This is a genomic window from Nocardia coubleae NBRC 108252 (genome assembly GCF_001612805.1).
Lineage (GTDB): Bacteria > Actinomycetota > Actinomycetes > Mycobacteriales > Mycobacteriaceae > Nocardia > Nocardia coubleae.
Genome location: NZ_BDBD01000013.1, coordinates 1 through 57,671, shown reverse-complemented (window position 1 = coordinate 57,671; position 57,671 = coordinate 1). Strand labels below are relative to the sequence as shown.

At 67.3% G+C, this 57,671-nt stretch carries 47 protein-coding genes (1 of these 47 running past the window's edge); 17 read left to right on the top strand and 30 right to left on the bottom strand.

The features are described from left to right. A protein-coding gene (locus NCO8_RS15230; protein ID WP_067640281.1) for a DUF2142 domain-containing protein crosses the window boundary here: on the top strand, window positions 1–1,056 show its 3' portion. It extends 462 nt beyond the left edge of the window; 1,056 of the gene's 1,518 nt are visible here — the last part of the coding sequence; its start codon lies beyond the left edge, outside the window; it ends in the stop codon at window positions 1,054–1,056. Between the two features lie 25 nt (window positions 1,057–1,081). Here NCO8_RS15230 and rfbB read toward each other — a convergent pair whose 3' ends face one another. Then, window positions 1,082–2,083, bottom strand: coding sequence for a dTDP-glucose 4,6-dehydratase (gene rfbB / locus NCO8_RS15225; protein ID WP_067640279.1), 1,002 nt, complete (start codon window positions 2,081–2,083; stop codon window positions 1,082–1,084). 306 nt (window positions 2,084–2,389) lie between these two features. Here rfbB and NCO8_RS15220 point away from each other — a divergent pair, with 306 nt between their 5' ends. Next, complete coding sequence (locus tag NCO8_RS15220; protein WP_067640277.1) at window positions 2,390–3,091, top strand: DUF8020 domain-containing protein; 702 nt, start codon at window positions 2,390–2,392, stop codon at window positions 3,089–3,091. Between the two features lie 114 nt (window positions 3,092–3,205). Here the strand turns inward: NCO8_RS15220 and NCO8_RS15215 are convergent, their stop codons facing one another. Next, on the bottom strand, window positions 3,206–4,255 hold the full coding sequence (locus tag NCO8_RS15215; protein ID WP_084457196.1) for an alpha/beta hydrolase: 1,050 nt from the start codon (window positions 4,253–4,255) through the stop codon (window positions 3,206–3,208). Window positions 4,256–4,497: 242 nt separating this feature from the next. Between NCO8_RS15215 and rfbA the strand changes: the two genes are divergently transcribed. Both rfbA and NCO8_RS15205 read left to right on the top strand, forming a co-directional pair. Further along, window positions 4,498–5,370: a glucose-1-phosphate thymidylyltransferase RfbA gene (gene rfbA, locus NCO8_RS15210; RefSeq protein WP_067494815.1), complete on the top strand. Its 873-nt coding sequence runs from the start codon at window positions 4,498–4,500 to the stop codon at window positions 5,368–5,370. Window positions 5,371–5,373: 3 nt separating this feature from the next. Beyond that, complete coding sequence (locus NCO8_RS15205) at window positions 5,374–5,922, top strand: dTDP-4-dehydrorhamnose 3,5-epimerase family protein (RefSeq protein ID WP_067640275.1); 549 nt, start codon at window positions 5,374–5,376, stop codon at window positions 5,920–5,922. A gap of 49 nt (window positions 5,923–5,971) precedes the next feature. Here NCO8_RS15205 and NCO8_RS15200 read toward each other — a convergent pair whose 3' ends face one another. Continuing rightward, a complete protein-coding gene (locus NCO8_RS15200) occupies window positions 5,972–7,438 on the bottom strand; it encodes an MFS transporter (protein WP_067640273.1) in 1,467 nt (488 codons plus the stop codon). Window positions 7,439–7,523: 85 nt separating this feature from the next. Between NCO8_RS15200 and NCO8_RS15195 the strand changes: the two genes are divergently transcribed. Next, window positions 7,524–7,922 carry a MarR family winged helix-turn-helix transcriptional regulator gene (locus NCO8_RS15195; protein ID WP_067494823.1) on the top strand — a complete coding sequence of 133 codons (399 nt, stop codon included), beginning with the start codon at window positions 7,524–7,526 and terminating at the stop codon, window positions 7,920–7,922. 3 nt (window positions 7,923–7,925) lie between these two features. Here NCO8_RS15195 and NCO8_RS15190 read toward each other — a convergent pair whose 3' ends face one another. Both NCO8_RS15190 and NCO8_RS15185 read right to left on the bottom strand, forming a co-directional pair. Further along, entirely contained in the window at window positions 7,926–8,771 is an 846-nt protein-coding gene (locus tag NCO8_RS15190; RefSeq protein WP_067640271.1) for a helix-turn-helix domain-containing protein, read from the bottom strand. A 121-nt stretch (window positions 8,772–8,892) separates the two neighbouring features. Then, a complete protein-coding gene (locus tag NCO8_RS15185) occupies window positions 8,893–9,498 on the bottom strand; it encodes a DUF4282 domain-containing protein (protein ID WP_067494828.1) in 606 nt (201 codons plus the stop codon). A gap of 180 nt (window positions 9,499–9,678) precedes the next feature. Here NCO8_RS15185 and NCO8_RS15180 point away from each other — a divergent pair, with 180 nt between their 5' ends. The 3 genes from NCO8_RS15180 to NCO8_RS15170 all read left to right on the top strand — a co-directional run bounded on the left by NCO8_RS15180 (window position 9,679) and on the right by NCO8_RS15170 (window position 13,202). Further along, a complete protein-coding gene (locus tag NCO8_RS15180) occupies window positions 9,679–10,170 on the top strand; it encodes a hypothetical protein (RefSeq protein ID WP_174550332.1) in 492 nt (163 codons plus the stop codon). A gap of 107 nt (window positions 10,171–10,277) precedes the next feature. Further along, window positions 10,278–12,440: a molybdopterin-dependent oxidoreductase gene (locus tag NCO8_RS15175; protein ID WP_067640269.1), complete on the top strand. Its 2,163-nt coding sequence runs from the start codon at window positions 10,278–10,280 to the stop codon at window positions 12,438–12,440. A 138-nt stretch (window positions 12,441–12,578) separates the two neighbouring features. Further along, window positions 12,579–13,202: a pyridoxamine 5'-phosphate oxidase family protein gene (locus NCO8_RS15170; RefSeq protein WP_067640267.1), complete on the top strand. Its 624-nt coding sequence runs from the start codon at window positions 12,579–12,581 to the stop codon at window positions 13,200–13,202. Here the strand turns inward: NCO8_RS15170 and NCO8_RS15165 are convergent, their stop codons facing one another. Continuing rightward, on the bottom strand, window positions 13,203–13,658 hold the full coding sequence (locus NCO8_RS15165) for a GtrA family protein (protein WP_084457194.1): 456 nt from the start codon (window positions 13,656–13,658) through the stop codon (window positions 13,203–13,205). It abuts the gene before it with no gap. A gap of 57 nt (window positions 13,659–13,715) precedes the next feature. Here NCO8_RS15165 and dprE1 point away from each other — a divergent pair, with 57 nt between their 5' ends. The 3 genes from dprE1 (at window position 13,716) to NCO8_RS15150 (ending at window position 18,039) form a co-directional block, all read left to right on the top strand. Beyond that, a complete protein-coding gene (gene dprE1, locus NCO8_RS15160) occupies window positions 13,716–15,143 on the top strand; it encodes a decaprenylphosphoryl-beta-D-ribose oxidase (RefSeq protein ID WP_067640265.1) in 1,428 nt (475 codons plus the stop codon). After that, the gene (dprE2, locus tag NCO8_RS15155; RefSeq protein ID WP_067640264.1) at window positions 15,140–15,919 is read left to right on the top strand and encodes a decaprenylphospho-beta-D-erythro-pentofuranosid-2-ulose 2-reductase; all 780 of its coding nucleotides are present in this window, start codon (window positions 15,140–15,142) and stop codon (window positions 15,917–15,919) included. Before dprE1 ends, dprE2 begins: the two co-directional genes overlap by 4 nt. Before the next feature lie 149 nt (window positions 15,920–16,068). Further along, window positions 16,069–18,039, top strand: a complete 1,971-nt coding sequence (locus NCO8_RS15150) for an arabinofuranosyltransferase (protein ID WP_067640262.1) — start codon at window positions 16,069–16,071, stop codon at window positions 18,037–18,039. A gap of 1 nt (window position 18,040) precedes the next feature. Here the strand turns inward: NCO8_RS15150 and NCO8_RS15145 are convergent, their stop codons facing one another. Both NCO8_RS15145 and NCO8_RS15140 read right to left on the bottom strand, forming a co-directional pair. Further along, on the bottom strand, window positions 18,041–18,433 hold the full coding sequence (locus NCO8_RS15145) for a type II toxin-antitoxin system VapC family toxin (protein ID WP_067640260.1): 393 nt from the start codon (window positions 18,431–18,433) through the stop codon (window positions 18,041–18,043). Beyond that, window positions 18,430–18,684 carry an AbrB/MazE/SpoVT family DNA-binding domain-containing protein gene (locus NCO8_RS15140; RefSeq protein ID WP_067640258.1) on the bottom strand — a complete coding sequence of 85 codons (255 nt, stop codon included), beginning with the start codon at window positions 18,682–18,684 and terminating at the stop codon, window positions 18,430–18,432. The genes NCO8_RS15145 and NCO8_RS15140 overlap by 4 nt, the downstream gene beginning before the upstream one ends. Window positions 18,685–18,874: 190 nt before the next feature. Here NCO8_RS15140 and NCO8_RS15135 point away from each other — a divergent pair, with 190 nt between their 5' ends. The 4 genes from NCO8_RS15135 (at window position 18,875) to NCO8_RS31355 (ending at window position 23,909) form a co-directional block, all read left to right on the top strand. After that, window positions 18,875–19,411: a hypothetical protein gene (locus tag NCO8_RS15135; RefSeq protein ID WP_067640407.1), complete on the top strand. Its 537-nt coding sequence runs from the start codon at window positions 18,875–18,877 to the stop codon at window positions 19,409–19,411. Window positions 19,412–19,602: 191 nt separating this feature from the next. Then, window positions 19,603–20,112 carry a hypothetical protein gene (locus tag NCO8_RS15130; RefSeq protein ID WP_067640256.1) on the top strand — a complete coding sequence of 170 codons (510 nt, stop codon included), beginning with the start codon at window positions 19,603–19,605 and terminating at the stop codon, window positions 20,110–20,112. A 48-nt stretch (window positions 20,113–20,160) separates the two neighbouring features. After that, complete coding sequence (locus tag NCO8_RS15125) at window positions 20,161–23,595, top strand: arabinosyltransferase domain-containing protein (protein WP_067640254.1); 3,435 nt, start codon at window positions 20,161–20,163, stop codon at window positions 23,593–23,595. A 152-nt stretch (window positions 23,596–23,747) separates the two neighbouring features. Continuing rightward, a complete protein-coding gene (locus tag NCO8_RS31355; protein WP_157101793.1) occupies window positions 23,748–23,909 on the top strand; it encodes a hypothetical protein in 162 nt (53 codons plus the stop codon). 71 nt (window positions 23,910–23,980) lie between these two features. Here NCO8_RS31355 and NCO8_RS15120 read toward each other — a convergent pair whose 3' ends face one another. Both NCO8_RS15120 and NCO8_RS32490 read right to left on the bottom strand, forming a co-directional pair. After that, complete coding sequence (locus NCO8_RS15120) at window positions 23,981–27,313, bottom strand: arabinosyltransferase domain-containing protein (RefSeq protein ID WP_067640252.1); 3,333 nt, start codon at window positions 27,311–27,313, stop codon at window positions 23,981–23,983. Window positions 27,314–27,784: 471 nt separating this feature from the next. Continuing rightward, window positions 27,785–28,087, bottom strand: a complete 303-nt coding sequence (locus NCO8_RS32490) for a hypothetical protein (RefSeq protein ID WP_245655374.1) — start codon at window positions 28,085–28,087, stop codon at window positions 27,785–27,787. Between NCO8_RS32490 and NCO8_RS32485 the strand changes: the two genes are divergently transcribed. Continuing rightward, window positions 28,077–28,415, top strand: a complete 339-nt coding sequence (locus tag NCO8_RS32485; RefSeq protein WP_245655373.1) for a hypothetical protein — start codon at window positions 28,077–28,079, stop codon at window positions 28,413–28,415. The genes NCO8_RS32490 and NCO8_RS32485 overlap by 11 nt on opposite strands. Window positions 28,416–29,053: 638 nt before the next feature. Here NCO8_RS32485 and NCO8_RS31350 read toward each other — a convergent pair. Continuing rightward, window positions 29,054–29,704, bottom strand: coding sequence for a hypothetical protein (locus tag NCO8_RS31350; protein ID WP_157104932.1), 651 nt, complete (start codon window positions 29,702–29,704; stop codon window positions 29,054–29,056). 246 nt (window positions 29,705–29,950) lie between these two features. Between NCO8_RS31350 and NCO8_RS15105 the strand changes: the two genes are divergently transcribed. Beyond that, window positions 29,951–30,448: a peptidylprolyl isomerase gene (locus NCO8_RS15105; RefSeq protein WP_067494863.1), complete on the top strand. Its 498-nt coding sequence runs from the start codon at window positions 29,951–29,953 to the stop codon at window positions 30,446–30,448. Window positions 30,449–30,625: 177 nt separating this feature from the next. Here the strand turns inward: NCO8_RS15105 and NCO8_RS15100 are convergent, their stop codons facing one another. The 19 genes from NCO8_RS15100 to NCO8_RS15010 form a co-directional block, all read right to left on the bottom strand. After that, complete coding sequence (locus NCO8_RS15100; protein ID WP_067640246.1) at window positions 30,626–31,207, bottom strand: Uma2 family endonuclease; 582 nt, start codon at window positions 31,205–31,207, stop codon at window positions 30,626–30,628. A 208-nt stretch (window positions 31,208–31,415) separates the two neighbouring features. Continuing rightward, complete coding sequence (locus tag NCO8_RS15095) at window positions 31,416–32,960, bottom strand: acyl-CoA carboxylase subunit beta (RefSeq protein WP_067494870.1); 1,545 nt, start codon at window positions 32,958–32,960, stop codon at window positions 31,416–31,418. 5 nt (window positions 32,961–32,965) lie between these two features. Further along, window positions 32,966–38,176, bottom strand: coding sequence for a polyketide synthase Pks13 (gene pks13 / locus NCO8_RS15090; protein WP_067640244.1), 5,211 nt, complete (start codon window positions 38,174–38,176; stop codon window positions 32,966–32,968). A gap of 94 nt (window positions 38,177–38,270) precedes the next feature. Then, window positions 38,271–40,184, bottom strand: coding sequence for a long-chain-fatty-acid--AMP ligase FadD32 (gene fadD32 / locus NCO8_RS15085; RefSeq protein ID WP_067494876.1), 1,914 nt, complete (start codon window positions 40,182–40,184; stop codon window positions 38,271–38,273). A 213-nt stretch (window positions 40,185–40,397) separates the two neighbouring features. Continuing rightward, window positions 40,398–41,417: an LLM class F420-dependent oxidoreductase gene (locus tag NCO8_RS15080; protein WP_067494879.1), complete on the bottom strand. Its 1,020-nt coding sequence runs from the start codon at window positions 41,415–41,417 to the stop codon at window positions 40,398–40,400. Between the two features lie 153 nt (window positions 41,418–41,570). After that, window positions 41,571–42,560 (bottom strand): cutinase family protein, encoded by a 990-nt coding sequence (locus tag NCO8_RS15075; protein WP_067640242.1) that lies wholly within the window; start codon window positions 42,558–42,560, stop codon window positions 41,571–41,573. Continuing rightward, the gene (locus tag NCO8_RS15070) at window positions 42,560–43,063 is read right to left on the bottom strand and encodes a DUF732 domain-containing protein (protein WP_067494883.1); all 504 of its coding nucleotides are present in this window, start codon (window positions 43,061–43,063) and stop codon (window positions 42,560–42,562) included. Before NCO8_RS15070 ends, NCO8_RS15075 begins: the two co-directional genes overlap by 1 nt. Before the next feature lie 113 nt (window positions 43,064–43,176). Continuing rightward, on the bottom strand, window positions 43,177–44,943 hold the full coding sequence (locus tag NCO8_RS15065; RefSeq protein ID WP_067640240.1) for an alpha/beta hydrolase-fold protein: 1,767 nt from the start codon (window positions 44,941–44,943) through the stop codon (window positions 43,177–43,179). Window positions 44,944–45,159: 216 nt separating this feature from the next. After that, a complete protein-coding gene (locus NCO8_RS15060; RefSeq protein WP_243750028.1) occupies window positions 45,160–46,197 on the bottom strand; it encodes an alpha/beta hydrolase in 1,038 nt (345 codons plus the stop codon). 331 nt (window positions 46,198–46,528) lie between these two features. Then, complete coding sequence (locus NCO8_RS15055) at window positions 46,529–47,587, bottom strand: alpha/beta hydrolase (protein WP_067640238.1); 1,059 nt, start codon at window positions 47,585–47,587, stop codon at window positions 46,529–46,531. Between the two features lie 301 nt (window positions 47,588–47,888). Beyond that, entirely contained in the window at window positions 47,889–48,959 is a 1,071-nt protein-coding gene (locus NCO8_RS15050; RefSeq protein ID WP_067640236.1) for an alpha/beta hydrolase, read from the bottom strand. Window positions 48,960–49,116: 157 nt separating this feature from the next. Next, window positions 49,117–51,018 carry an arabinofuranosyltransferase AftB family protein gene (locus NCO8_RS15045; protein ID WP_067640405.1) on the bottom strand — a complete coding sequence of 634 codons (1,902 nt, stop codon included), beginning with the start codon at window positions 51,016–51,018 and terminating at the stop codon, window positions 49,117–49,119. Between the two features lie 4 nt (window positions 51,019–51,022). Then, the gene (locus NCO8_RS15040) at window positions 51,023–51,955 is read right to left on the bottom strand and encodes a decaprenyl-phosphate phosphoribosyltransferase (protein ID WP_067494894.1); all 933 of its coding nucleotides are present in this window, start codon (window positions 51,953–51,955) and stop codon (window positions 51,023–51,025) included. A gap of 26 nt (window positions 51,956–51,981) precedes the next feature. Beyond that, window positions 51,982–52,494: a phosphatase PAP2 family protein gene (locus NCO8_RS15035; protein WP_067494988.1), complete on the bottom strand. Its 513-nt coding sequence runs from the start codon at window positions 52,492–52,494 to the stop codon at window positions 51,982–51,984. A gap of 71 nt (window positions 52,495–52,565) precedes the next feature. Continuing rightward, window positions 52,566–54,491, bottom strand: a complete 1,926-nt coding sequence (locus NCO8_RS15030; protein ID WP_067640234.1) for a glycosyltransferase — start codon at window positions 54,489–54,491, stop codon at window positions 52,566–52,568. Beyond that, window positions 54,488–55,726, bottom strand: coding sequence for a UDP-galactopyranose mutase (gene glf / locus NCO8_RS15025; RefSeq protein WP_067640231.1), 1,239 nt, complete (start codon window positions 55,724–55,726; stop codon window positions 54,488–54,490). The genes NCO8_RS15030 and glf overlap by 4 nt, the downstream gene beginning before the upstream one ends. A 161-nt stretch (window positions 55,727–55,887) precedes the next feature. Then, window positions 55,888–56,508 carry a hypothetical protein gene (locus NCO8_RS15020; RefSeq protein WP_067640229.1) on the bottom strand — a complete coding sequence of 207 codons (621 nt, stop codon included), beginning with the start codon at window positions 56,506–56,508 and terminating at the stop codon, window positions 55,888–55,890. Between the two features lie 49 nt (window positions 56,509–56,557). After that, window positions 56,558–57,103 (bottom strand): hypothetical protein, encoded by a 546-nt coding sequence (locus NCO8_RS15015; RefSeq protein ID WP_067640227.1) that lies wholly within the window; start codon window positions 57,101–57,103, stop codon window positions 56,558–56,560. Window positions 57,104–57,127: 24 nt separating this feature from the next. Further along, the gene (locus tag NCO8_RS15010; RefSeq protein ID WP_067640226.1) at window positions 57,128–57,538 is read right to left on the bottom strand and encodes a hypothetical protein; all 411 of its coding nucleotides are present in this window, start codon (window positions 57,536–57,538) and stop codon (window positions 57,128–57,130) included. Window positions 57,539–57,671 lie beyond the last annotated feature (133 nt).

Here is a 57,671-nt window from a genome sequence, read left to right as displayed (position 1 = left end):
GTGCCGTATGTGCCTGCCGCCGTCGGCATCCGGGCAGGCGAGGCGCTCGGCCTGAACATCGGCGGGATGTACCTGCTCACCCGCCTGGCCGGGTTGGCGGCCTACCTCGCGGTGGTCGGGTTCGGGCTCTACGCCCTGCGGCAGCGGCGCAGCCAGTGGCTGGTGTTCACCGTGGCCGTGCTGCCGATCGCGCTGTTCCAGGCGGGCACCGTCACCGCCGACACGCTCACCAACGCGCTGGCCATTCTGGTGTCGGCGCTGCTGGTGAAGGCGCTGTTCATCGGTGACCGGCTGAGCAAGCCCGAGACCGCCGCCCTGCTGGCCGCCACGATCGCGCTGCCGCTGAGCAAACCCGCCTACGTGCTGCTGGCCATGCTGATCGTGGTCGTGCCCGCCGAACGCCTCGGTTTCACCGGCAAGCTGAAGGTGCTGCCGTGGGTATTCGCGATCACCGGTGGCACGCTGTTCCTGGTCTGGACCAAGATCGCCGCACCGACCGGCGACGGCATGAGCCTGATGCGCCCGCCGCACCAGTGGGGTCAGGTGCGTCCCGGTGATCAGCTGCGCGGGATCCTCGGCGACCCGCTGCAGTTCGTACACACCTTCGGCGAGAGCATCGCCCTGCGCGATCACCGCTGGTTCAACCAGTTCTTCGGTGAACTGGGCTTCGCCTACGTCGACGCGCCCGCGCTGACGATGCTGGCCTGCCTGATCGCGTTCGCGGTGAGCTTCGGCATCGCCGACATGCTGACCAGCACGCTGCGCCGCACCCTGATCGTCGCGGCGACGGTGCTCGCCAGCGTGGCGATGGTCTACGTGACGCTGTACATGTCGTTCACACCGGTGGACTACTACATCATCGACGGCGTACAGGGCAGGTACTTCGTGCCGCTGGCCATCCTCGGTATCGCGGTGGTGATCCGCTCGGTCCCGCTGCGGCTGCGCGATGCCGACGGTGTCGTCCCGACCCGCGGGCCGGGACTCACCGTGGCCTGCGCGTCGCTGATCGCGCTGATCGCCGCTGCCGCAACGTATTACACCGTCGTCTGGGGCTGACCCCCGCGGACGACGGTGTAGTCCGTCAGAGTTTCTGCTCGCCCGCGGCGGCGTAGGCGCGTTCGGTGTCGGCCTTCTTCGGCCGCCACCAGTCCTCGTTCTCGCGGTACCAGGTGATGGTGTCGGCCAGTCCGGCCCGGAAGTCGCTGTAGCGCGGTGACCAGCCGAGTTCCGTGCGCAGCAGGCTCGCATCGATGGCGTAGCGCTGATCGTGGCCGGGCCGGTCGGTGACGTGGTCGAAATCGGCGGGATCGCGATCGAACGCTTCCAGAATCAACTGCACAACGGTGAGATTGTCGAGTTCACCATCGGCACCGATGAGATAGGTCTGCCCGATTCGGCCGCGCTCGAGAATGTCCCACACCGCGCGATTGTGATCGTCGACGTGAATCCAGTCGCGCACCTGATGACCGGCACCGTACAAACGCGGGCGCACGCCGTCGATCAAATTGGTGATCTGGCGTGGGATGAATTTCTCCACGTGCTGATACGGGCCGTAATTGTTGGAACAGTTCGACAGCGTGGCGCGCACACCGAAGGAACGGGTCCAAGCGCGCACGAGCAGATCGCTGCCCGCTTTCGTCGCCGAATACGGGCTCGACGGGTTGTAGGCCGTTGTTTCGGTGAAGGCGGGGTCGTCGGGGGTGAGGTCGCCGTAGACCTCGTCGGTGGAAACGTGGTGGTAGCGCACGTCGTGGCGGCGCACGGCCTGAAGCAGGGAGTAGGTGCCGACGATATTGGTCTGCACGAACGGCCACGGCTCGGCGAGCGAGTTGTCGTTGTGGGATTCGGCGGCGAAATGCACAACCGCGTCGACACCGCTGACAAGATTGTCGACGAGGTCGAGATCGGCGATGTCGCCGTGGACGAATTCGATGCGGTCGGCCACCGGATCGAGCGACGCCCGGTTTCCGGCGTAGGTGAGCGCGTCGAGGACGGTCACCGCTACGTCGGGGCGCGTGGCCACCGTCTGCTGGACGAAATTCGCACCGATGAATCCGGCCCCGCCGGTAACGAGCACTCGCACGGCGACAACGATACGTGCTCGCGATCGGGGACAGAAAGCGAACCGGCACTCGCCCAGGTAGAAACAGTCACGGTATTTACACCGTGATGTCCGTCACACCGGGCGCGTTCAGGTTACGACCCGGGGTCTGCTTTCCTGAGAAAAACCCTAGTCGGCACTCAGGTTTCTAGGTGCGCACCGGCCCTGGGGTATCAACGGTGAACAGAATTTGAATAGAAGTACACAGGTGGTTCACCGCTCGTTAGCTGCGGGGGCTTTTGATCATCGGGTCCCCTCCGAACGCTCCAACATCGAGGTTCAACAAAAATGCTGATGAGGAAATTCGCCGCCACTTCGGCGCTGCTGATCGCTGCCATGGGCGTCGCCGCCGGCACCGCGCACGCCGAAGAGGCCCCGGCCGCCGCTGCCCCGATCAACTACACCGCCGAAATCGTCGAGGACTCGAAGGCCGTCGTCACCACCGATGCCGGCTCGATGGTCGTCGAGGACAATGTCCTGAAGATCAAGGCGGCCGACGGCACCGTCGTCGCGGGCACCCCGCTGGCGTTCCGCATCGAAGAGCACGAGCTCCCGATCGTGGCCGAGATCTCCGGCAACACCGCCACCCTGACCCCGGTGATGGACCCGGCCAAGGCCGTCTACAAGCCGGTCGCCCTGCCTTACGAGGCGCAGGCGCCCTGGAAGACCGAGTACGACCGTGAGGTCGCGGCGTTCAACCGTCTGAAGGACACCATCTCCGTCGGCGCCACCATGGGTGCCCTCGTCGGTGGCCTCGGTGGCGCGGCTGTCGGCTGCATCGCCGGTGCCGGTGCCGGCCTGGTCCTGACCGGCGCCCTCCTTGCCCTGTTCGGCGCGGGCCCGCTGGCCGGCTGCATCGCCGGTGCCGCCGCTGTCGGCTTCCTCGGTGTGCTGGCCGGTCAGCTGTTCATCACCGCTCCGGTCGCCATCGGTGCGGCGATCCAGTACTTCGCCACCGTCACCTCGCCGTTCACCCCGCCGGCCAAGTAATTCCGGTTCGGAACGTGCGATAACCGCACTCGCGTAAGCGCATTCGCGAGCAGGTACGCCAGGTGCCCCGCTGCGACTCGAAAGAGTTGCGGCGGGGCACCTGTCGTTTCGAGGTCAGGCGGTGCGGGCACGTTCGGCGGGCGCCACCGCTTCCCGCACGAACTTGGCGACCCGTCCGAGCGCCGAACGACTCTCCGGCATGTCCGGCAGGATGCTCATGAAGGCGTGCACCTGGCCCCGCCACAGCTCGAGTGTGTGCGGCACACCCGCCGCACCGAGCCGATGGGCCATGAGTTCGCAGTCGTAGCGCAGCAATTCGTCTTCGGCCGCGATCAGCAGTACCGGGGGCAACCCGGCCAGATCGGCGTTGACCGGCGAGAGCTTCGCGTCGAGCGGACCCTCGTGCTCGGCGCCGAGGCGGACCACGGCCTCCAGCCCGGCCAGCGGAATGTAGGCGTCGCGGCGCACATTCACGTAGTCCTTCTTCGCCCGGTAGTCCAGATCGAGCAGCGGACTCAGGCCGACCAGACCGGCGGGCAACGGCAATCCGATGTCGCGGGCGCGCAGCGCGGTGGCGAAGGTGAGGAACCCACCCGCCGAGTCACCGGCGAAGACGATGCGGCCCGGGTCGGCGCCGTGGCGCAGCAGCCAGCGGTAGGCCAGGACGCAGTCGTCGATGGCGGCGTCGATCGAACCGGGCAGCTGACGGTATTCCACATTGACCACCGGCAGCCCGGTCCGCCTGGCCAGCCCGGCGGCGACGGCCCGATGGGTCGACAATCCGCAGACGGCGAAGCCGCCACCGTGCAGATACAGCAGCGCGCCGTGACGCAGCGCCCGCGAGGCGCCCGCGGGACGGATCATCTCCATCTTGAATCCGTCGAGCTGGATCTGTTCGCGCTCGATGCCCGTCGGTTCGGGACGCAGGCGCGCGAGCAGGTCGACGGCGATTCCGCCGATGGGGATGGTTGTCCGGTTGATGGGGACGGTGCGCAGCAGCGGTCCGACGACGCCGACGCAGGCACCCATCAGCACGCGCGACGCGGTGCTCGTCCGCCCGGAGTTGACGACGATTCCCGCCGCCTTCGGACTGGTGGTGACCCTGGGGGCAGCGGGGACGATCCCGCCCAACACACCGGGCCTGCCGATCTTCGAGGCTTCCATCGCGCACCTACCTCACACTGGCGCGTCGACTCGATGGCCCGGGTGCGAGCCCCGGATCGGATGTCGACGCTGACATCTAACACAGTGATGTTTCACACATCGACGCTCACATAATCAGATGAACGCCGCCGTGTCCCAGTTATCGACCGACACACCCGGTCGCGAAACGTTCGTGATCAATTCGTCCACGTGTCGGAACCTCCCCGACTCCTGCGACGCCGGAACTGGCAGACTTGCCACCTATGCGCGGAATCATCTTGGCGGGCGGCACCGGATCGCGGCTGCACCCGATCACGCGCGGGGTGAGCAAGCAGCTCGTCCCGGTCTACGACAAACCGATGGTCTACTACCCCTTGTCCACCCTCATGTTGGCAGGGATCGACGACATTCTCGTCATCACCACGCCGGAGGATGCCGAGGCGTTCACCCGGTTGCTCGGTGACGGCAGCCAGTTCGGGGTGTCGATCAGCTATGTGGTCCAGCCCGAACCCGACGGCCTGGCCAGGGCTTTCGTGCTCGGCGCCGACCACATCGGCACCGAACCCGCCGCGCTCGTGCTCGGCGACAACATCTTCCACGGCCCCGGCCTCGGCGCCAGCCTGCACCGGTTCCACGACATCGACGGCGGCGCGGTGTTCGCCTACTGGGTGAGCGACCCCACCGCCTACGGCGTGGTGGAGTTCGTGGACGGTCGCGCGGTCTCCATCGAGGAGAAGCCGAAGGTGCCGCGCTCCAACTACGCCATCCCCGGTCTGTACTTCTACGACAACGACGTGGTCGAGATCGCGCGCGAGCTGCGTCCGTCGGCGCGCGGGGAGTACGAGATCACCGACATCAACCGCGCCTATCTCGAGCAGGGCAGGCTCAGCGTCGACGTGCTCGCGCGCGGCACCGCCTGGCTCGACACCGGCACCTTCGACTCGCTGCTCGACGCCGCCAACTACGTGCGGACCATCGAGGAACGCCAGGGCCTCAAGATCGGGGTGCCCGAGGAGGTGGCGTGGCGGCGCGGCCTGATCTCCGACGACCAGCTGTGCGAACTGGCCGAACCGATGGTTCGCTCCGGCTACGGCCGCTACCTGCTCGACTTGATCGACCGCGGAAAAGACTGGTAGCGCATGGAGATCCGTGAACTGGCCATCCCCGGCGCGTGGGTGGTCACCCCCCGCCTGCTCGGCGACGACCGCGGCATGTTCTGCGAGTCGTTCAAGGCCTCGGAGTTCGAGAAGGCCACCGGGCGGCCCTTCGACCTGCACCAGGTGAACACCTCGGTGTCGGCCGCGGGAGTGTTGCGCGGCATCCACTACACCGAGGACCCGCCGGGCCAGGCCAAGTATGTGACGTGTGTGCGCGGCGCCTTTCTCGACGTGGTCGTCGACCTGCGACCGGGTTCGCCCACCTACGGCCGCTGGGACAGCGTGCTGCTCGACGACGTGGACCGCCGCTCGGTGTTCCTGTCCGAGGGTCTCGGCCACGCCATCCTCTCGCTGGAGAACTACTCGACGGTGACCTACCTGTGCTCGCTCGAGTACACCCCCGAATTCGACCGTGACCTGGACGCTTTCGACCCCCGGCTGGCCATCGACTGGCCGACCGAGGGCCGCGACGGCCGCCCGCTCACCTTCATCCGCTCCGCCAAAGACGAGGCAGCGCCGCGGTTCGCCTGATACGCCGAAAGGCACCACCGTGCATGGTGGTGCCGTTCAGCGCTTCAGATCAGACCGTCTGGAGCACCTTCTCCTCCTCGACCACCGGCGCGTCGGTGACCCGCTTGCGCGGCCAGAAGACGGTGAGCGCGACCAGTGCGCCGAGCACCGTGACACCGGCGGCGAACTCGAGGCCGGGGCGGTAGGTGTCGAGCATCTGCTGCGGCGAGGTGCCGTGCGCGGCGCCGGAGGTGACGATGGCGGTGGTCACCGCGAGCACCACGGCCGCGCCGACCTGCATAGAGGTCTGCAGCACGCCGGCCGCCAGGCCCTGCTCCTCGTCGTCGATACCGCTGGTGGCCTGCACATTGATGGCGGGGAAGCCGACCCAGCCGATACCGATCAGCAGGACCGCGGGCAGCAGCACGGTCAGGTAGTCGGGCGCGGTGTCGATCCGCAGGAACAGCAGGTAGCCGACGGCCATCACCGACATGGTCACGGCGATCACCGGTCCGGTGCCGAAGCGGTCGATCAGCTTGTCGGAGAAGAACGCCGAGGCGACGACAAGGATGCCGACCGGCAGCAGCGCCATGGCGAGCTTCAGCGGCGACCAGCCGAGGGTGTCCTGCAGGTACAGCGTGACGATGAACTGCCAGCTGAAGTACGAGCCGGCGACCGCGATGATGGCCAGGCTGGCCCGCACCAGCGACACCTTGCGCAGGATCCCGAGCCGGACCAGCGGGTGGGCGACGCGCTGTTCGGTGACGACGAACGCGGCGAACAGGGCGACCACGGCGATGAACGAGACGACGGTCCGGGCCGAGGCCCAGCCGACCTCGGGCGCGGTGACCACGGTGTAGACCAGCAGCAGCATGCCCGAGGTGGACAGCAGCGCGCCGAGCAGATCGTGGCCGCCTTCCTCGGCCTTGCCGTCCCTGGGGATCAGCACGAACGCCGAGATCAGCGCGGCGACGGCGATCGGGACGGGCAGCAGGAAGGTCCAGCGCCAGCCGACGCCGGTCATCAGGCCACCGAAGAGCAGGCCCATGGAGTAACCGCCCGCGCCGAACACGGTGTAGATGGACAGCGCCTTGTTGCGCGCCTTTCCTTCGGCGAAGGTGGTGGCGATGATCGACAGGCCGGTCGGCGCGGTGAACGCGGCGGCCAGACCCTTGATGAAGCGGGTGACGATCAGCAGCGTCGGATCGCTGACCAGGCCACCGATCAGGGACGCGACCGCGAAGACGGCCAGGGCGATGAGGAACACCTTGCGGCGCCCGAGCAGGTCGGCCGTGCGACCACCGAGCAGCAGCAGACCGCCGTAGCCGAGGACGTAACCGCCCACGAGCCACTGCAGGGTGGAGGTCGACATATCGAGTTCGGCGCCGATGGACGGCAGGGCGACGCCGATCATCGAAACATCGAGACCGTCGAGGAACAGAACAATGCACAGGGTGATCAGCAGGCCCCAGAGGCGAGCGGACCACCGGGTCGGGTCGGTCGCCTCGGTGGCCGAGAGCGTTGCTGGCGAAGTCATGCGGAGGACATTACATGCATGCGCATTTAATGCCAACACATTTAATGCAGTTGCATGGATCGGTCGGGCGCACTAAGATGGCCGCATGTCGAACCCGGCCAACACAGCTCGGCGCAACGAAGCGCCCACCGAGCTGGTCGGCCAGTGGCGCGCATTGCTCGACCGGCACGCCGCCGTGAGCTGCGCACTGGAGAAGGCGCTTCAGAACGAACACCGGATCGGACTCAGCGAGTTCGAGATCCTCGACCGTCTCGTCGACGCGGCCTGCGAGAAGTACCGCATGACCGACCTGTCCGGCGACATCTACCTGAGTCAGAGCGCGCTCTCGCGCGCCGTGGCCCGGCTCGAACGCGACGACCTGGTCGAACGCATCACCTGCGACGGCGACCGGCGGGCGTGTTTCGTCAAGCTCACGGAAAAGGGCAGGGCGGTCTACGACCAGGCCCTGCCCACGCACCGTTCGGTACTCACCGACTCCTGGTAGGAGCTACACCGTCGCGCTCGCCGCGGCGGTGATGTCGGCGAAAGCGGCTCGGTAGCGGTCGAATTCGGCCGGCTTGTCGAGATAGACCGAACCGGCGAAGGTCTCCACGTAGACCACCGGCGGTTCCTGCTTGTCGACCGCGTTGTCACCGTCGAAATCGAGCACGGTGAACCGGCCCGACTCGAGCCCGGCGTGGTAGCCGCAGTCGTCCGGGATCACCCGGATGTCGACGGTGTCGCGTTCGGCCAGCTCACGCAGCCGCGCACGCTGACCGGCGAGCACCCGATCGTCACCGATCCGGCGCGACAGCACCGACGCGGCGAGCACCACCCGCAGCCGCAACGGTGAGCCCGCCCTGGTGAGCAACGCCTGCCTGGCCGCGCTCACCCGCAGCCGACGTTCCAGGTCGGCGTCGGTGAGTTCGGGAACCGTGCGTTCGAGCAGCGCCCTGGTGTAGTCCTCGGTCTGCAACAGCGCCGGGACCAGGCCGTCCTCGTAGATCGACAGCTCGGCCGCCGCCTCTTCGAGCCCGATGTAGACCTCGAAACCCTCCGGAATCACATCGCCGTAACTCGTCCACCATCCCCTTGCCTTGGTTTCGCGAGCCAGCGCCGCCAACGGTTCCACCTGGTCGGCGGGCGCGCCGTACACCTTGCACATGGCCTCGACATCGAGGCTGCGCAGCGATGTCTGCCCCGTTTCGATCCGCCAGATCTTCGCTTCCGACCACTCGAGTTGCGCCGCCGCGGTTCTGGTGGTCATCCGCGCACGATTGCGCAGGTCACGTAAGTGCCTGCCCAGCTGCCTGCGCGGCATGGTCGAACCGGTGACGCCCTGCGGTGAAGCCATACTTCCCCCCTGTATCCAAATCCGGCCTCCCCCTTGTCCTCTGGAGGCCGCCGTTCGCAGCTGACGCATCATCAGATCTGCGGACGGATTGTTTCACAATGAATCGGACACCGCGCAAGACCTACTTCTTCTTCCGGAACCGCCAGAACTGAACGGCGCGAACATCTTCGGACAACTGATTCACCGGTTCGGCGACATCGGACAGTGCTTGGAACAGTCCGTCGGCGAGTTCGCTGATGTGCTCGACCCGGCCCGCGAGCCGGGCGGCGTTGTCGGCGAATTCGAGCATCAACCGCACCGAGGCGGCGATGGTGAGCCCGAGCGGAACGGCCACGAGGGCGGCGAGCACACCGAGCACCGCCGAGGCCTTCCACATCAGCACCGTCAGCGCGATCGGCAGGCCGATGGCGAAGGAGATCACGCACAGGATGTAGGCCAGCGGCAGCAGCGTGCGGGTCGCGGGCCTGCGGAATTGCACGTCGAGCAGGGAGCGAAGCGCCTCGGCGCCCCACTGGGTGGCCGAGCGGGTGCTGCGGAACGGATCGTCGAAGCCCGCGTCGCGCGCGAGCCTCATCGCCTCGGTCTCTTCGGAGTCCTCGGCCTGCTCTCGCGAACGCGACGCCGTACGCTTCACGTCGGCCTCTTTCCAAGAGAGCCAGCGGGATTCGGCCTCGAACTCCTCGGCCTCCGGCTCACCGGCCGGGGTGGTGTTCGGCACGTCGGTCATGGTCCGAATCCTGCCCGCTTTCCGACGACACGCCAACACCACGGGGACCGAACCTGCGATAGCGAAGGTTCGTCGAATGAGACGAAGCAGACACTCTCGATTATTTTTCGGAATCCGCGTAACAACTCGGCCACCTTGGGCCGATACGCCCATGAACGCAGGAACAGAGCTCTTCGGGGAATGGAGAACACAGTGCGCACGACGTTTCCGACCAACACTATGGCCGCCGACAAGGGTGCCGCCGCGCTGGACTACGCCGCGCGGGGTTGGAACGTCGCCGAAACCACCAACGGCCTGTGCCTGGTGACCGACGAGAACGTTTCGGCCATCGAGATCACCGGCGAGATGGCAGGCGAGGTCCGCCGCTTCCTGCGCGCCAACAACCTGTCCGGCCCCGTGATCGAGATCCCGGGCGCCGAGCGTCGCGAGATCCACCTGGTGACCGGCGTCGCCAAGGCCACCATGGCCATCGCAGCGATGCGCGAGGCCGGTGCGCTGGTGCACACCGACGGTGCGAGCATCCCGCTGCCGCCCACCCAGCTGGCCGCCGGTTCGGCGTCGTGGGGCGTCGCCCCGTCCGAGGCCCGCTGGATCCCGCCGGTCGTCGCGCTCGGTGCCGCCGTGCGCGCCGCCGCCACCCGCAAGCGCGCCACCCTGACCGTGGCCTGCTGAGGCAGCTTTTCCACAGACGACCCGCGACCGCGACGGATCCCCACGTCGCCTCGCGGGTTTTCTGCGTTTCCCGGTGCCGAGCGGCCAGGGTGGAGTAGGCATGAACCATGGCTCCGCGTTCGTTGCTTCGCACCTGTCCGCTCTGTGAGGCCGTCTGCGGCCTGAGCATCACCCTCGACGACAACGACCGGGTGCTCTCGGTGCGCGGCGACCGCGACGATCCGTTCAGCAAGGGCTTCATCTGCCCGAAGGGCGCCGGTTTCGGCAAGCTCGACGACGACCCCGACCTGGTCACCACTCCGCTCATCCGCGACGGCGCCGACTTCCGCCCGGCGAGCTGGGACGAGGCGTTCGACCTGATCGCGCAGCGTTTCGCCGCCGTCCACGCGGCACACGGCACCGGCGCCACCGCCGTCTACCTCGGCAATCCCACCGCCCACACGATCGCGGGCGCCCTCTACGCACCCGCGCTGGTCCGCGCGCTGAGCACCCGGCACGTGTACTCCGCCAGCACCGCCGATCAGATGCCCAAGCAGGTGGCCGCCGGGCTGATGTTCGGCGACCCGATGGTCGTGCCCGTTCCCGACCTCGACCGCACCGACTACCTGCTGATGCTCGGCGCCAACCCGCTGGAATCGAACGGTTCGCTGTGCACGGCGCCCAACTTCCCCGGCCGGTTGAAGGCATTGCGGGCGCGCGGCGGCAGGCTCGTCGTGGTGGATCCCCGGGCGACGCGCACGGCGGAGCTGGCCGACGAACACCTCTTCATCCGGCCCGGCACCGACGCGTATCTGCTGTTCGCGGTGGTGCACACGTTGTTCGCCGAGAACCTGGTCGACGTGCGCGTGGAGGTCGACGGCCTCGACGAACTGCGCGTGGCCGCAGCGGATTTCACCCCCGAGATCGCGACGGAACGCACCGGCATTCCGGCCGGGACCATCCGCCGCATCGCGCGCGAACTCGCCGCCGCCCCGACGGCCGCCGTCTATGCCCGAATCGGCACGTGCACCACCGAATTCGGCACGCTGACCCAATGGCTCGTCGATGCGATCAATGTCCTCACCGGCAATCTCGACTCCCCCGGCGGCGCCATGTTCGCCACCCCCGCGGCGCTCGGCATCACGCGGACCAAGCCGTTCCGGCCGGGCCGGTGGACCAGCCGGGTACGCGAATTGCCCGAAACCATGGGCGAACTCCCTGTCGCCACCCTCGCCGACGAACTCGAAACCCCTGGTGAAGGTCAGATCCGCGCGCTGGTGACGGTGGCGGGCAACCCGGTGCTCTCCGCACCGAGCGGCGCGCGGCTCGACGCGGGACTGGCCGGGCTCGACTTCATGGTGAGCGTCGACCGGTACGTCAACGAGACGACCCGGCACGCGAATGTGATTCTGCCGCCGCCTCGTTCGATCCAGTCACCGCACTACGACTTCGCGCTGCTGCACTTCGCGGTGCGCAACTACGCGCGCTACTCCCGCCCGCTGGTGCCGCTCGACGGCAGGCCGTCGGAATCGGCGGTGCTCGCCCGGCTCGCCGCGGCCGTGAGCGGGCAGCCGCATCACAGCGACGAGGCCGTCGCGATGATCGACGAGCTGGTCATCGCAGGCATGCTGCACAAGGCGGGCATGAGTGACCGGCGCGACGAGCTCGAGGGCGCCGACACCACCGAACAGCGCGTCGACCTGATGCTCAAACTCGGCCCCTACGGCGCGTGGAACGGCGGCAGCCTCGGCCTGCGCACCCTCCTCGACAACCCGCACGGCATCGACCTCGGCCCGCTGGAACCGCGGCTGCCGGGGGTGCTGCGGACCGCATCGGGACGCGTCGACCTGGCACCGCAGCCCTTGCTCGCCGATGTGTCGCGCCTACGGGAAGGCCTCGCGGCGGGTGCGCCGCCCATGGTGCTGATCGGGCGCAGGCAGCTGCGTTCCAACAACAGCTGGATGCACAACATCGAGGCACTCGTCGGCGGATCCAACCACTGCACCCTGCACATCCACCCCGACGACGCCGACCGCCTCGGCATCGGCGAGGCGGCCGAGATCACCTCGGCCGCCGGCTCACTGACCGTGCAAGTGGAGCTGACAGCGGCGATCATGCCCGGAGTGGTGAGCCTGCCGCACGGGTGGGGACACGCCGCGAGCACCACCCAGTCGGTGGCCCGCGCACACGCAGGCGTGAATGCCAATGCGCTGACCGACAATTCGATCGTCGACGCGATCACCGGAACCGCCGTCTTCAACGGTGTGCCGGTGACGGTCGGTCCGGCCTGATCGGTCGTCGTCCAGGAAACCCGAAGCAAACCGCCCGTTACGGTCCTTCGCAATACTGGACTCGCCACGCCGCGCGCCGAACTCCCCTAGACTCCAATGAGATTGTGGTCACAGCACTTCGGCAGCAGAGGGGCCCCGATGCCTGGAACACAGGTCGGCAGCGACGGAGAGCACGAGCTTCAGGAAACGTTGGGCACCACCGAACGCGCCGAACGGTTCTACGACGACCAGGTCATCGACTATCTGAACCCGATGATGATGGAATTCGTCACCCGGATGGACATGGCGTTCATCTCCACCGCCGACGCGCACGGCGAATGCGACGCCAGCTTCCGCGCAGGCACCCCCGGTTTCCTGCACGTGATCGACGATCGCACGATTGCGTACCCCGAATACCGTGGTAACGGGGTGATGGCCAGCCTCGGCAATATCCTCGAGAACCCGCACGTCGGGATCCTGATGATCGACTTCGTCCGCGACCTCATCGGCCTGCACGTGAACGGGAAGGCCCGCATGGTCGCCGACAGCGAGCTACGCGAGGCCGTCACCGATCTGCCACCCGCGGAACGGGGCAAAGCCGCGCAGGTGTGGGTGGTCGTCGACGTGGAAGAGGCATACATCCACTGCCGCAAGCACATTCCGCAGATGATCCCCGTCTCCCGCGACCGCCGCGAATGGGGCACCGACAACGTCCGCGCCAAGGGCGGCGACTACTTCGGTGTGAAGGCGGGCCGCCAGCACGCCGAAGTCAAAGCCGGCTGACTACTTGATCTTGAAGATCACCACACGCTGCACGACGAAGTTGATCACCGTCGCCGTGCCCTGCGCCACGACGAACGCCACCGCCTGACGCCACCACTGGTCGGGCAGCGCGAACGCGAACGCGGCATACATCCCGAGCTGCACGGCGAACGTCACCGCGTACAGCGCGACGACCGCCACGAACCGCTTGCGGCTCGGCTCGGCCTGGAACGTCCAGCGACGATTGATCAGGTAGGCCGTCGTCGTACCGGCGATGAAGCTGATCGCCTTGGCGAGCACCTCCGGCACCCCGAGCACATTCGACAGCAGCAGCAGCAAGCCGAAGTCGACGATCGCCGAGAAACCGCCCGTGAGGGTGAACCGGACAATCTGAGTCTTCAGATCGACATCGGTACCCCCCGGCTCGTCGACCAGGGGAATTTCGGGGGGCAGGGGCAGATGCGGCTGTGCTTGCACGTGAGGAAGGGTACGAGACCGGTCACAGGTTGTGCCATGCCTGTAGCCTCTAAGCCGATGTCTGAGAACATTTCGACCACCAACGACGGGCCGTTTACGCTTCCTACGCGTACGCGCAAGCTCACCGGTTGGGGTCGCACCGCACCCACCTCCGCCGAAGTGCTCTCGACCGGCGATCCCGAGCTGATCGCCCAGGCCGTGCGCATGGTCGCCGAGGACAACGACAGCAAGCCGGCGCATCTGCGACGCGGCGTGATCGCCCGTGGCCTCGGCCGCTCCTACGGCGACCACGCCCAGAACGCGGGCGGCCTCGTCATCGACATGCCCGCGCTCAACCGCATCCACCGCATCGACCGCGACACCCGCCTGGTCGACGTGGACGGCGGCGTGAGCCTGGACCAGCTGATGAAGGCCGCGCTCCCGTTCGGGCTATGGGTTCCCGTGCTACCCGGCACCCGCCAGGTGACCATCGGTGGCGCCATCGCCTCCGATATCCACGGCAAGAACCACCACAGCGAGGGCAGCTTCGGCAACCACGTCCGCTCGATCGACCTGCTCGTCGCGGACGGTTCGGTGCGCACGGTGTCACCCGACAACGACGCCGAGCTGTTCTGGGCGACGGTCGGCGGCAACGGGCTCACCGGCATCATCCTGCGCGCGACCATCGAGATGGCGCCGACGGAGACCGCCTACTTCCTCAACGACGGTGTGAAGACCGCGACCCTCGACGAGACGGTCGCCGCGCACAGCGACGGCAGCGAGGCGAACTACACCTACTCGAGCGCCTGGTTCGACGTGATCAGCCCGCTGCCCAAGCTGGGCCGCGCCACCATCACCCGTGGTCGTCTCGCCAAACTCGACGAGCTGCCCGAGCGGCTGCAGAAGAAGCCACTGAAGTTCGACGCGCCGCACCTGATGACCGTGCCGGACATCTTCCCGAACTTCACCATGAACAAGCTGACGCTGTCGGCCATCGGTGAGGCGTACTACGCGATGGGCGGGAACTACACCGGCAAGGTGCAGAACCTGACGCAGTTCTACCACCCGCTCGACATGATCTCGGAGTGGAACCGTGGCTACGGTTCCAACGGTTTCCTGCAGTACCAGTTCGTGGTGCCGACCGAGGCGGTCGAGGAGTTCAAGCGGATCATCATCGACATCCAGGCCTCGGGCCACTACTCGGCGCTGAATGTTTTCAAGCTGTTCGGTCCCGGTAACGACGCGCCGTTGAGCTTCCCGATGCCGGGCTGGAACATCTGCGTGGACTTCCCGATCAAGCCGGGCCTCAACGAGCTGGTCACCGAGCTGGACCGCCGCGTGATGGAATTCGGCGGCCGTCTCTACACCGCGAAGGACTCGCGCACCAGCGCCGAGACCTTCCACAAGATGTACCCCCGGATCGACGAGTGGATCAAGGTCCGCCGCAGCGTCGACCCGAACGGCGTGTTCATGTCCGATATGGCCAGGAGGCTGGAGCTCCAGTGATCAACGCAGTTGGCAACCCGCAGACCATCCTGCTGTTCGGCGGCACCTCCGAGATCGGTCTCGCGATCTGCGCGGAGTACCTGCGCAAGAGCCCCGCGCGGATCATCCTGGCGAACCTGCCCGGCGACCCGCTGCTCGACGACGCCGTCGCCAAGCTGAAGGGGGCCGGTGCCACGGCGGTCGAGGTCATCGACTTCGACGCGCTCGACACCGACTCGCACCCGAAGGTGGTCGACGCCGCGTTCGCCGGTGGTGACGTGGACGTCGCGATCGTGGCGTTCGGTGTGCTCGGCGACGCCGAACAGCTGTGGCAGGACCAGCGCAAGGCGGTCATGACCGTCGGCATCAACTACACCGCCGGTGTGTCGGTGGGTGTGCTGGTCGGCGACAAGTTCAAGGCGCAGGGTCACGGCCGGTTCATCGTGATGTCGTCGGTGGCGGGCGAGCGGGTTCGTCGCTCGAACTTCGTGTACGGCTCGACCAAGGCCGGCCTCGACGGCTTCTACCTGGGTCTCGGCGAAGCGCTTCGCCCCTACGGCCCGCGCGTCACCGTCGTCCGGCCGATGCAGGTGCGTACCTCCGCGACCAAGGCCCACTGGGAAGCGACCGGTTCCAAGGAAGCGCCCCTCACGGTCGACCCGGAAGACGTCGCCCGCCAGGCCGTCGCCGCCTCGGAGAAGGGCACCGAGATCGTGTGGACCCCCAGCGAGGCCCGCTTCGTGATGTCGGCCCTGCGCCACGTGCCGCGCCCGATCTTCCGCAAGCTCCCCATCTGATCGAGAGCCATCGCGACTGCCGCAACGCCACTCCGGCGGTGCGGCAGTTTCTTTGTGCCGGGGCCTCGGCGCGAGCCCGACGGACTCGGCACGCTCCACTAGGCTGACCCGGACCGTCGAGCAGAGTGGACCCGGAGGAATGCGCGCCGATGACTACCGATGACAACGTGCGGGCGGGGCGCGCGACAGCGACCGGTCTCGCCGAAGGTGCCGCGGCGGCGCTCGTCGCGCTGGTCGTGGCGGTGGTCGGGCTGTTCGCGCTCTCGGCGGTGCAGTGGCCTGCGTTCAACTCCTCCAACGTCACTCGGGCGCTGACCACCGTCGGTCAGGTCGTCTCGGTGGGGCTGCTGGTGGTCTCGGTGTTGCTGATCCGGCTACGAAAGTGGCCCGTGATCGCGAAACTTGCTTCCTGGGTGGGCATTTCGGCATTCGTCACGGTGACGCTCGGGATGCCGTTGGCGGCGACGAAGCTGTACCTGTTCGGTGTTTCGGTCGACCAGGAATTCCGCACCGAGTATCTGACGCGGCTCACCGACAGTGCGGCACTGCGGGACATGACCTATGTGGATCTGCCGCCGTTCTATCCGGCCGGGTGGTTCTGGATCGGTGGGCGGGTCGGGAACCTGCTCGGCATGGACGGCTGGGAGGTGTTCAAGCCGTACTCGATCGGCATGCTCGCCGTGGCTGCCACGGTGGCGCTCGTGCTGTGGGCGCAGCTGGTGCGCGCCGACATGGCCGTGGGCGCCGCGGCCGCTGTTACCGCGATGACCTTGGCCTATGCCTCGCCCGAGGCGTACGGGGCGGTGCTCGTCGTGTTCATTCCGCCGGTGCTCGTGCTGGCGTGGGGTGCGCTGCACCGCCGCTCGGGCGGGTGGGGCGCGGTGCTCGGGACCGGGTTGTTCCTCGGGGTCGCGGCATGCTTCTACACGCTGTACCTGGCGATCGCGGCGTTCACCGTTGTGCTGATGGCGGTGACCGCCGCCGCGTGCGCGCTGTACGCGCGGCGGGCGAGCGGACGGGCGATCGGCAAGCGCGATGCGGCCGTCACCACCGAGCCCGCGTGGCGGGTGGTTGTCGTGCCGTTCACGCGCCTGGCGGCGATCGGCGTGCTCGCGATCGCGGTGGCGCTGGTGGTGTGGACGCCGTATCTGCTGAAGATGCTGTCGGGTGCGAAGTTGCCCTCCGGCAACGCTTTCCACTACCTGCCCGAGTCGGGTGCGCAGCTGGCGTTCCCGATGCTCGAGTTCTCCCTGCGTGGGGCACTGTGCCTGCTCGGGTTGCTGTGGCTGGTCGTGCGGGCGGGATCCTCGCGGCGGGCGCAGGCGCTCGGCATCGGCGTGGTGTCGATCTACCTGTGGACATTGCTGTCGATGGCCGCGACGGCGGCTGGCACCACTCTGCTGTCGTTCCGGCTGGAACCGGTGCTGCTCGCTTTGCTCGCCGCCGCAGGCGTTTTCGGCTTCGTCGAGGGCGGCCGCGCGGTGTATCAGGCGCTGAACGAACCCGCGCCGGTTCGTACCGCGGCCGCCGCGCTCGCGGTGCTCGGTGCGATGGCCTTCGCCCAGACGATCCCCACCGTTCTGGTCCACGAGATCGACACCGCCTACACCGACACGGTGCCCACCGAAACACCCGACCCCTACGGCACTTTCGGTGAACGCGGCGACAAGCGCCGCCCCTCCGCCGTGGCCTACTACCACGCCGTCGACGAGGCTCTACTGGCCCAAACCGGCCGTCCCCGTGACGAATCCGTCGTCCTCACGGCCGACACCAGCTTCCTGTCCTTCTACCCCTACTTCGGTTTCCAGGCCCTCACCTCGCACTACGCGAACCCCCTCGCCGACTTCAAGGCCCGCGCCGACACCATCGCCGCCTGGAGCAGACTCGACTCCTCCCAGGCCCTCCTCGACGCCATGTCGGCCGCCCCCTGGCGCGCCCCCGACGCCTTCCTCTTCCGCCGCGACGGCGACAACTACACCCTCCGCCTCGCCGAAGACGTCTACCCCAACGACCCCAACGTCAAGCGCTACACCGTCACCTTCCCCCGCCCCCTCTTCACCTCCCCGGCCTTCACCACCACCGACATAGGCCCCTTCACCCTCATCACCGTCAACCGCTGAATCAGGGCTCGATACGGCGCACGGTGCCGACCTTGCCGATCCCTTTGTCGAACGACGCGATCACCGAATCGGAGTCGGCTTCGGCGAGCGCGACGAGGTAGGCATCGGCGAATGAAAGCCGGTGGTGCTCATACACATCGACGGTCCGGATGAGGACGGCCGGATCGTCGGTCTGGATATTTCGGGAGCCGATCACGGCACGGGCCAGTGCCGCGACCTCGGGCCTGGGCACCCGGTACACGCTCTGCAGGACGTACACGGTTTCCGCGAGGATGAGGTCCGGAAGGTAGAACTCGTCGGTCCCCGCGAGTAGGGCTGTGGCTCGCCGGCCCATCTCGGGAGGGTCCTGCGTGAAGTGCCTGACGAGGATGTTCGTGTCGAGGAAGATCGTCACTCCGGATTGGCCTCCCGCCACTGTTGCGCCCAGGCCTCGTCGCGGATCTCTTCCCACGAACGGCCGCGCACCTGTGGCGGGACCTGCACACTGCCCGCGAGATCCAGCAGGTCAGGTGTCTTCGCGAGCACCACGACATCGCCCTCCACCCGGAAGTGCACGTTGTCGCCGGTGTGTAATTCCAGCGCGTCACGGACCGCTTTGGGCACCGTGATCTGCCCCTTCGACGTCAACCTCGCCAGCGCGTCCACAACAACTCCTTACTTCCCCACTGAGGTAAGGATACCGCAATCGAGTTTCACCAACCCTGCCTTCCGGGCGGGGAGGCGCACTACACTTGGCGGTGCGGAACGGTCGTCGTCGGTGGGGGTCGGCGGATGGCGAAGGTTATCGATCCTGCACGTTGTGGGTCCGGGTGGCCCGTTACCGGAGGAGGACTTCATGTCCGATCCGTTGCACACCAGGGTGTGCCTCACCGGAATGAACTGCGTCTGTCCGAGTATCAGTGTGTTCGTGGTGCCCGAGCCGCTGGTTCGGGGTGGGCAGATGCTGCATCTGCTGGAACAGGCACCGGTGGCCGAACGGGGGCCCGAACCCGATCCCGAACTCATCGATCTGATCGAGGCGGTGCGCACGCCGTTGAATCTGCCTGGGCTGGCCCGGGTACAGCGGGTGGCGTTCACCGGCCCACGGCACGATCCCACCGCGGCGCGCACGGTGCTGCACGACCATCTGATCGAGGAACCGGCGCCGATCGGGCTCGATGTGGACGATCCGGCGGAGCTCACCCGGCTCTCGATGCTGCCCGAACACCGGATCGGCCCCCGGCGCATCGACGACTTCCAGGCGCACTCGGTGCGTCAGGCGATGGCGGCGGTGTACCAGTTTTTCGGCGTGGACCAGCGGGTACCCCTCGTCTACCACGGTTTCGCCGACCCCGGCGACGGCTGGTTCGCCCTGCGCGCATCGGCAGCCTGACCGGACATGTGTCCATAGACACCCGGTAGCTACTGGTGTGCGGAGCACCGATAGACAACAATATGTGCGGTTGCAGCGAACAAACCGCACAGTCCGTCGGACGGGGCGAGTACGCTGCGAAATGTTGACAAGTTCGGCCGACCGAAATCAGTTTTGGTAGCGCTGATCGGTACGGATGCAGAGGTATAGCTATGACGCTCAGCAGACCGGAGCGAATCGATTTCCTGATGCGGGAACACCGCCAGGACGCCGAACCTGCGCCACGGGAACAACTGCACTCACTCGGCGATATCGAGAAGTTCGTGGTCGATGCCGCGATCGCCATGCTCTCCCCCGGTCAGAAGTTCGCCTTGCTGTGGTCGCTGCAGGTCGGCGGGCATCTGGTGGCGGGCGTTCAGGTCAAGGAGCGCGACGGGTCGGTCACCAATATGGTGCCGCCGACCGAGGTCGTCGAATACCTGGCCGACCACAAGCGCATGTCCTACGACCCGGCGGTCGGCGCCTGGCTGAGTGCGGAGATCTTCATCGCCGGACCCACCCGTTTCAAGGCCACCTACTCGCCGGGCACCGTCGCCGACTGGATGCCCGAGGTGTCGGTCGACGATCTGCGCGCCGAGTTCGTGGCCTACCCGCGGCCGGCCGCGGAGATTCCCGATTGGGCCCGCTCGCAGCTCGATTGGTCGAACAGGATGACCGGATAGGACGCGGCGCCCCCGCACGATCGGGTCGGGTGGCTAGCATCAACCCCCGTGCGACCGGACCGATCTGAACGAGCGTTCACCCGATACCGCCTGATCGCCCTCGTCTGTGGGCTGCTCGGGTTCGTGCTTGCCCTGCTCACACCGCTGTTGCCGGTGCGCCAGGACCGCGCAAGCCTCGACTGGCCGCAGGCGGGCGCGACGAGTGTGCAAGCACCACTGGTGTCGTATGTGCCCCAACAGGTGAACGCGCAATTGCCGTGTCCGGTGCTGCGCGGGCTGCCCGGCGGTGATGTGCGCGGACCGGGGGGTGAGAACCCCACACCGCAGCCGACGACCTTGCTCACCACGATCCCGGCCGAATCCGGGCAGATCACCAAGGGTCTGAGTGTCGTCGCGCGCGAGGGCGTGCTCACGGTGCAGGCCCGCGATGTGCCGATGCTGTCGGCGCCGATCGAGGAGATCGCGAACTGCGACCACATCGCGATCGAGTCGACCATCGGCGCGACGACTGTCGAGTTCGTCGGGGTGACGCGGGCCGACGGTAGCCCGTTCCGCAACACCGTCACCGTGGACAAGCGGCCGCAGATCGTCGGGGTGTACACCGATCTCGACGAAACCCAGCTCACCGGCGCCCGGTTCCACGCCGATATCGACTCCCGCTTCACCTCCACCCCGACGCCGCTGAAACTGGCCGTGATGATCGTGGCCGCGCTCGCCACCCTCGCCGCGCTGGTCGCCCTGCACCTGCTCGACCGCACCGACGGCCGCCGCGCCCGCCACTTCCTGCCCCGGCACTGGTGGCGCATCACGCCGACCGACGTGGTCGTGGTGGCGACGCTGCTCGGCTGGCATGTGATCGGCGCGAACACCTCCGACGACGGCTACATCCTGAACATGGCGCGCGCCTCCGGCCCGTCGGGCTACATGGCGAACTACTACCGCTGGTTCGGGGTGCCCGAGGCGCCGTTCGGATGGTCCTACGAGCTGCTGGCCTGGATGACGAAGATCTCCGACGCCAGCCCGTGGATGCGGCTGCCCGCACTCGCCGCGGGCCTGCTGTGCTGGGCGGTGATCAGCCGGGAGGTGCTGCCCCGCCTCGGTGCCCGGGTGCGGCGCGACAAGGTGGCGCTGTGGACGGCGGGCCTGGTGTTCCTCGCCTTCTGGCTCCCCTACGACAACGGTCTTCGCCCCGAACCGCTCATCGCGGCCGGTGCCCTGCTCACCTGGTGCGCCATCGAACGCGCGATCGCCACCGCCCGCCTGCTCCCCGCCGCCCTCGCGATCCTCATCGCCGCGTTCTCCCTGGCAGCGGGTCCGACCGGACTCATCTGCATCGCGGCTTTGATCGCAGGCACGCGCCCGGTCATGCAGATCATCATCAAGCGCGCCCAAGGTCTGCGTCCGCGCGAAATCGCCGCTGACAGAGACGGACTCGACGCTGCCGAAGAGGCGAGAAGGTCGCGTACCGACCAAGCCACGGCAGAGGCAACGACCACCGAGGGCAAGCACGAGGCTCGCAACACAGCCGACGGTGCTCACGCATCCGACCGACTTTCTCTGGCCACCAAGATCTTCCGCTACGCCGCCCTCCTGGCCCCCGGCATAGCCGCAGGCACCCTCGTGCTGATCGTCGTCTTCGCCGATCAGACCCTGGCGACCGTCATGGAAGCCACCCGCGTGCGCACCCTGGTCGGCCCCAACGCGGCGTGGTTCGATGAACGCACCCGCTGGGATTCGCTGTTCATGCTCTCCCCCGACGGGTCGCTGGCCAGGCGTTTCGGCGTCCTGGTGATGCTGCTGTGCCTGCTGGTGTGCATCCTGCAGGTGTTGCGCAAGGGCCGCATCCCCGGTACCTCGCGGGGCCCGTCGGTGCGCATTCTCGGCATCGTCTTCGGTGCACTGCTGCTGATGATGTGGACGCCGACCAAGTGGACTCACCACTTCGGTGTGTACGCGGGCCTGGCGGGCTCGCTGGCCGCACTTGCCGCGGTCGCGGTGGGCGCCAATGGCATTCGTGCACCACGCAATCGCGCCTTGTTCACCGCGGCGGTCCTGTTTCTGCTCGCACTCACCTTCACCGGCTCCAACGGTTGGTGGTATGTGTCCAGCTTCGGTGTGCCGTTCTGGGACAAGGCGCCGATGGTCGCGGGCAAGGGTGTGTCGACGTTACTGCTCGGGCTCAGCGTGCTCGCCCTGCTCGTCGCCCTCTACTTCCACCTGCGCGACCCGTACCGCAAGCCTTCGCGCCCAGCCCGTTTCGACCGTTTCGCCACCATGCCGTTGACGATCGCGGCCGCGCTGCTCGTGGCGTTCGAGGTGGCGTCGATGCTGAAGGGCGCGGTCACGCAGTACCCGGCCTATTCGATCGCCAAGTCGAATATCGAGTCGCTGCAGGGCAATACGTGCGCCCTGGCCAACGACGTACTGGTGGAGACGAATACGGCCGATTCCCTGCTCACCCCGATCACCGGCGCCCCCGCCGATGGGCTGAGCACCGAATCGGTGGCCTTCACCCCGAACGGGGTGGCCGCCGACCTCACCGCCGACGCCGACGAGACCGTGGTCGGCGGGGCCAACTCCGTCGACAAGGACTCGGCCAACAAGACGACCAACACCACCGGCGCCGGTACCGGCGGCGGCACGAGCACCGAGGCGGGCATCAACGGCAGCACCGTCGCCCTGCCGTTCGGCCTCGACCCGGCCCGCACGCCGGTGCTCGGCTCCTACCAGGACGGTGTGCAGCAGCAGGCGAAGCTGACCTCGCAGTGGTACGGCGCCGATGTCGACGCCGTGCGCGACGATCCCGCCTACCAGGCGCTGGTCGTCACAGCGGCCGGCCGCATCCGCTACGTCGACAACGACGGCGTCGTGCACTACGGCCAGGACCTGATCGTCGAGTACGGCACCCGCGCCGACGACGGATCGGTGCAGGTCACCGGCTCGATCCAGCCGCTCGACATCGGCCCGTCGCCATCGTGGCGCAACCTGCGCGTGCCGCTGGACCGCCTGCCCGCGGGCGTGAACGCGGTGCGCCTGGTCGCCACCGACAACGACATCACCCAGAAGCAGTGGCTCGCGGTGACCCCGCCGCGCCTGCCGAAACTGGCCTCCCTCGACTCGGTGGTCGGGCACACCGACCCGGTGCTGCTGGACTGGCACGTCGGCCTGGCGTTCCCGTGTCAGCGCCCGTTCGAGCACCACGACGGTGTCGCCGAGGCGCCGAAGTGGCGGATCCTGCCCGACCGGGTGGGTTCGGACGCGGCCAACGCCTGGCAGGACGACATCGGCGGTGGCCCGCTCGGGTGGACAGGTCTGCTGATGAAGGCCGAGACTGTGCCCACCTATCTGGATCGTGATCTCGGTCGCGACTGGGGCTCGCTGGAGCGGTTCACCCCGTACGAACCGGCACCGCCCGCCGACATCACGGTGCGGGTGGTAGACCAGTCAGGACGGGCGAAGGAGCCGGACATCCGGGCGCGGTAGAGACTGGGGCAGCGCATGGGCAGTGATCGGGCAGTTGCGCTGCTGTTTCACGAAAACCCTAGTGTCACTGCACATTTCGGTTCGGTGAAAGACCCGTTAAGGAGCCGCTCAACTTGGCCCGTTCTCAGGTTTGGGCACGTACCCTGGTGGGTATGACAGGAGCCTTCGATGACATGGACCTGCGGGATCTCGTCGACCTGCTCAGCGACGACGAGAAGAAGGAACTACGACCTGCCGTGATGCGGGTGCTGGAAAGACTGCCCTCCCAGGAGGTATTACGCCGCGACCTCAACCGTCGCTTGCTCAACGTCTGACCTTCCACACACGGCATACAAACCGAAGGCGGGGACCACGATGGTGGTCCCCGCCTTCACGCTTTCCCGCCTCAGAACACCCGGAGCGGTCCCGGGCTCCAGAACCCGTCGCGACCGGTCGTCGCGGTCTCCAGCTGGGCCGGTTCGGCCTGGATGTGCTGGTCGTAGCGTTCCAGCGAACCCCAGTCGCGGGCCCAGTCGTCCTTCAGATACGTGGGGATCGTCACCCGGGCGGCGAGCATCTGCGCGAAGCCGAGCGGGCCACCGAACTCCTGGGCCTGCCAGGTGTCGGTCGAGGAGATGGCCAGCGGGCGGTCGGGCAGGATGCGGTAGTTGGGCACCTCGGCCACGCCGTTCTCGTGCGAGAACGGACGCTGGCACGGGAACTGCAGGCCGACGGCCCAGTCGAGCAGCACCGGCTGGGTGCGGCCGATGAAGCTGTCGAGGCTCTGCAGCTTGGGCACACGCGGCGGGGTGAACGCCAGCCACTGGTCACCGATCAGGATCGGGTCGTTGGCCAGGATGCGCACGGCGTTCGCCTCGGGAGCCAGCTCGGCCAGCGGCACCCGCAGGTTGCGCCACGACGGCGCCGGACCGATATCGCGCGGCTGGTAGGTGCCGAGCGGGGTGACGCTGCCGTCGGGGTTGCGCGTGCCGTACTCCACGAGCAGCGACTGGCCGTACTTGTCGGCGCCGGTGTCGTCCTTGGAGGCGATGCGACCGGCCGCGCTGATGACGATCAGCGGTGACTCCTCGGTGCGCGCGGGCAGCCCGTACCAGGACGACTCGAGGCGGGCGCGCTGCTGCATGCCCTCCTGGTAGGAGCCGAGCACCGGCGTCTGGGCGGGATCGAGACCGAACGGCAGTGCGACGGTCGACCCGTTGACGCCACGAGCGCCCTCACCACCGCCGGTGCCCGCGCTCTCACCTTCGGCGAAGGCGGCGCCGACCGACTGGTTGCTGGTGTTGCCGGTACCCGGCTTCACCTCGACGGCGTCGGCCGACAGGTCGCTCGGCACGCCGTTGGGGCTGAACCCTTCGGCCAGCGTGCCGCGCAGCGGGTCGGCGGGGTCGACAAGCGGACGCGACGGGTCGACGATCGGGTCGAGCCTGCCGCTGTTCGGGTCGGCTTCCACCAGCACGTCGCGGGCCAGGCCGCAGCTCTCGCCACCGAGCGCGTCGATGTTGGAGCGGGCGAGCGAGTACGCCGGGTACTGCTGGGTGGCGCCCTTCACCAGCGAGAGCACCTCGAACGCGACCATCAGCCCGACCACGACGGTGAGCGGGATGGCGGCGAACTTGCGAATCCGCCTGCCGCGCTTGGTCTTCGCCGAGGGCTGCGGTTTCACATAGTCCTCGCGCAGTGCGTACCAGCCGACCAGGGCCAATCCGACGCCGAACAGGATCAGCATCACGGTGTTGGAGTGCACCCCGCGCAGCGAGATGGTCTTGTCGAACCACGGCACGCCGTAGCTGGACACGTACCAGTACCCGTTGATGCCCGAGAACGACAGCGCGAGCACGAACAGCAGTCCGGCGAGGAAAATGGCCCGGTTCTTGCGTGACCGCAACGCGCTCTGCGACACGGCCACGGCCGTCACCGCGGCCAGCGATCCGGCGATGCCCGCGTAGGCGCCGAAGTGATGGGTCCACTTCGTCGGGTTGAACATCATGAAGAAGATCGTGCCGAACACCACGGCCATCAAACGCCAGGTCGGACCCGACGCGATACCGGGCACCTGACGGCGGCGCAGCAGCACCAGCAGCGTCGTGAACAGGCACAGCAGCATCACCAGGAAGGCGAAGCGGCGGGCCAGCGAGCCGTCGACGGTCTCGACGAACATGTAGTAGTAGCGCAGGTAGTCCTCGTACCAGGCCAGGTTCGGGCCGGTGGCCTGGCGCACCCGGTTGGCCTCCTGGATACCGGCGAAGGTCTGGTCGCTGTAGACCACGGTGAGCACGAGCAGGCCCGCCGAGGCGATCGGCGCGAGCAGCGCGGCCGTGCCGAACTGGCGATGACGGCGCACGATGATCCGCACCAGCGGCCGGATACCGGCCAGCAGCGCGGCCACACACATCAGACCGGTCGGGGCGGCGGCCAGCGTGAAGGCGGCGACGAGCACCGCGATCCCGGCGGGCAGCAGCCGGCCGGTGGCGATGGCACGTTCGATCGAGACCCAGGTGAGCAGCGCGCCGAGGGCGACGATCGGCTCCGAGCGCAGGCCGTTGTCGAAGGGCAGCCAGAAGGCGAGGAACACCAGGCCACCCGTCCACAGCGCCACCTGGCTGCGCTTGACCGCGTTGCCGAGGCGGGGCACCACCTCGCGGCTGATGACCATCCAGCACAGGATCGCGCAGATCAGGGCCGGCACACGCACCCACGGGCTGGCCGTGGAGATCTCGGCGAACACCTGGATGACGTAGTAGTACCAGCCGAACGGCGCCTCCGGCACGCCGTACCAACGGAAGTAGTTGGCCATGTAGCCCGCTTCGGGCGCCACCCGGACCATCGAGAGGATGTAGCCGTCGTCGGAGGTGTTGGCGCCGACGAAATGCCAGACGAGCAGCGTGCCGATCACCGCGCCGTCGGCCCAGGTCGGTTTCAGCCAGTTCTTCGGCAGGAACCGGCGGTGCCCACGCCCGTCGCTGCCGTCGAGCTGGGCGAGCGCACCGAGTGCCAGCAGGGTGCACAGCACGGCCGCGATGATCGCGATGAGCTTCACCGCCGACGGGCTCGACGAGAACCTGGTGTCGATGGTCGAGGTGAGCGAGAGGCCCTGGGGTACTTCGCCTTCCAGGTCGGAGAACACGCCGACGATCTGTGGGCGCAGGTCGCCGGCGAGCTCGCCTTCCACCGGGACGCGCACCGTCTCCGTCGCGCCGGGCTGACCGGGGATCGGCCGCTCGATCTCGGTCGTCAGGCCGTCGAACGAGGCGCGGGTGCGGTGCTGGTCGGAGGCGATGGTGATGGTCGAGCAGCCGCCCATCTCCGAACGCGGCGCCGAGGCGACCACCGCGTTGCGGTCGACCACGTCGACGGCGGTGTCGGAGACGCGAACGAACAGCGCCTCGAGCGCGGCGCCGTCGCCCTGGGGTGGTGCGGTGGCCAGCAGCATGCCGCCCTGGGCGGGCAACCGGTCGACCGCGGCGCACGGAATGGTGGCGTTCAGGTCGATCGGCACCTGCGACATCAGGGGCGCTTGCAGATTGCCGAGCTTGCCGTTCTGCGGCCAGTTCAGCTGCGCGGTGGTCTGGGTAACCGGCAGGAACGGCGTCGCCACCGCGAACACGGCTCCCAGGAGTCCGGCGATCAGCGCGATCCATCGCGCGATGCGGAAGTCCTTCGCGGAGGCCACCGGTTCTGCGGGCGGCTTGGAGAGAACAGCTGTTGCGGCGTCTGGCACGGTTCGCCATGGTATCTGCTGGGTTGACTCAGCGTTGGTGCGCGCGAGTCAGCGACCGTGAAGTCGTCGGATTGCCAGTGTGAAGTTCAAGCATTTCATTAGGTTTAACCTGGTAGAGCCCGTGATCCTCCCGCCGGCCCCGCTTGTTTCGCCATGATGCGTATCGGCTATCGATCCAGGTCCGTTCGGAGTGACAGAAGGTGACCGAAGAAGGCACAGGAGTTATCCGATGATACCAGCGCAGGTTCTCGGTGTTGATAAAAAGTGCGGTAACTGTTACACGCGGTAACGTCAGTGCATTCTAAGGCCGGAATCGGCGCATACGCACCTTTTTCACGAAAGTTTCCGCACGAAATCGTCGCGATGAATCGAGCGCTGTAAACAATTCCCATTCGTACTCTTGAACGTGACAGCTTTCATCCCGAAAGTCTGTCGGCTTCACCTAGGAGTACGCATGAGCCATACCAATTTCTATACGCGTGCAGCCCTGGCTTCCGTGAGTTGTGCGGCAGCCGCAATTGCCTTCGGAATAGGGCCGGCGCACGCCGCCGGATCCACCACCGTTTCGCCCGCCGGGGCGAATGTGTCGGCAACCAATTCGGGGACGGTGAAGTTCGTGGCGGGCAGCGTCACGGTGACCTGCACGACCTCGAGCACCACCGGCGCGGTACCCGCCGCGCCGAACAACTCGAACCCGAGTGGGCCGGTGACGGTTCCGATCGCGGCACCGAGCATCACCGGGTGCACCACGAGCATGTGGGGTGTGAGCGCCACCGTCACCACCAGCGGCAGCTGGGCGATCACCGGCCAGAACGGCTCGCCCATCACGGGCAGTCTGGTGATTCCCACCGGTGGCGCGGTGATCAAGACCTCCGGTCTCGCCACCTGCACCGCCGTTGTCGCCCCCACGGCACCGGCGAATGTGGCCGGTTCGTGGACCAACGGGTCGCCGTCGACGGTGTCGCTGAACAACGCCTCGGCGCCCATCAAGGTGACCGGTGGATTCGGCTGCCCGACCAGCTCGACCACCGGAACGGTGACGGCCACCTACAAGGTGAACAACACCACCGACCCGTCCACGCCGATTACCGTCGGCCCCTGATAACGGGTTGATATTCCGGTGACGGGTAACGCGACGAAGTCACCGCGAATCAGGTGAAGCACGCCGGCGTGCAATAAATAAAGGCCCGCATGCGTCCGATGGCGCATGCGGGTCCCCATATTCAGAGATTCCGCGGCGAGAATGTTTCTCGTACGCGGATTTGCCATGTCCGGGCCCTGATTCGGCGGTTATCCGCTCAGACATCACCGCTGTGGATATCCGATCTAAACAGTCGATTCGGATGAGATCACGTCTGCCGAATTCTCACGACGGAGGTGTGGAGTTCAACCGATTTATTGTGTTTAGAACCGGCAACTACCGATTTGCAACTGTTCTGCTGTTCGTTTCTTTACGATGCCTGATAACTATTACAGCAGGTCAGCGGTAGCTCGGATTCGGCGCCCGAGGCTTGGCACAGAGATAGTTCCCATATTACCTGTGAATTGTGCAGACGTTAGTAAGAACAGTGGTAACTGTTATGCGCGGTAACGGCTGGGCATTCTAAGCTAGACGCGCCGCGTTCGGGTCCCGAACGGCGAGTGATTCCCAATAAAATGGTCGCCGCGAAACACACGACATGAACAATGCGGATTCGTACTCTTGCTCCTGACAGCTTTCATTCCGAATGCTTGTCGGCTTCACCTAGGAGTACGCATGATCGAAAACAAATTCTGGACACGCGCCGCCTTGGCAAGCGTGAGTTGTGCGGCAGTTGCCGTCACTTTCGGCATCGGACCGGCCAACGCCGCCGGCTCCACCACCATTTCGCCCGCCGGCGCGAATGTGTCGGCGACGAATTCCGGGTCGGTAAAATTCGTTGCGGGCGGTGTCACCGTCACCTGCACCACCTCAAGTACCACCGGCACGGTGCCCGCCGTGCCCGGCAACACCAATCCGAGTGGGCCGGTGTCGGTGCCGATCGCGGCGCCGAGCTTCGCCGACTGCACGACGAGTCTGCCCGGCACCAGCGCCACCATCACCACCAGTGGAGATTGGGCGATCACCGGCCAGAACGGCTCGCCCATCACCGGCAGCCTGGCGATCCCCACCGGCGGCATGGTGATCAAGACCAGTGGCATCACGGCCTGCACCGCCGTGGTCGCGCCAACCGCCCCGGCCGATGTGGCAGGTACGTGGACCAACGGGGCGCCCTCCACGGTGGCGCTGTCCGATGCGCCTGCACCGATCAAGGTGACCGGTGGGTTCGGCTGCCCGACCAGCGCGACCAGCGGCACGGTGACCGCCACGTACAAGGTGGACAACACCACCGATCCGTCGGCGCCGATCACGGTCGGCCCCTGATTTCAGGGTGATATTCCGGTGACGGGAATCGCAACGAAGTCACCGCGAATCAGGTGAAGCACACCGGTGTGCAATAAGGCCCGCGTGCGTTCGATGCGCACGCGGGCTCCTGATCGATTATGTCCCCCGACAGGGTATTTCCCGGTCGGGGGCACCCTTCTGCCGGGAGTAGTTTTACCGGCGCGCCGGACCCCGGTCACTTCCTGACCCCTCCCCTCCCTAGACTCGACCGCATGACCAAGGTGAATCTCGTAACAAACTACGGACCGATCGTGCTCGAGTTGGACGACCAGGCCGCGCCGAACACGGTCGCCAACTTCGTGAACTACGTGAACTCCGGCCATTACAACGGCACCGTGTTCCACCGCGTCATCCCCGGTTTCATGGTGCAGGGCGGCGGCTTCGAGCCCGGCCTCAAGCAGAAGCCCACCCAGGCGCCCATCCAGAACGAAGCAACCAACGGCCTCAAGAACGACAAGTACACCGTCGCGATGGCCCGCACCAACGACCCCCACTCGGCCACCGCCCAGTTCTTCATCAACGTCTCCGACAACGCCTTCCTCAACCACACGGCCCCCCAGGGCCAGGGCTGGGGCTACGCCGTCTTCGGCAAGGTCGCCGAGGGCACCGAAGTGGTCGACAAGATCGCCGCCGTCCCCACCGGCAACGCGGGCCCCCACCAGGACGTCCCCACCGCCGACGTCATCATCGAATCCGCAACCGTCGCCTGATCTTTCGACGCTTGCCCCGGGCCGCCACCTTTCTTTTCGGTGGCGGCCCGTTCCGAAAGTATTCGACTCTGGGCAGGCTGATGACCGCACGGGTGGTCGGCCACAACAAAGAATTGGTCGACGACGAATTCCAAAGCCCCGACTTCGGCGGTCGAACACGTAAAAGGTTTTTCAGGCTCAGGCAACCCAGGATTTCAACGGCTCTGTATCGAGTGTGACGCCGACGGGTTCGGGGATGGTGACCTGTGCACCGAAAGGCTGGATGAGGATTCGCTCGTACTCACCGTCGACCGGATTGCTCCGCACGACAACGGAACCCTTCTCCCGATCGATCAGGAGATACACCGGAATGCCGGTTCTGGCGTAAGCGCGCGGCGTCTCGCAACGGTCCCGCCGGTCCGTGTCCTGATCGTGTGATGTCACCTCGACGACCATCAATACCGGCGCAGGGTCGGCCCATTCGGGTTGTCCTGCGAAGACACCGGTCGGAGCAAGTACACCGTCCGGGCGCGCCCGACCTGTCCGATACGAGTCGACCTTCAATCCGCGTTCGGGAAACAGCCACAGTTCGGGGCGCAGAATGAGCAGGATACGCATCAGCCACTCGAGCACACAGTCATGGTCCCCGTCCGGCACGGCCTTCGCCCCCAGCTTCCCCTCGACGAACTCCAGCCGTACACCTTCGGACACCTGACCGGCGACGCGCGCGAGTTCCTCGAACTCCCCGGTCGTCATAAGCGGCTCACGCGCTGCGGTCATGAATCAACGATACCCAGTGCATTCGCTCGACGAAGCATCCTGCGATGTCGATCAACCCCGACCTTGGAGACTGCGAGGGTGGGGACCCCCGAGCAGGTTGGAGCGCGATGAGGATTGTGATCGGTCGCCGGTGGTTGACGGCGCGTGGGTGCTCGGTGGCCGAACACAACGGCCTGCCGCAGGAGTCGCGACAGGCCGTTGGTGAGGGCTACAAGGGAAGGACGTGGTGTTTGCGGGGGTTGCGCTGGAGTTTCTTGTCCTGGAGGAGTTTCAGGGCTCGGCGGAGTTCCAGGCGGGTGGTGGCGGGTTCGATTACCGCGTCGATGAAGCCGCGTTCGGCGGCTACCCAGGGGGTGGCGATGTTGGCGTTGTAGAAGTCGATCAGGTTTTGGCGGATGGCGGCGCGCTGGTCTTCGGGGGCGGCGGCGATCTGGGCGGCGCCGAGGAGGCTGACGGCGCCCTCGGCGCCCATCACGGCGAGGCGGGCGGTCGGCCAGGCGAGGTTGATGTCGGCGCCGAGCTGCTTGGAGCCCATCACCGCGTAGCCGCCGCCGTAGGACTTGCGGACCACCAGGGTGATCTTGGGGACCGAGGCTTCCACATAGGAGAACAGGAAGCGGCCGCCGCGCTTGATCACGCCGACCTTCTCCTGTTCCACGCCGGGCAGGAAGCCGGGGGTGTCGACGACGAAGATCAGCGGGATCTCGAAGGCGTCGCACAGGCGCACGAAGTGCGAGGCCTTGTCCGAGGCGCGCGCGTCCAGGGCGCCGGCCGAGGCCAGCGGCTGGTTGGCGACCACACCGACGCTGCGGCCGTCGACCCTGGCGAAACCGGTGATGATGTTGGGGCCGGTGCCCGCGCTGATCTCCTTGAACTCGCCGTCGTCGAAGATGCGCAGCAGGATGTCGTACATGTCGTAACCGGCGTTGTCGGAGTCCGGCATGATCGTGTTCAGCTCACGATCGGAGTCGGTGATCTCGGGCTCGATGCCCGGGTTCACGACCGGCGGAAGCTCCTGGCAGCTGCTCGGCATGTAGGCCAGGTACTCACGCACCCACTGGAACGCGGCGGCCTCGTCGACGGCGACGTGGTGGATGTTGCCGTACTCGGCCTGCGTCTTCGCACCACCGAGCTCCTCGAGGCTCACGTCCTCGCCGGTGACCTCTTTGATGATCTTCGGACCGGTGACGAACATGTGCGCCGACTCGGTCGCCACCACCACATCGGTGCAGATCGGCTGGTACACCGCGCCACCGGCGCAGTTGCCGAGGATCACCGACACCAGCGGCACCATGCCCGACAGCGGCTCCACATTGGTCGCCATCCACGCGTACCAGGCCAGCGAGCTGATGGCCTCCTGCACGCGCGCGCCACCGGAATCGTTGATGCCGACCAGCGGGATGCCGACCTTGGCGGCGTACTGCATGATCCCGCACAGCTTGCGGCCGAACGCCTCACCGACCGAACCGCCGTACACGGTCTGGTCGTGCGAGAACACCGCGACCGGACGGCCGTCGACCTGTCCGTGCCCGACGACGACACCGTCGCCGTAGAGGGCGGTCGGGTCGCCGGGCTTGCGGACCAGCGCACCGATCTCGACGAAGGTGCCCGGATCCATCAGCATGTTGATCCGGTCTCGGGCACTCGGAATGCCCTTACGCGCCCGCTTTTCGATACCCTTCGCGCCCGCGGGCTCTTTGGCGAGCTCGAGCCGCTGGTTCAGATCGGCAAGCTTTTCGGCGGTCGTGCTCAACTAACTCAATCTCCCTTTGCGGAAATCGCGGCCAGCTTGGCGGCGAGGTCGGCACCGATCTGGCCGATCCGCGGTTCGTCGACAATCTGCAGGTGGTCGCCCGGAATATGGACGATCTCCAGGTTGGGAATGTATTCGTCCCAGCCGCCGTTCGGCTTGCGATGGGCGAAACGCGGCTCGAGTTCGATCGCGCCGTCGTGGTAGCGGTCGGCCAGGTACAGCACGACGTCGCCGTCGTACTGACGCGGCGAAACCTGCTGCAACGCGCGGTTTTCCAGCCATGAGGTGCGCTGATGTTCGAGCACACCGCCCGGAATCTTCGCACCGGAGAGCTTGATCAGGTCGCTGATCATCGCGAACTGCTCGGAATCCGTCGCAGCGGCGAGTTCCTCGATCTGCTCGCGATCGAGCTCGGCGGGAACGTTGTAGGTCTTCTTGGCGAAGGCCTGGTAGCGCTCGAGGCGGCGCACGCGCTCCTCGGGGCTGTTGTCCTCGTCCTCGACGGTCATCGCGAGGTCGATCAGACCGACGTAGCGCACGTCGGCGCCTTCTTCGCGCAGCATCTGACCGACCTGGAGTGCGAGCACCGCGCCCAGCGACCAACCGGCAAGCACGTACGGCCCGTCTCCCTGGAGCTTGCGCAGCTCGGGCAGGTACTGGCGGGCCCGCTCCTCGATGGAGCCGTCGACCCGCTCGAAGCCGTACATCGGGGTATCGGCGGGCAGACGCTTCAACAGCGGCTCGTAGACGAGCGTATTGCCACCGGCCGGATGGAACACGAACACCGGCACGGCGTCGGAACCTTCCACGCGAGCGCGCAGCGGACGAACGAACCCGTCCACATCGGCCCCGCTGTCCTGCAACCCGCGCACGATGTCGGACAACTGCTCGATGGTCTCGCAATCGAGCACGTCGTCGACGGTCACCTCGGCGCCCACCCGCTCGGTGAGGCGGGCCGCCATCTTCTCGGCGACCTCCTCTTCCAGAATCGGGAGGGTGTTGAAGATGCCGCCGGGCGAGGCACCTGTGACGACTGCCCAGGTGGCGTAGGTCAGCCGCTCGGCCGCGTCACGTGGCGGAACGTTGTCCTCGTCGGCACTGGCGTCGGCGAAGTAGTCGATATCGGCTACCGCCTCCGAAACCGGCTCGGCCACAGCGCCGTCGGCGACAGCTGCGCCGGTCGCGGCGTCAGCCTCGGCGGCGGTGCCCGAACCATCACCGGCGGCGTCCGAAACCGATTCGGCGGCAACGGTATCCGACGGAAGCTCAGCACCGGCAGCCTTGGCCGCGGCCAACGGATCATCCCCCGCCGCGATAGCGGCCCGCGCCGCCTCGACGAAGTTGGCGTCGACCCCGAGCTCCACATCTTCGCCCGCGGCCCGCGCCGCAGCCTGCTTCTCCGCCATCGCCGCGACCTCGTCGCGGTGCTCGATCGCGTAGCGCAGCACCTTGGCCACCTCGTGCAGACTGGCATCACGCACGGCCGACACCTGCAACTGCGGGATGTCGAACTCGTATTCCACGCGGTTCTTGATGCGCATGGCCATCAGCGAGTCGAGGCCGAGTTCCATCAGCGGAATCTCCATGGGGAGGTCCTCGACGGCGTACCCCATGGACTCGGCGACGATCACGCACAGTCGCTGCTCGACGGTCTCGCTGCCGTTGGGGTCCCAGCGGTCGCTGGTGGCGACGGCGATCTCGGCGGCGGAGGGCTCGGCAGCCGGAACCGCAACGGGCGCAACCAGTTCGGGCAGGGCCGCACCGGAGGTGACGACCGCGTCGAACAGCAGGGTGAACCCGACCGGCGTCTTGGCGTGCACCTGCACCGACGCCCCACCGAGGTGCGGGGTGAGCGTGGTGGTGAGGGTGCCGGTGGTCGGCAGCTCGGCGTGCGGGTGCGTCACTGTGACGGCGACATCGGAAAGCACCTGCGCGGCAGCGGCCTTCACCAGGGCGGTGAGGTCGTCGACGGAGGCCGCCTGGACCTCCCAGGCGTGACGGCCGTCGGGCATCGCGACGTGCGCGCCGGGCACGCGGGTGTTGCCCGAACCCGAGGACATCGTGACCTTGGGCCAGTACTCCTTGCGCACGAACGCGGTACGCGGGATATCGGCGTAATCGCCTTCGGGCAGCAGCGAACTCAGGTTCACCGCATGACCGTGCACGTAGAGCTGGGCGAGCCCGCCGATGACACCGGCCGACTCGTCCTCCTTGCGCTTCAAGGTCGGGATGAGCTGCGCGTCGTGCACACCGGCCGCGAAGGTGGTGCCCAGAACCTGCATCAGCGCAACGGAATTCGGCGCCAGCTCGAGGAACGTGGTGTGCCCGGTGTCGACGGCGGCCTTGATCGCGTTGGTGAAGTACACGCTGTGGCGCATGTTCTTCACCCAGTACGGCTCGTCGTGGATCGGGTCGGTGCCGGGCTTGAAGTACAGGCCCTCGTGCACGGTCGAGTACAGGCCGACCTTCAGCGACGTGGGCTCGATGCCGGCGAGTTCGGCGGCGAGTTCGCCGAGCAGCGGATCCATCTGGGAGGTGTGGCCCGCGCCGCGGGTCGGCAGGATGCGGGCGAACTTGCCCATGCCCTCCACCTCGGCGACGATCTGCTCCACCTGATCGCGCGGACCACCGATGACGGTGTTCGTCGGCGCCGCGTACACCGCGCACTCCACATCGGGGAAGCGCGGCAGCAGCTGGGCCACGTCGTGGGCGCTGAGTTCGACCAGTGCCATATTGCGCACGTCGTCCTCGGTGATCATCTGCTCGCCCTCGCCCATCAGGCGCGAGCGGGCGCAGATCACGCGCACCGCGTCCTCGATCGACAGACCGCCCGCGATGTAGGCACCGGCGACCTCACCCATCGAATGACCAACCACCGCAGCGGGTTCCGCGCCGTGTGCGCGCAGCACCGCGGCGAGGCCGAGCTGGATGGTGAAGATGCCGACCTGGCAGGTGCCGACGTCGTAGTCCTGCTCGTCGTCGAGGAACATCTCGCGGATCGAGTAGCCGGCCTCGTCCTGCACCAGCTCGTCGACCTCGTCGACCGTCTTACGGAAGATCGAGTTCTCGGTGTAGAGCTGCTTGGCCATCTTGCGGTGCTGGGAGCCGAAACCGGCCATCACCCACACCGGACCGTTGGACGCGGGCGAGTCGGCGGTGAACACACCGGCGCCCGGCTTGCCCTCGGCGATCGCACGCAGACCGGCCACGGCCTCCTCGTGCGTCTTGGCGACGACGACACCGCGCGAACGCTGGTGGCTGCGCTTGGCCAGCGAACGGGCCACGTCGGCCAGCGGCACATCCTTGCCCGCACCCTCGAGCCAGTCGGCGAGCCGGGCGGCGGCGCGCTTGCGGCGCGACGGCAGGTAGGCCGACACGGCGAGGATCACCGGCAGCGGCTCCTCGCGGTCGCCGTCCCACTCAAGCGGGGCCGGTTCGACGGCGGCCTCGGTGATCGCGACGGCCTCGGCGACCACATCGGTGGTCTCCTCACCCTCGACCTGGGCGGCGGCGACCTGCTCGGACGTGACGTCCTCGACGACGGGCTGCGACGGCACGTATTCCTGCAGCACCACGTGCGCGTTGGTGCCACCGAAACCGAAACCGGAGATACCGACGGTGGCGACACCGCTGTAGCGCGGGAACTCGGTCGGCTCGTCGACGACCTTGAGATTGGCCTGCTCGAACGGGATGTACGGGCTCGGGCCCGCGTAGTTGATGTTCGGCGGAATCACGTTGTGCTGGAACGACATCAGCACCTTGGCCAGCGCGGGCACGCCTGCACCGGATTCGAGGTGGCCGAAGTTGGTCTTCACCGAACCGAGCAGGGCGGGCTTGTCGGCCTCGCGGCCACGGCCGATGACGCGGGCCAGCGCGTCGGCCTCGATCGGGTCGCCGATGGGGGTGCCGGTGCCGTGCGCCTCGATGTAGTCGACCGAGGAGGGGGCGATGCGCGCGTCGCGGTAGGCGGCACGCAGCACGTCGACCTGGGCGTCGGGGTTGGGGGCGAACAGGCCGTTGGAGCGGCCGTCGGAGTTCACGGCGGAACCCTTGATCACGCCGAGGATGTTGTCGCCGTCGCGTTCGGCGTCGACGAGACGCTTGAGCACGACCAGGCCCGCGCCCTCGGAACGGACCATGCCGTCGGCGTCGGAGGAGAACGCCTTGATGTGCCCGTCCTTGGCGACCGCGCCGTTCTGGTCGAAACCGAGCGTGATCACCGGGGCCAGGATCATGTTCACGCCGCCGGCGAGCGCCACATCGGCCTCGCCGTCACGCAGCGCGCGCACCGCCTGGTGCACCGCGACGATGGTCGAGGAGCAGGCGGTGTCGACGGTGATCGACGGGCCACGGAAGTCGAAGAAGTACGAGACACGGTTCGCGATCACACCGGTCGACGCGCCGAGCAGGGCATAACCCTCGGCCGACACCGGCAGATCCGGGTCGCGGTCGCCCAGACCCAGCGAGGCGAGCAGCTGGAAGTCGCTGGTCGAGGAGCCGACGAACACGCCGACCTTGCCGCCCTTGAGGTCACTGGCCGGAATGCGCGCGTGCTCGAGCGCCTCCCAGGTGAGCTCCATCATCAGCCGCTGCTGCGGGTCGACCCGCTCCACCTCGACCGGCGACATCGCGAAGAACTCCGCGTCGAAGCCCTTCACCACGTCCTGGTCCAGGTAGCCGCCGAGGGTGTTGCCCGCCTCGATGGCCGCCGCGACCGACGGGTCGGCGCGGAACTCGTCCCAGCGGCCCTCGGGCAGCTCACGGATCGCGTCGCCGCGGCCCATGATGAATTCCCAGGTCGACTCGGGAGTGTCGCCCGCGCCCGGCAGCCGTGTCGACAGGCCGACCACGGCGATGTCGTGCGCCTCACCGGGGGTGAAGCTCGCGGTGTACTCGTCGGCCGATTCCTCGACCTCCTCCGGCTCACCGTTGACGATGATCTCGGCCAGCGACGCGATGGTCGGGTGCTGGTAGATCACCGTGGGAGCCAGCGAAACGCCGGTGCGGTCCTCGATGTCGCCGCCGAGGGCCAGCGCGTCGCGCGAGGCAAGCCCGAACTCCTCCATCGGCCGGTCGACGGTGATCGCGTCGATCGACTGGCCGGTCGCGTCGGCGACCCAGCGGCGCAGCCAGTCACGCAGCTCGGCGACCGAGAGTTCGGTCTGCTCCGCGGGGAGGTCGGGGTTCTGGGTGGGCGTGCCCTCGTTGTCAGCCATCAATTCCTCAAGCTACCTGTCTGCGTACAGGGCGCGCCGTGGATTGACGCCCGGTGTGGTCGCACCGGGCGTCAGCTCCGAGCCGGTCGGCCGATTACTCTTCCGGTGCATCGGGGAAAGCCTGCTGGGTGTAACCACCGCGCAGCGTTCCCTCGAGGTAGGCGGCCTTGCAGGCGCGCCGGGCGATCTTGCCGCTGGACGTACGCGGAATGGAACCCGCGGGCACGAGCAGCACGTCACGCGCGGTGACGCCGTGGCGCTGCGAGATCGCCGCGCGCACCGCGTCGGCGATCGGGCCCGGGTCGGCCTTACCGGCGCCGGGACCACGTTCGGCCACGATCACCAGCTGCTCGGACGCGTCGTCGGCGTCGAACTTGATGCCCGAGTGGCTGTCGGCGGCGAACACCTCGGCCGGCAGCTGGTTGGCGGGCACCGCGAAGGCGGCGACGAAACCGGGACGCAGCGCCGTCGAGGCCTCCTGGGCGGAGTACTCGAGGTCCTGCGGGTAGTGGTTGCGTCCGTCGACGATCACCAGGTCCTTCACGCGACCGGTGATGTACAGCTCACCCTCGAAGTACACGCCGTAGTCGCCGGTGCGCATCCAGTCGGCACCGGGCTCGGTGCCCTCGGTGTGCCCACCCGGCTGCGCTTCGGCGATCTTGTTGCGGAACGTCTTGGCCGACTCGTCGGGGCGACCCCAGTAGCCGATGCCCATGTTCTTGCCGTGCAGCCAGATCTCACCGACCCGGCCGTCGGGCAGCTCACGGCCGCCCTTGGGATCGTCGATCGACTCCGGGTCGATGATCGCGGCCCACTGCGACAACCCGACATAACCGCAGGAGACCTGCGCGATGGCGTTCGGCGCGGTCGGCTCGACCCGAACCATCCGGCCCGCGTTCAGCTCGTCGCGGTCGACGTAGATGTACTTGGCCTCGTCCTCGGACTTGGTCGCCGACACGAACAGCGTCGCCTCCGCCATGCCGTAGCAGGGCTTGATGGCCGTCTTGGGCAGACCGAACGGCGCGAACGCCTCGTTGAACTTCTTCATCGAGGACACCGTCACCGGCTCGGACCCGTTGATCAGGCCGATCACGTTCGACAGGTCCAGCGACTCGCCCGCCTTCGGCACACCACGCGCGGCGGCGTGCTCGAACGCGAAGTTCGGCGCGGCAGCGAAGGTACCGGCACCGTCGGAGACGGCGGCCAGCTCGTTGATCCAGCGCGACGGGCGGCGCACGAACGCGCTCGGCGACATGATGGTGATGAACTTGCCGCCCACGGCGGGCAGGATCACGGTCAGCAGGCCCATGTCGTGGAACAGCGGGAGCCAGGTGACACCGCGCGAGTTCTCGTTCATGTTCAGCGACTTGATCATCTGCAGCAGGTTCGTCCCGACCGCGCGGTGCGTGATCTCCACGCCGGCGGGGGTGCGGGTGGAACCCGAGGTGTACTGCAGGTAGGCGATGTCGTCGATCGCGGTGTCGGGGCGGACCCACGAGTCACCGAGGGTGTCGGGGATCGCGTCGACAGCGATGATGCGCGGGCGCTGAGCGGCGGGCAGCGAACGGAAGAACTGGCGCACGCCTGCCGCCGAGGAGGTAGCGGTGAGGATCGCCGAGGGCTCGCAGTCGCCGAGCACGGCGTGCAGCCGGTCGGTGTGGCCGGGTTCGTCCGGATCGAACAGCGGCACCGAGATGGTGCCCGCGTAGATCGCGGCGAAGAAGGAGATCACGTAGTCCAGGCCCTGCGGCGCGAGGATCGCGACCCGGTCGCCCGGGTTGGTCACCTGTTGCAGGCGAGCGGCCACCGCGCGCAGCCGAACTCCGAACTCCTGCCAGGTCAGCTCGTGCACCTCGCCGTCGCGTTCCCGCGAATAGTCGATGTAGCGGTACGCGAGCGTGTTCGCATCGTTACGGGTGTGCTTCTCGACGTGATCGACCAGGGTCCGACCCTCGGGAATAACGATGTTCCCGGTCTCGTCCAGGTAGTCGTCGAAAGTCTCTTCCATTCCTTCTTCTCCTCCGAGGCCGAGTCACCGGTGAATTCGTCCAACGCATTTCGACGTTGACGCCGGTGCGGCCACGACTCGCTATCGCCACCGGCCCCCGGAGCACGCCGGAGCATGCATCCTGACAACCTGCGGATTTTCGAGCGGTCTGCGCGGTAGACCGCTATCGGCTAGATGTTCTCAAACCAGAGTCATGTTACAGAGAACCCCCGCTCAGTCCTCCCGCAGCAGCGGAATGACAGGCGCGAACGCGTCCATCTGGGTGGGGAAGATGCCGACATACGACATCGACGTGAGTTCGCGCACACGCTTGATCTGTTCGGCGATTTCCTCGAACGTACCGATCGCGACGTAGGGCGAGTTCAGAATATCTTCCACCGAAAGTTCCACGTCGACCTCGAGGTCCGGGTGCAGGCCGCGATCGATCGCGCGCAGCGCCATCTCGGCGGTCTTCTCCCGGTCGTCGGTGATGACGATGGCGGTGATGGCCCAGTTCAGTTCGATGTCGGCGAACCGGTCACCGGCAGCGGCCTTGACGATGTTGACCTTCTCGATCGTCTTCTCGAGCGTGATGCCCGAGAGCAGGCCCTTGCCGTTCTTGGTCGTCTGCGGCACCACCGAGACGATATCGGCGTGCTTGGCCGCCAGGGCGAGCATCTTCGGACCGCCACCACCGGTACACAGCGGCGGACGCGGGCCCTGCCTCGGGCGCGGCGTGCCCTTGATGCCGCGCACCTGGTAGTGCTTGCCCTCGAAGTTGCATTCCTGGCCGCGCAGCAGCGTGTCGAGAATCGTCAGCGACTCGTCGAGCTTCTCCAGGCGCACGCCCGGACGCTCGTACGGGATGCCCGCGTTCTCGAACTCTTCCTTGATCCAGCCCGCGCCGACGCCGACTTCCAGCCTGCCCTTGGACAGCACGTCGATGGTCGCCAGGTCCTTGGCGAGCACGACGGGATGGCGGAATCCGTTGGCCAGCACCGAGGTGCCGAGCCGGATCTTGCTCGTGGCCTGCGTGAGTGCGCCCAGCGCGGCGATCGGGCCGATCTGGTCACCCAGGTGATCGGGCACGACGAACGTGTCGTAACCCATCTCCTCGGCTTCCTGTGCCGTCTGGACGAACTTGCGCGCGCCACCCTCCTGCTTGTTGCCCTCGCCCGCCGCGGCGAAACGGAACGGACGCAGCGGCGTACCCAGCGCGGTCAACTCACCGACGGGTGCCCCAGCTTCGGTCATGAACTCTTCGCTCCTGGCTCTCCGGTGTGTTCGGGCGCAATCACCAGCGCACTTTACAGCGTGCGAGCGAACAGTACTGCGGATGTCACAGCGAGGCATGAACCACGCCAAACATGGCGGCCCTGTGACTGTGACAACCTCGTCTTGCGAAACTCAGGAATGCGGTGGATGGGGGGCGTTCTGGATGAGCTCGCTCGCCCAGTTCACCGTCCACTGGGTGGCGGTGGTGCCCTGCCCGTCGACGGTATTGCTCGCGTAGAGCGCGTGTACCGGGTTGCCCGCCGACCGGATCAGCGCCGCCAGACTGCCCAGCGCGTTCACCGGATTGAGCGCCTCACGCGGCGCGTCGCAGATCATGTCGCCGGGGGCGCAGATGGAGAACACCTTCGGTGCCAGCTCGCCGAAACCACCCTCACGCGGGCCGGTCATCGTGATTCCCGGCACGTTCACCCCCCGCAACGCGACTTCGGCACCCTCGCCCGCAGGCGGCGGGTCGCCGATCTCGGTCGGCTGGCCGGGGCCGGTGTTCGCGGTGCGGCGGCCGTCGGCGATCACGGTGACGCCGAGTACCCGGTCGGCGGGGATCGGGCCGTTGCCCGCGCCGATCTGGGCGGCCACGTCACCGGCGATCACCGCGCCCTGGGAGAACCCGGCGATCACGTAGGTGGTGAGCGGGCACTGCTGGTGACGCTGAGCCAGGATGTCGGTGGCCCGCGCGGTGCCCTCGGTGCGGCTGTTGTTGTAGGAGGCCTGACCGTCGGGCGGGATGGCGATGGGGTTCGAGAACTGTGCCACGTAGGGCACGGTGTACACCTCGAGCCGGTTCTCCGGGAACTGGGCGCGCAGCGGATTGGTGATGCTGAGCATCAGCGAGATCGGATTGGCCGTCGGGTTGTACGGGTCGTCGTTGCTCGCCGACTCCCAGGTACCGGGAATCGACAGCAACATCACATCGGGACAGTCCGCCGACTGCGACGTCGGTGGCGGGGGCCCGGGCGGCGTCGGCCCCGGCTCACGCAACCGGCCCGCGAGCAGGTACCACAGCAGCACGATGACGATGATCGCCAGGACGAGCAGCGCGAGTACCGTCAGACACCCCGCAGGCCAGAACCTGCGGGTACGTCGCGTCGGTCGGGGATTCATCAGCAGTAGGTGGAGTTCGCGGCCGCGATGTAGATCTCGGCGGCCTTGTTGACGTCCATCTTGGCCGGGTCGAACGCGGCGTCGGTGCCCGCCATCGCGGCGACGAAGGTGGCGATGTCGGCGTCACTCGCGCCGGTGCTCTTCGCCGAGCAGATGTAGGTGGCCGCGGTGATCGCGCTGGTCTGGTCGGCCGGATGGATGCCGTTCTTGCCGAGCTCGTCGAGGAACGCCTTGTCCTTGCCGGTGGCCGGGGTCTCCTCGACGGTCGGCGCGACCTGCGGCTGCTCGGGCGCCGAGGTCTCGGACTCCGGCGCCGCCGAGGTGGTGTCCTCGGCCGCCGAGGTGGCGGGAGCCTGCGTGGTCGCCGACGCGGCGGCGCTCGCACTCGACGAAAGGGTCGGCGTCTGCGAGGCGGTCGAGTCGTTGTCGCCGCAGGCGGACAGCAGGGCGACGGCCGCGAGGGCCGCGACCGATCCGGCTACCTTGCCAGGGATCCGATGCATGAAGATGTCTTTCCTCGATCGTTAGTCAGGGGAGCGGTCGCTGCCAAGGCTAGCCGGACACACGGGTGGTCCGGGCGCCCCGGCACGAACCTCAGCGAGTTCTCAGCCCGAGCTCACACACCGTGCACTTCGGATCTGCCGTCGCGCACCACGATGAACCCGGTCTGAAAATTCTGCTGCACACCACCCGGAACGGTGAACTCGTCGCTCACCGGATACCCCAGACGGCCGTTCTCGAAGCCCTGTGCGGCCCAGGCGTCGGCCAGCGGGCCCGGTCGCACCGCGAAGGCACCCGAGAGCGGGCTCCAGTAGATGGTGCCGCCCTCGAACCGGGTGGCCCGGCCGAAGTCCTTCAGCGGCAGCTCACCCGACACCGGGAACCCCAGGGGGCTGTTCTCGAAGCCGAGCTGGGCGTACTTGTCGAGGATGAAGCCCTCCACGCGGTGCGCGCCGGTGGCGGCGCTGTGGAACATGGTGCCGTGTTCGAAGGCCTGCACCGCGCCGTCGCGGCTGGGCGTGCGCGCCTCGGCGGCCAGCGGGTAGCCCGCGGGCCCACCCTCGAAGCCCTGCCTGCCCCATTCCTCGAGGAAGGCGCCGCGCACCACCTGCGCGCCGGTCTGCGGCGTCCAGTAGATCGAGCCGCCCTCGAAGGTCTGCATGCGGCCGCGCCCATCGGGCAGACCGTGCTCGTCGCCGGTCGGCAGCCCCAACGGCGAAGCGGCACCGCCGATTCCGGCGTAGGTGCCGCCGATCCGGCCGCCGACGGCGTGGGTCCCCGTCGCGGCCGAATGGAACACCCGGCCGTTCATGAAGTCCTGCACCACCCCGGCGCCCGCCGCGTACTCCCCCGTGACGCACCCGCCGAGCCAATTCGCCACCTGCACAACCGAACCGATCGCCCCGCCCGCCGCGCACTGCGCCCCACCGGGCTCCGTGCCCAGCGCGGCCGCGGCTTGCGGCCACGACTGACGCATCTCGAAATCCCAGTACGGCCACGAATGTGTGCCCGCCGGACGGTAATTCGCCTGCACCGGGATCGCGAGCTTCTCCAGCTTGGTCACGAAGTTCTGGGTCGACAGACGCGAGAGGATCTCCAGCCCGGTGCCCGCCCAGTTCTCGCTCAGCAGCGGGATCTCGCCCGCCTGATCGTGGCTGCCCGCCAGCCCGCTGCCGCTCGAGACGTACATGCTCACGCCTTTGAGCTTCTCCGCGAGCAGATAGGGATCGTGGGCGGCCCACTCCGGGCTGCCGGGCGGACCCCACATCGCCGACGACTCGAACCCGCCCGCGTCGCGGACCGCGAATTCGATCGCCTGCGGCATACCGAGCGTCGTCGTGGTGAGCAGGCCCGAGTACGAGGCCACGTACTTCATCAGGCCGGGATTGCGGCCCGCCAGGTTCATCGCGGCCGTGCCGCCCATCGAAAGCCCCTGGACGCCACGCACATCCGTCGTGCGCCAATCACGTTCGAGCACCGGCGGGAGTTCCTTGGTGAGGAAGGTCTCCCACTTGTACACACGGCCGTTGTTGGGCTCGAGCCAATCGGAGTAGAAGCTGGACTGACCGCCCACCGGCAGCACCACGTTCACGTTCTTGTCGGCGTAGAACCCTTCGGCGTCGGCGTCTTTGGTCCAGCCGTTCTCGTCGTCCTGGGCGCGCAGGCCGTCGAGCATCAGCATCATCGGGAACGCGGCGTCGGGCCGGGCGTGCCAGTCACGGGCCAGCAGCATCTGCACCTGGATGGGGGTGTTCATGGCGGGCGAGAAGACCGTAAGGGCCACCCGTCGGTCCGTCAGCCACTCCACCCGTTGCACCGACGCCACCGCGGCCTGCGCGGGCGTGGGAACGGTGAGTGCCGGTCCGAGCAGGGCGGCGGTCATGGCCGCGATTCCGAGGATCCGCCGAATCGGCGCCCGGAGACGATGTTTCTGCAACACGCGCGACCTCCTATCCCCACCCTGGGACACAGCCTCCGTCACGTTGTACCGCAGTACCGGCCGATAACCGGGGAAGACACGCGAAGCGCCCGCACAGCAAAAAGACCGGCCCACCCTGCGGGTGAGCCGGTCTTCTCAGCGTTGCTGTGCGGAAACTACTCAGGCACCGAGCGCGCCGAGGATCTGCGGGCGAGCCTTCCACAGCTGGTCTTCCCAGTACTTCCACGAGTGGGTACCGGTGGCCGGGAAGTCGAAGGTGGCCGGGATGCCGAGGCTGGCCAGACGACGCTGGAACGCCAGGGTGCTCACGAACGAGATGGCCTCGATGCCCATCGCGTTGGCGGTGTTGTACACCCCGCCCAGACCGGCCGGACGATCGTGCTGACCGGGCAGGCCGTTGGCCGAGGAGATGAACATCGGCAGACCACGCAGCTCCGGCGCGAACACCATCGGGTCCATCCGCAGCCACGCCGGGCTCCACGGAGCGGCCATGGAGTCGACATTGAAGCGGCCCGCGTCGAGCATCATCACGCGGATGGCCTCACGCATGCCGGGGGCACCCCAGTTCAGCGGGCCCGACAGCGAGGAAGCGTGCTTGAACTGGTCGCGGTGCAGGGCGGCCAGCCGCAGCGCGGCCGGACCCGACATCGACAGGCCGAGCACCGCGTTGTTGTGGCGGGAAACGCCGTAGCCCTCGAGGAAGGCGGGGAGCTCTTCGGTGAGGAAGGTTTCCCACTTGTAGGTGGTCTTCTGACCGTTGGTGTTGGACGCGGCGGTCCAGTCGGCGTACCAGCTGGACTGGCCACCGACCGGCATCACCAGGGTGACGTTGTCGTTGGCGAACTGCTGCATCGCGTTGGTCTCGAAGGACCAGGCGTTGCGGTCGTCGCGGGCGCGCAGACCGTCGAGCAGGTACAACGCGGCATTGCCGCCATTGCGGGCCCACTGGACCTGGACCTTCACCGGACCCATCTTCGACGGGACCATCAGTTCTTCGTAGCCACCCGCGGGCGCACGCAGTGCGACACCCGGAACCGGCGCGGCGAACGCAGTCGGGGCCGCCGCACCCGCGGCGATCGGCAGCACGAGGGCTGCTGCGCCGACAGCTAGAATTCGATTACGCCAACCACGAGGTGCTGTGCCCCGGGAGGTACCCGGCTGGTCACCCTTCGGCGCGACGGCCTTGCCGAAACGCATGTGAATTCCGCTCTCTTTCTGCTGTTATGGCATGCCAGACACGTCGGTGCCGACAACCGGATCCCGACACTCCGGTCGTCAGAAGAGATGAAACAACGATCTGGTCACACTTACGCTCGCTGGAGGATATTCGACTGGCGAATTACTTGCAAGGGCAGTGACATTGGCGGCTGGCGCCGCGGGGTTTTCGGCCCTGAGGGCCTCGCACCCGAAGGGCGATACTGCGCCTGCGGCGTTACATCTCGCCCTTCGGGTGCGAGGCGCCGAAAACCCGTTGTTGTCCGGACACACGAAACCGGCGCCGAAATATTCGGCGCCGGTTCATGTTTTGTCAGCCGATATTGTTCGACAGGTCCGGGATCATGCGCAGGGCCTCGTCGTTCCAGGTGTTCCAGGCGTGGATGCCGAAGGGCGGGAACGAGTAGGTGACGTTGCGTGCGCCGAGGGTGGCCATGCGGACTTCGAAGGCGCGAGTGTTCGCCAGTGCCAGCGCTTCCAGCGCCATTCCGTTGACGGTGTTGATGTTCGGTCCGTCGGAACTGGTCGGCAAGCCTGAGCCCGCCGCTATCCACAGGCGGGTGTTGTTGCGGACCAGGTTGGGGGCGAACACGAACGGGTCCATCCGCAGCCACTGTGGGCCCCACGGCGGGGCCATGGAGTCCACGTTGTAGCCGCCCGCGTCGATCATGCCGAGGCGGATGGCCTCACGCATACCGGGCGCGGAGATGTTCAGGTAACCCGAGTAGGCGCCCGCGAAGGAGAACTGGTCGGGGTGGTAGGCGGCGAGAGTGAGCGCCGCCGAACCGCCCATCGACAGGCCGAACACGCCGTTGCGGGTGCGGCTGAAGCCGAGCCGGTCGCCGAGCGCGTTGGGCAGTTCCCTGGTGAGGAAGGTTTCCCACTGGTACCGGTAGCTCTTGCCCGGTCCGCCTGCGAACGCGTCGATCCCGCCGGAACCGGTGGCGGGGCCGGTGCCGGGCACACCGAAGAAGCTGCTCGGGGAATTCCAGTCGGCGTAGAAACTCGACATTCCACCGACCGGCATCACCACGTTGATATCGGCCCGCGCGAGCGCGTTGGGGATATCGGTCTCGATTTCCCAGCCGTTGAGATGCTCGGGGGCGCGCATACCGTCGAGGACATAGACCACTCGATTGGTGTTGCCGTTGGCCGCGCGCAGAATGCGCGTCTTCACCGGGCCCATGCCGGAATCGACCCAGAAGTCGAACGCGGCCGGGTTGAAGCCCGCGGCGGCCGGCGCGGCGGTGCCGCCGACGGCCGTGGCGAGCGGGACGAGCAGAGCCATGGATACGCCCGCGGCCCATCGCCGCACCCACGATCCGCGGGTTGCGGTCTTCACGGGTCCACGCTCGCGGCGCAGTGTTCGCATTCGACTAGACCTTTCTCGGCAGACCGATAGCGCAAACCCCGAGCTACGCAGTCGGATTCCTCATCGGGCGCCGAAATGTGATCGAACCAGGGCAAAACGGACGATTCAACCTCGACGCATGCTCACTGAGTATCAAACGCTTCACGAACGCTTACATGTTGCTGGAAAGTGACCCGCAACACAACTCTGGGTGATCTGTCGCACATGATTCGTCACCGTCTTTGTCTCGGATCGTGACGCGAAAGCACAAAACCGCCCGGGTGCGAATGCACCCGGGCGGTTTCGCGTGAAACCAGCCGACTCAGCCGATATTGGCCGAAAGGTCGGGGATCATGCGGTGGACTTCCGCTTCCCAGTTGCGCCAGTTGTGCACGCCGGTGATCGGGAAGTCGAAGGTGGCGTTGCCGCCGCCGAGGGTGGCCATGCGGACCTGGAAGGCCCGGCTGTTGACCATCGCGAGCAGTTCCAGCGGAACGCCCTGCACGATTTCCATCGGGTTGGACACATCGCCGGCACCGGGGATACCGCTGGCGGCCGAGACCCAGACGCGGGTGCCGTTGGCGACCAGGCGCGGGGCGAAGACGAACGGGTCCATCCGCAGCCACTGCGGGCCCCACGGCGGCGCCATCGCGTCGATGTTGAAGGCGCCCGCGGAGATCATGGCGGTGCGCATCGCCTCACGCATGCCCGGCGCGGAGATGTTCAGGTAACCGGAGAACGAACCGGCGTAGCTGAACTGGTCGGGGTGGTAGGCGGCCAGGGTCAGGGCGGCCGAGCCACCCATCGACAGGCCGAAGACGCCGTTGTTGTTCGGGTTGAAACCGAGCCTGCTCGACAGCGCGTTGCGCAGGTGAGTGGTCAGGAAGGTTTCCCACTTGTAGGTGTTCTTCTTGCCCGCCACCTGGGCCGGGGCGATCGACGAACCGGTCATCGACGAGCCGGTGGCCGCCGAACCGGTGGAGCTACCGCCCGAACCGGCATCGAGGCCGAAGAAGTTGCTCGGCGCGTTCCAGTCGGCGTAGAAGCTGGACTGGCCGCCGACGGGCATCACGACGTTGATGTTGGCCGCGGTCAGCGCGCGGGCGACATTGGTGTCGATTTCCCAGCCGTTGAGGTCGTCGCGGGCACGCATACCGTCGAGCGCGTAGACCACGCGGCCGGTGTTGCCGTCCGCGGCGCGGAAGATCCGCGACTTGATCGGGCCCATTTCGGAGTCGACCCAGAAATCGAAACCACTGGGATCGAATGCCGCCGTCGCGGTGCCGGTGGGACCTGCCACCGACGCCCCGAGCGGCAGCACGATCGCCAACGAAACCAGCACCGACCGCTTGAGCCAGCCGGCTCCCCTGGTTCTCAGACGTCCGCCACGCATTCTGTGTTGGGCCTTTCCTCGTGCGGTTCGCGCGGAACCGCGGTTGCAATGACCGCCGACTGACATCCGGCACACCAGTGCGCCGACGGAAGTTCCTCGTTGACCCTATCGCTACATCGATAGCCTGGCGTTACCAAAAAGTAATTATGTGATCGATTCAGCGCTGTGGCTCGGGGTAGGGGTTGACCAACCCACACCGCTGGATCTCGTACTTCGGGACGCGGTCGATGCGGTACTTCGCGAAGGTCATCGCATTGCGGAGGTTGTGCTTGAACCGATCGAAGGTGAGCGGGTCGCGCACGGAGATCATCAGGGCCTGCGTTTCGGGGCACGACATGGCGGTGCGTGCCTGGGTCACCCACTTCTCGTCCATGAACCACGGCATCCACGGATGGATGTCGACCATGCCCGAATCGACGACCACCCAGTCGGGGTACAGGCTCTTGTCGTGGCCGATGCGGCCGTCGACGAGCCGGTCCGAGTGCGCGGCCAGCGGGTAGGCCAGGCCCATCGGGTCGATCACACGCACGCTCAGCGGCACGTTCATGCTGGTCATGCCGAGGTTGAGGAAGTACACGGTGTGCCCGGCGCCGCCCTCGGGAATGGGCTGCGGCGGCGGGTCGAGGTACCAGAAGGTGAACGACGGCGAATTCAGCAGCAGGCCGCCGTTGGGGTTGTTCGCGATGTCGTTCACCATCGCCCGCATGCGCGGGTAGTCGAGGTAGTCCTCGGCGCGGATCGGATGATCGTGACCGGTATTGAGCACGTAGTACACGCGCTCGTCGACGATGCCCGAGGCGCTGATCTTGGTTCCCGTGGTGATGGCGGTGGTGCTCGCCGCGTACAGCGACCAGCCCGCCGTGCCGAGCAGCGCGACGAGCAGCACCGCGAACGACCAGTCCCGTGCCGCGAACGCGCGCACCGGGATGGGGACGACGGCCACCGGGAGCAGCAGCAGGAACAGCTGGGTGAGCAGCATCCGGCCGTGCATGAAGTCACCGCCCACGCGCACCGCGTACACGGTGAGCAGCACGCCGCTGAGCAGCACCATCACCACGACCGCGCTCGGCGAACGGAACCACGAGCGAATCGCGGCGATCGACCAGGTGGGCTTCACCCGGAACCCGTGCGCCATGGCGGCGAGCACGCCCGCGACCAGCAGCACCAGCAGCGGGATCCACAGGTAGTAGGGCCCGACCAGATCGGCCAGGTACTTCAGGCCCTGCCCCCACTTGGCGCCGCCCGCGTCCTTGGCGACGGCGGTATTGGGATAGGGCAGGCCGTAGTAGCCCATGCGCCAGATCTGGTAGGCGACCGGGACCAGCCCGGCGACGAGAACGATCAGCGCGCGCAGCACCACGGGTCCGAACCGGAACTGCGGCATCGGCGCGAGGAAGATCATGCCGAGCGCGAGCACCCCGATCAGGGTGGCCTCGGGCCGGACAAGCGGTGCGAGACCGGCCAGGAACACCAGCCCGAGGAGGCCGGGAACGCGCACGACGGCGGCTTGGCTCCACCGGATCATCAGCCACCACAGCAGCCCGACCCAGCAGATCACCAGCCCGCTCTCCAGCCCGGAGGTGGCGTAGTCGCGGGCGGGCGGCAGCGCGATGTAGACGAGCACACCCGCCGGGATCAGCAGCTGACCGGTGCTTCCGCCCCACAGCCGCGCGGTGCCCAGCATGGCGAACACCATCGCGAGAACCGAGACGACGAGGGCGACACCGAGCACCACGTATTCGAGCCTGGCCTGGGTGACCCAGCTGAAGAACCAGACGATGTAGGTCCAGGCGGTGCTGGTATTGGTTTCGACCCGCTCGTCCATGTTGAAGACCGGGCCGTTGCCCGCGAGCAGGTTGCGCACTGTGCGAAGGACGATCAGCCCGTCGTCGGCGATCCAGCGCCGCTGCCAGGCACCGATCGCGAACAGAGCGGCGGTGAGCACGACCCCACCGACGAATGTGGCCCGGGACGCGGCTGCGAAACGCGCGGCCGGGCGCGCCTGTTCGGCGCTGCCCAGCCGTTCGTCTTCAGATGATTCCCGCTCCGCTACCACGATCTCGTCAGGTGAGATAGACAGCGACACCTACCGCTCCGATCCAGGCAATAGCGAGGAACTGCAGGATGCGGTCCCCCAGCGCGATCTCTTCGGGTTCACCGGCCTCGCCACCATCGACGTCGACCGCGTAACGCAGGACTGCGATGGTAAACGGCACCATCGAGATCGCGTACCACTGGGTGTCCCGGGCCTCACCCTGCTGGAACGCCCACAGTCCGTAGAACACCACGAGCGCGGTGGCCGCGAGCGTCCAGACGAAGCGCAGGTAGGTGGGGGTGTAGTACTGCAGCGACTTGCGGATCTTGGCGCCCGTGTCGAGCGCGATCTGCAGTTCGGCGTAGCGCTTGCCCGCCGCCATGAACAGCGAACCGAACGCCATGATCAGCAGGAACCATTGCGACAGTTCGATATCCGCGGCCGCGCCACCGGCGATGGCGCGCAGCAGGAAGCCCGAGGAGACGATGCAGATGTCGAGCACGGCCTGGTGCTTGAGCCCGAGGCAGTACGCCAGCTGAATGCCGATGTACACGGCCATCACCACGGCGAGATGCCACGACGCGAGGAACGAACCGGCGATCGAACCGACCAGCAGCACCGCGGCCAGCGCGTAAGCCAGGTTGACAGGAACGACGCCCGCCGCGATCGGCCGGAACCGCTTCGTCGGGTGGGCGCGGTCGGCCTCGACATCGAGGGAGTCGTTGACCAGGTAGATGCCCGAGGCGGCCATGCAGAACACGACGAACGCGATCGCGACGTGCGCGAGGATCCCCAGGTCGCTGACGGCTTCGGGGCCCGCGGCAAGCGGCGCGGCGAGCACGAGCACGTTCTTGACCCACTGACGTGGGCGAACGGCCTTGACGAGCCCGCCGGCCAGGGTCTTCGGCGGGCCCTTCACAGCAGCCTCATCCAGGACGGCGGCGGACGGTTCTTCGCTCATCTCAGCCAGAGTTCTTTCGGTAGCGGTCACGGGCGGCGTCTCTTTTCGGCGGCGAGCACGGCGGCGGCCGACGCGGCCCCCAGTGCGGAACCGGCGAGCACATCGGAAGGGTAATGCACCCCGAGCACGACCCGGGACAACAGCATCGGTGGCACGAGCACCGCAGGCAAGGGTAGCCCGGTGAGCCTGCCGAGCAACACCGCCGCCGCCGTTGTGGAGGTGGCGTGCGAGGACGGGAAGCTCAGCTTGCTCGGCGTCGACACGTTGACCTGCACCGACGGATCGTTCGGGCGCGGGCGGCGGACGATGCGCTTGATGACGATCGACGCCGCGTGCGCGCCGACCGCGCCGACGGCCACGCCCGCCCACTGACGGCGGCGCGGCTTGTCGACCAGCCAGCCCGCCGCCGCGATGCCGACCCAGCCGAGCGCGTGCTCACCGAAGTGCGACATCGCCCGCGCGGCCGACACGACGGCCGGGTTGGTGCCGATGGTGCCCTGCACGGCGTTGAGGATCGCGACCTCGACGGGCACCTCCACGTACTCGCCACTGCACGCGCAGTCGCCGCCGCAGCCCTCGTCGAGGAGTTCCAGTTCCGAGTTGATCGCGTTCACTTGCTCGTTCCGTTCAGGCCGAAGGTCTTCTCCCACGCCGCCGTGCTCGTCAGCTCGGCGTGCGCGGCCCGGTAGCGCTGCTGCATCTCCGGGAAGCGGGCGGTGAGCTCCTTGCGCAGGCGCAGAGCTTCCTTGAGCAGCTCCGCCGCCTTGCGCGGGTCGCGCTTGCGGTACACCACGCCACGGCCGTCGGCGGTCGTCACGGTCACGCCGTCGACCTGCGAGAGCAGGAACCAGCGCGCGTCCAGCGTCGGCACGTTGAGCTGTGGTGTCTCGTGGGCGGCCGGGTCGGCCTTGCGGAAGTTGTGCACCACGCCCTTGGCCAGGCGCGCCACCTTCGCGATGGGGTTGCCCGGTTCACCGACGGCGCCGACACCGTGGCGGCTGGCCAGCGGCAGTTCGGTCGACGACGGAACCACGACGGCGTCCGGGTACTCCTTGCGCATCGCGTGGATCTTGCCCAGCGCGCTCGGCAGCAGGTCGAACAGACCTTCCGGCCCGGCGAGGAAGTCGCGGATCGCCTCGTTCTGGATGGCGACCGTGGAGTACTCGAGACACAGCAGGTGCTTGAGGGTGGCCTTGACCGTGTTCACGATCATCGGCTTGCCGTCGCCCGGCAGGTGCAGCGAGGCGACGACCAGGCGGTTGCGCAGGTGGAAGTAGGCCTGCCAGTCGATGGCGTCGTCCTTGTCGGACCAGGCCATGTGCCAGACGGCGGCACCGGGGAGGGTGACCGTGGAGTACCCCGCGTCACGCGCGCGCAGACCGTATTCGACGTCGTCCCACTTGAGGAACAGCGGCAGCGGCTGACCGATCTGGTCGGCGACCTTGCGCGGGATCACGCAGGTCCACCAGCCGTTGAAGTCGACGTCGATGCGCCGGTGCAGCAGCTTGGAGTTGTCGCGGTCCTTGAGCGGGTACTTCGAGAAGTCGTGGTCGTATTCGACATTCGGCGCCGAGGACCACATGAAGATACCGCGGTCGACGACCTCACCCATGCTGTGCAGGTGCGAGCGTTCCTGCAGGTTCAGCATCTGCCCGCCGACCAGCAGCGGTGACTTGGCGAACCGGGAGAACGCGAGGGCGCGCAGGATCGAATCGGGCTCGATCTCGATGTCGTCGTCCATGTAGACGATGAACTCGGCGTCGGTCTTCAGCGCCTCGTACATGACGCGGCTGTAGCCACCGGACCCGCCGAGGTTGGGCTGGTCGTGGATGCTGAGCCGGTCGCCCAGCGTCGCGGCGGCCTCGGTGAAGCCCGGCTCGTCGACGACCTTGCGGTTGCCCTGGTCGGCCACGATCACCGCGGCGACATTGCCGAGCACCAGCGGGTCCGAGCCGAGGGCGGCCAGGGTCTTCACCAGGTCGGTGGGCCGGTTGAAGGTGGGCATGCCGACGGCGATGCTGCCGGTGCCCGGCGCCTCCTGCGGCGCGTACCAACCACCCGCGAGCAGGGTGACCGCCGTGTCGGTGGTGATGTCGAACCAGATCCAGCCGCCGTCCTCGAACGGGCCCAGGTCGGTCTCGAACTCCACCGACACCGAATCCGCACCCTGCGGAACGGCGAACTCCTTGCCCTGCACGTGGATTCGCGAACCGTCCGCCTTGGAGCGGTACACGTCGACGCGACCGTGCCCGGCCAGTTCCAGCCGGAGCACCACCGACTTCAGCACGCTCCACCGACGCCAGTAGCTGGCGGGCAGCGCGTTGAAGTAGGTGCAGAACGACACCTCCGACTCCGCGCCGATCGAGAGCGCGGTGCGGCTGGTGGCGTGCGCGCGACGGGCGTTGGTGGTGGATTCCTCCAGGTAGAGGGTCCGCACGTCCAGCGGTTCGCCCGGGCGCGGCAGGATGACACGTTGCAGCAGCGACTTGGCGCGCGTCTCGGTGGTCACGTCTTCGAGCATCGGTTGCGCGCTCATGCCTCGTCCACCAGGGGCGCGCCCGACTCGAGATGCGGGCGGAGCACGTTCTCGAACATGCTCAACGCCGAACCGATCGCCATGTGCATGTCCAGGTACTGGTAGGTGCCGAGGCGGCCACCGAAAAGTACCTTCTTCTCGGCGGTTTCGCGCTTGGCGCGCTCGCGGTAGGCGAGCAGCTTGGCGCGGTCCTCCGGGGTGTTGATCGGGTAGTACGGTTCGTCGCCGGTCTGGGCGAAACGCGAGAACTCGCGCATGATGACCGTCTTGTCGGTCGGGTAGTCGCGCTCCGGGTGGAAGTGGCGCGGCTCGATGATGCGGGTGAACGGTGCGTCGGCGTCGTTGTAGTTCATCACCGAGGTTCCCTGGAAGTCGCCGATCTCGAGCACTTCGGTCTCGAAATCAATGGTGCGCCAACCCAATTCACCTTCGGCGTAGTCGAAGTACAGGTCCAGCGGACCGGTGTAGACCACAGGCGCGTCGGGATTGGCGGCGCGGACCTCGTCCCGCACGTCGAACCAGTCCGTGTTCAGGCGCACGTCGATGAGGTCGGAGGCGGCCATGTTCTCCAGCCACTTCGTGTACCCCTCCTTGGGCAGGCCCTCGTAGGTGTCGTTGAAGTAGCGGTTGTCGAAGGTGTAGCGCACCGGCAGACGGGTGATGTTGCCCGCGGGCAGTTCCTTCGGGTCGGTCTGCCACTGCTTGGCGGTGTAGTCGCGGATGAACGCCTCGTAGAGGGGACGACCGATCAGCGAGATCGCCTTCTCCTCGAGGTTCTGCGCGTCGGCGGACTTCACCTCGGCGGCCTGCTCGGCGATGAGCTTGCGAGCTTCCTCCGGCGTGAAGTAGCGGCCGAAGAACTGCGAGATCAGCCCGAGCCCCATCGGCAGCGGGTACGCCTGGCCCTTGTGCAAGCCGAACACGCGATGCTGGTAGCCGGTGAACTCGGTGAACTGGGTGACGTAGTCCCACACCTTCTTGTTCGAGGTGTGGAACAGGTGCGCGCCGTACTTGTGAATCTCGATTCCGGTTTCCGGATCGGGCTCGGAGTAGGCGTTGCCACCCAGGTGGTAGCGGCGGTCGATCACCAGCACCCGCTTACCCAGCACGTTCGCGGCCCGCTCGGCCACGGTCAGGCCGAAGAAGCCGGACCCGACCACGATCAGGTCGTACTGGTTTGCCTGGCTGGCGGAATCTGCGTTGACGGAGTTACCCGGGGACGATGCGGCGGTCACGGGTGCCCAGCGTATCGGAAGACCGCCGATTGTCCCGGCGGAGTCCATGACCGACTCCTGACCTGCGCTTTTGTCAGCCGCTACCCGGACAGGACCGCACCGACGGCGATGCGTACGGCAACGTCGGGTGTGAGTCGCTGTTCCGGGGCGGGATGGGAGCGTCAGTAGTGGGGATATGCGGTCGGGCGGCCGGCGCGGATCCAGCGGCCCGTCGAGGGGGCTGCCGTCAGGATGAGGATGATCAGGGGGAAGAACGAGATCACGAGGGCGCCCGCGATCGCGCCGCCGGCCTCCGATGAGGAGGTCTGGCTCAGCGCCATGAGGACCGAGACCCAGGTGCCTGCCAGGGCGAGGACGGACAGCAGGATGAGGAGTACTCGGCCTGCGGTCTTGCGGCGGAACAACAGGATCGAGCCGAGGAACCACAGCAGGCTGGGGACGGCGCCGATGGCGAGGCCGATGGTCACCTCGGATCGGCCCGCTTCGTCGGTGGCGCTGGTCGGCTCGGTGCCGAAGATGACGGCCGCGGCGATTCCGAGTCCGCCGAGGGCGATCAGCGACAGCAGCAGTGAGATGACAGCAGCGGTGATCGCCGTTCCCCCGCCGGGGCGCGGCTGGCCGTAGCCCGGCGGGTACGCGCCGTAAGCCGGTGCGCCATAGCCGTATTCGGCATACGGCTGAGCACCGTAGGGCTGAGCGTAGGGGTCGGGGGCGTAGCCCGGTTGTGCGTAACCCTGTGCCGCGTACGGGTCGTAGCCCTGTGGGCCGTGCGGATACCCCATCGTTTCCCCCTCCGGACGAGCTGTGTGCCCTGGTGCTGACCAGCTGAAACTATACGGCCGGTCCGACAAGATCTTTCGGGCGTGCGCGTGTGTAGGCCGCCGTCCACGGCGCGAGCGCCATGAGCAGCACGATCGCGCCGAGACCGGTCGCGGTGCCCGCGGCGGTCCAGTTGTGGTTGACGATCGCCGTCACCGCGCCCGGCACCCCACCGAGACCGACGAAGATCGAACGCACTACCGATTGGTCGGCGAACCAGTGGATGCCGTACCCCGAGTCGTAGCCGATGAGCGTGGCGAACAGGGCGAGCAGCCCGAGACCGAGTTGCGCCGCGGCGGCGACGATCAGCACCCAGCGGCCGGTGTCGTCGCGGCGAGCGAGCAGCAGCGCGCCGTAGCCGAAGGCGAACGCGGCGGCCAGCGCGCCGAGGGTGCTGAAGAGGACGAGCGAATCGTCGAGCAGCTCCGGGTCGCTGAAGAAGGTGCGAAGGACGTACGCCGCGCCGAGCAGATTCGCGACGGCGGCGAGCGCGCCGAGGGTCACGGCGACGACGGCCGTCACGTCACCGAGAGTCGTTGTCTTCTCCTGCTCGAGCATGGTCCGACCGTATCCCGTCCGCCGCTATCGCGTCGCGGTCCAGCGGCGCGTCGGCTCGATCACGCTGAACGCCAGGATCACCACATTGAGCCCGAGCCAGCAGTCCAGCGGCCCGAACCGCCAGCCGTGACTCGCCCCGTTCAGCACCACGACCAGCCCCGTCGCCCCCGCCATCACCGCCGCCATCGTGAGCAGCACTCGCCTGCCGAGCATCCGGCGCCGCAACAACAGCACCGCGCCGAGCAGATACACCACGCCGAGCCCACCTACGATCCCCGCGCCCACATAGTCGAGATCGATCTGACGCCCGAGCGTCCGCAGAACCGCGGTCGCCACCCCGACGACGATCCCGGCCACGCCGACCAGCACCCCCAGCCAGCCCGCGATCAGCGCGGTCACCGCGCGCGAAGGCCCCTCCGACCGCACCTGCTCCACACTGTCCCCGCTACTTGTCGTTGTTCGGAGTCAGTTATACGGGGCTTGCGTGATCTGCGCCGGGGTGTGCTGGAGTTGCGGTCCCAGCTGTACGGAACTACCTCGGTGTTTTGTGCACCACGGAGGTACTGGG

Coding starts and splice junctions, on each gene's coding strand:
- NCO8_RS15215 (WP_084457196.1), bottom strand. CDS start 4,255: ATGGAAGCCTCGAAGATCGGCAGGCCCGGTGTGTTGGGCGGGATCGTC.
- NCO8_RS15040 (WP_067494894.1), bottom strand. CDS start 51,955: ATGAGCGAAGAACCGTCCGCCGCCGTCCTGGATGAGGCTGCTGTGAAG.
- NCO8_RS15105 (WP_067494863.1), top strand. CDS start 29,951: ATGACCAAGGTGAATCTCGTAACAAACTACGGACCGATCGTGCTCGAG.
- NCO8_RS15185 (WP_067494828.1), bottom strand. CDS start 9,498: ATGACCGACGTGCCGAACACCACCCCGGCCGGTGAGCCGGAGGCCGAG.
- NCO8_RS15070 (WP_067494883.1), bottom strand. CDS start 43,063: ATGCATCGGATCCCTGGCAAGGTAGCCGGATCGGTCGCGGCCCTCGCG.
- NCO8_RS15055 (WP_067640238.1), bottom strand. CDS start 47,587: ATGCGAACACTGCGCCGCGAGCGTGGACCCGTGAAGACCGCAACCCGC.
- NCO8_RS31355 (WP_157101793.1), top strand. CDS start 23,748: ATGACAGGAGCCTTCGATGACATGGACCTGCGGGATCTCGTCGACCTG.
- NCO8_RS15195 (WP_067494823.1), top strand. CDS start 7,524: ATGTCGAACCCGGCCAACACAGCTCGGCGCAACGAAGCGCCCACCGAG.
- NCO8_RS15060 (WP_243750028.1), bottom strand. CDS start 46,197: ATGCGTTTCGGCAAGGCCGTCGCGCCGAAGGGTGACCAGCCGGGTACC.
- dprE1 (WP_067640265.1), top strand. CDS start 13,716: ATGTCTGAGAACATTTCGACCACCAACGACGGGCCGTTTACGCTTCCT.
- NCO8_RS15205 (WP_067640275.1), top strand. CDS start 5,374: ATGGAGATCCGTGAACTGGCCATCCCCGGCGCGTGGGTGGTCACCCCC.
- NCO8_RS15135 (WP_067640407.1), top strand. CDS start 18,875: ATGTCCGATCCGTTGCACACCAGGGTGTGCCTCACCGGAATGAACTGC.
- NCO8_RS15015 (WP_067640227.1), bottom strand. CDS start 57,103: ATGCTCGAGCAGGAGAAGACAACGACTCTCGGTGACGTGACGGCCGTC.
- NCO8_RS15200 (WP_067640273.1), bottom strand. CDS start 7,438: ATGACTTCGCCAGCAACGCTCTCGGCCACCGAGGCGACCGACCCGACC.
- NCO8_RS15050 (WP_067640236.1), bottom strand. CDS start 48,959: ATGCGTGGCGGACGTCTGAGAACCAGGGGAGCCGGCTGGCTCAAGCGG.
- NCO8_RS15170 (WP_067640267.1), top strand. CDS start 12,579: ATGCCTGGAACACAGGTCGGCAGCGACGGAGAGCACGAGCTTCAGGAA.
- NCO8_RS15100 (WP_067640246.1), bottom strand. CDS start 31,207: ATGACCGCAGCGCGTGAGCCGCTTATGACGACCGGGGAGTTCGAGGAA.
- NCO8_RS15175 (WP_067640269.1), top strand. CDS start 10,278: ATGGCTCCGCGTTCGTTGCTTCGCACCTGTCCGCTCTGTGAGGCCGTC.
- NCO8_RS15180 (WP_174550332.1), top strand. CDS start 9,679: ATGGAGAACACAGTGCGCACGACGTTTCCGACCAACACTATGGCCGCC.
- NCO8_RS15190 (WP_067640271.1), bottom strand. CDS start 8,771: ATGGCTTCACCGCAGGGCGTCACCGGTTCGACCATGCCGCGCAGGCAG.
- rfbA (WP_067494815.1), top strand. CDS start 4,498: ATGCGCGGAATCATCTTGGCGGGCGGCACCGGATCGCGGCTGCACCCG.
- NCO8_RS15080 (WP_067494879.1), bottom strand. CDS start 41,417: ATGACCGAAGCTGGGGCACCCGTCGGTGAGTTGACCGCGCTGGGTACG.
- NCO8_RS15065 (WP_067640240.1), bottom strand. CDS start 44,943: ATGACCGCCGCCCTGCTCGGACCGGCACTCACCGTTCCCACGCCCGCG.
- pks13 (WP_067640244.1), bottom strand. CDS start 38,176: ATGGCTGACAACGAGGGCACGCCCACCCAGAACCCCGACCTCCCCGCG.
- fadD32 (WP_067494876.1), bottom strand. CDS start 40,184: ATGGAAGAGACTTTCGACGACTACCTGGACGAGACCGGGAACATCGTT.
- NCO8_RS15020 (WP_067640229.1), bottom strand. CDS start 56,508: ATGGGGTATCCGCACGGCCCACAGGGCTACGACCCGTACGCGGCACAG.
- NCO8_RS15220 (WP_067640277.1), top strand. CDS start 2,390: ATGCTGATGAGGAAATTCGCCGCCACTTCGGCGCTGCTGATCGCTGCC.
- NCO8_RS15075 (WP_067640242.1), bottom strand. CDS start 42,560: ATGAATCCCCGACCGACGCGACGTACCCGCAGGTTCTGGCCTGCGGGG.
- NCO8_RS15030 (WP_067640234.1), bottom strand. CDS start 54,491: ATGAGCGCGCAACCGATGCTCGAAGACGTGACCACCGAGACGCGCGCC.
- NCO8_RS15130 (WP_067640256.1), top strand. CDS start 19,603: ATGACGCTCAGCAGACCGGAGCGAATCGATTTCCTGATGCGGGAACAC.
- NCO8_RS15150 (WP_067640262.1), top strand. CDS start 16,069: ATGACTACCGATGACAACGTGCGGGCGGGGCGCGCGACAGCGACCGGT.